Origin of the sequence: Hydrogenophaga sp. (assembly GCF_026125825.1) — a bacterium.
Taxonomy (GTDB): Bacteria; Pseudomonadota; Gammaproteobacteria; order Burkholderiales; family Burkholderiaceae_C; genus Hydrogenophaga.
Genome location: NZ_JAHCKK010000036.1, coordinates 1 through 40730, shown reverse-complemented (window position 1 = coordinate 40730; position 40730 = coordinate 1). Strand labels below are relative to the sequence as shown.

The 40730-nt window shown below is 66.0% G+C and carries 33 protein-coding genes, 4 pseudogenes and 1 riboswitch; of the genes and pseudogenes, 7 read left to right on the top strand and 30 right to left on the bottom strand.

Features of this window, described 5'->3' with window-relative positions; all coding sequences use genetic code 11:
• The 24 genes and pseudogenes from KIT86_RS13350 to KIT86_RS13240 all read right to left on the bottom strand — a co-directional run.
• Nucleotides 1-263 (bottom strand): annotated as a pseudogene (locus KIT86_RS13350) (protein TolA); the annotation flags it as partial.
• 15 nt (nucleotides 264-278) lie between these two features.
• Nucleotides 279-722 carry a biopolymer transporter ExbD gene (locus KIT86_RS13345; RefSeq protein WP_297399109.1) on the bottom strand — a complete coding sequence of 148 codons (444 nt, stop codon included), beginning with the start codon at nucleotides 720-722 and terminating at the stop codon, nucleotides 279-281.
• A 1-nt stretch (nucleotide 723) separates the two neighbouring features.
• On the bottom strand, nucleotides 724-1422 hold the full coding sequence (gene tolQ, locus KIT86_RS13340) for a protein TolQ (protein WP_297399107.1): 699 nt from the start codon (nucleotides 1420-1422) through the stop codon (nucleotides 724-726).
• A gap of 49 nt (nucleotides 1423-1471) precedes the next feature.
• The gene (gene ybgC / locus KIT86_RS13335) at nucleotides 1472-1900 is read right to left on the bottom strand and encodes a tol-pal system-associated acyl-CoA thioesterase (protein WP_297399105.1); all 429 of its coding nucleotides are present in this window, start codon (nucleotides 1898-1900) and stop codon (nucleotides 1472-1474) included.
• 95 nt (nucleotides 1901-1995) lie between these two features.
• Entirely contained in the window at nucleotides 1996-3216 is a 1221-nt protein-coding gene (locus KIT86_RS13330; protein ID WP_297399103.1) for a pyridoxal phosphate-dependent aminotransferase, read from the bottom strand.
• Nucleotides 3213-3731 carry a transcription antitermination factor NusB gene (gene nusB / locus KIT86_RS13325; protein WP_297399101.1) on the bottom strand — a complete coding sequence of 173 codons (519 nt, stop codon included), beginning with the start codon at nucleotides 3729-3731 and terminating at the stop codon, nucleotides 3213-3215. Before nusB ends, KIT86_RS13330 begins: the two co-directional genes overlap by 4 nt.
• Before the next feature lie 5 nt (nucleotides 3732-3736).
• Nucleotides 3737-4201, bottom strand: a complete 465-nt coding sequence (gene ribH / locus KIT86_RS13320) for a 6,7-dimethyl-8-ribityllumazine synthase (RefSeq protein WP_297399099.1) — start codon at nucleotides 4199-4201, stop codon at nucleotides 3737-3739.
• Nucleotides 4202-4250: 49 nt separating this feature from the next.
• Nucleotides 4251-5381, bottom strand: coding sequence for a bifunctional 3,4-dihydroxy-2-butanone-4-phosphate synthase/GTP cyclohydrolase II (gene ribBA, locus KIT86_RS13315; RefSeq protein ID WP_297399097.1), 1131 nt, complete (start codon nucleotides 5379-5381; stop codon nucleotides 4251-4253).
• Nucleotides 5378-6022: a riboflavin synthase gene (locus KIT86_RS13310; RefSeq protein WP_297399095.1), complete on the bottom strand. Its 645-nt coding sequence runs from the start codon at nucleotides 6020-6022 to the stop codon at nucleotides 5378-5380. The genes ribBA and KIT86_RS13310 overlap by 4 nt, the downstream gene beginning before the upstream one ends.
• An 81-nt stretch (nucleotides 6023-6103) precedes the next feature.
• A complete protein-coding gene (locus KIT86_RS13305) occupies nucleotides 6104-6556 on the bottom strand; it encodes a type IV pilin protein (protein ID WP_297399093.1) in 453 nt (150 codons plus the stop codon).
• Complete coding sequence (locus tag KIT86_RS13300) at nucleotides 6553-8850, bottom strand: PilC/PilY family type IV pilus protein (protein WP_297399091.1); 2298 nt, start codon at nucleotides 8848-8850, stop codon at nucleotides 6553-6555. Before KIT86_RS13300 ends, KIT86_RS13305 begins: the two co-directional genes overlap by 4 nt.
• A 454-nt stretch (nucleotides 8851-9304) precedes the next feature.
• Nucleotides 9305-9379 (bottom strand): annotated as a pseudogene (locus KIT86_RS25225) (prepilin-type N-terminal cleavage/methylation domain-containing protein); the annotation flags it as partial.
• Entirely contained in the window at nucleotides 9376-9963 is a 588-nt protein-coding gene (gene pilV / locus KIT86_RS13295) for a type IV pilus modification protein PilV (RefSeq protein ID WP_297399088.1), read from the bottom strand. The pseudogene KIT86_RS25225 and the gene pilV (KIT86_RS13295), both read right to left, overlap by 4 nt.
• Nucleotides 9960-10535, bottom strand: a complete 576-nt coding sequence (locus tag KIT86_RS13290) for a GspH/FimT family pseudopilin (protein ID WP_297399086.1) — start codon at nucleotides 10533-10535, stop codon at nucleotides 9960-9962. Before KIT86_RS13290 ends, pilV (KIT86_RS13295) begins: the two co-directional genes overlap by 4 nt.
• Before the next feature lie 107 nt (nucleotides 10536-10642).
• A complete protein-coding gene (gene ribD, locus KIT86_RS13285) occupies nucleotides 10643-11800 on the bottom strand; it encodes a bifunctional diaminohydroxyphosphoribosylaminopyrimidine deaminase/5-amino-6-(5-phosphoribosylamino)uracil reductase RibD (protein WP_297399084.1) in 1158 nt (385 codons plus the stop codon).
• A gap of 60 nt (nucleotides 11801-11860) precedes the next feature.
• A complete protein-coding gene (locus KIT86_RS13280; RefSeq protein ID WP_297399082.1) occupies nucleotides 11861-12289 on the bottom strand; it encodes a type IV pilin protein in 429 nt (142 codons plus the stop codon).
• A gap of 3 nt (nucleotides 12290-12292) precedes the next feature.
• On the bottom strand, nucleotides 12293-16687 hold the full coding sequence (locus KIT86_RS13275) for a PilC/PilY family type IV pilus protein (RefSeq protein WP_297399080.1): 4395 nt from the start codon (nucleotides 16685-16687) through the stop codon (nucleotides 12293-12295).
• Nucleotides 16641-17180 (bottom strand): PilX N-terminal domain-containing pilus assembly protein, encoded by a 540-nt coding sequence (locus KIT86_RS13270; protein WP_297399078.1) that lies wholly within the window; start codon nucleotides 17178-17180, stop codon nucleotides 16641-16643. Before KIT86_RS13270 ends, KIT86_RS13275 begins: the two co-directional genes overlap by 47 nt.
• Before the next feature lies 1 nt (nucleotide 17181).
• The gene (locus tag KIT86_RS13265) at nucleotides 17182-18267 is read right to left on the bottom strand and encodes a prepilin-type N-terminal cleavage/methylation domain-containing protein (RefSeq protein WP_297399077.1); all 1086 of its coding nucleotides are present in this window, start codon (nucleotides 18265-18267) and stop codon (nucleotides 17182-17184) included.
• Nucleotides 18268-18272: 5 nt separating this feature from the next.
• Nucleotides 18273-18755 carry a type IV pilus modification protein PilV gene (gene pilV, locus KIT86_RS13260; protein ID WP_297399075.1) on the bottom strand — a complete coding sequence of 161 codons (483 nt, stop codon included), beginning with the start codon at nucleotides 18753-18755 and terminating at the stop codon, nucleotides 18273-18275.
• A 7-nt stretch (nucleotides 18756-18762) separates the two neighbouring features.
• Nucleotides 18763-19377, bottom strand: a complete 615-nt coding sequence (locus tag KIT86_RS13255) for a GspH/FimT family pseudopilin (RefSeq protein WP_297399073.1) — start codon at nucleotides 19375-19377, stop codon at nucleotides 18763-18765.
• Nucleotides 19378-19486: 109 nt separating this feature from the next.
• Entirely contained in the window at nucleotides 19487-19936 is a 450-nt protein-coding gene (gene nrdR, locus KIT86_RS13250; RefSeq protein WP_204731721.1) for a transcriptional regulator NrdR, read from the bottom strand.
• Nucleotides 19937-19970: 34 nt separating this feature from the next.
• Nucleotides 19971-21215: a serine hydroxymethyltransferase gene (gene glyA / locus KIT86_RS13245; protein WP_297399069.1), complete on the bottom strand. Its 1245-nt coding sequence runs from the start codon at nucleotides 21213-21215 to the stop codon at nucleotides 19971-19973.
• A 36-nt stretch (nucleotides 21216-21251) separates the two neighbouring features.
• A riboswitch (ZMP/ZTP riboswitch) is annotated at nucleotides 21252-21423 on the bottom strand.
• Between the two features lie 34 nt (nucleotides 21424-21457).
• Nucleotides 21458-22336: a lytic transglycosylase domain-containing protein gene (locus tag KIT86_RS13240; protein ID WP_297399067.1), complete on the bottom strand. Its 879-nt coding sequence runs from the start codon at nucleotides 22334-22336 to the stop codon at nucleotides 21458-21460.
• A 710-nt stretch (nucleotides 22337-23046) separates the two neighbouring features.
• Here KIT86_RS13240 and KIT86_RS13235 point away from each other — a divergent pair.
• Both KIT86_RS13235 and KIT86_RS13230 read left to right on the top strand, forming a co-directional pair.
• Complete coding sequence (locus tag KIT86_RS13235; protein WP_297399065.1) at nucleotides 23047-26733, top strand: DUF748 domain-containing protein; 3687 nt, start codon at nucleotides 23047-23049, stop codon at nucleotides 26731-26733.
• Between the two features lie 112 nt (nucleotides 26734-26845).
• Complete coding sequence (locus KIT86_RS13230) at nucleotides 26846-29572, top strand: DUF349 domain-containing protein (protein WP_297399063.1); 2727 nt, start codon at nucleotides 26846-26848, stop codon at nucleotides 29570-29572.
• 3 nt (nucleotides 29573-29575) lie between these two features.
• Here the strand turns inward: KIT86_RS13230 and KIT86_RS13225 are convergent, their stop codons facing one another.
• From KIT86_RS13225 to KIT86_RS13200, 6 genes and pseudogenes are all read right to left on the bottom strand, one after another.
• Nucleotides 29576-30424 (bottom strand): zinc-dependent peptidase, encoded by an 849-nt coding sequence (locus KIT86_RS13225; RefSeq protein WP_297399061.1) that lies wholly within the window; start codon nucleotides 30422-30424, stop codon nucleotides 29576-29578.
• Between the two features lie 18 nt (nucleotides 30425-30442).
• The gene (locus tag KIT86_RS13220; protein WP_297399059.1) at nucleotides 30443-31261 is read right to left on the bottom strand and encodes a UDP-2,3-diacylglucosamine diphosphatase; all 819 of its coding nucleotides are present in this window, start codon (nucleotides 31259-31261) and stop codon (nucleotides 30443-30445) included.
• Nucleotides 31262-31291: 30 nt separating this feature from the next.
• Entirely contained in the window at nucleotides 31292-31798 is a 507-nt protein-coding gene (locus tag KIT86_RS13215) for a peptidylprolyl isomerase (RefSeq protein WP_297399057.1), read from the bottom strand.
• 2 nt (nucleotides 31799-31800) lie between these two features.
• The gene (locus KIT86_RS13210) at nucleotides 31801-32403 is read right to left on the bottom strand and encodes a peptidylprolyl isomerase (protein ID WP_297399055.1); all 603 of its coding nucleotides are present in this window, start codon (nucleotides 32401-32403) and stop codon (nucleotides 31801-31803) included.
• Nucleotides 32403-33203 (bottom strand): annotated as a pseudogene (locus tag KIT86_RS13205) (murein L,D-transpeptidase family protein); the annotation flags it as partial. The pseudogene KIT86_RS13205 and the gene KIT86_RS13210, both read right to left, overlap by 1 nt.
• Nucleotides 33204-33883: 680 nt before the next feature.
• Nucleotides 33884-34895 (bottom strand): annotated as a pseudogene (locus KIT86_RS13200) (tetratricopeptide repeat protein).
• A gap of 342 nt (nucleotides 34896-35237) precedes the next feature.
• On the opposite strand from KIT86_RS13200, the gene cysS reads away from it, so the two are divergent.
• From cysS to KIT86_RS13175, 5 genes are all read left to right on the top strand, one after another.
• Nucleotides 35238-36623, top strand: coding sequence for a cysteine--tRNA ligase (gene cysS / locus KIT86_RS13195; RefSeq protein ID WP_297399053.1), 1386 nt, complete (start codon nucleotides 35238-35240; stop codon nucleotides 36621-36623).
• Complete coding sequence (locus tag KIT86_RS13190) at nucleotides 36623-37276, top strand: DNA-3-methyladenine glycosylase 2 family protein (protein WP_297399051.1); 654 nt, start codon at nucleotides 36623-36625, stop codon at nucleotides 37274-37276. The genes cysS and KIT86_RS13190 overlap by 1 nt, the downstream gene beginning before the upstream one ends.
• Before the next feature lie 52 nt (nucleotides 37277-37328).
• Nucleotides 37329-38315, top strand: a complete 987-nt coding sequence (locus tag KIT86_RS13185; protein ID WP_297399048.1) for an acetyl-CoA carboxylase carboxyltransferase subunit alpha — start codon at nucleotides 37329-37331, stop codon at nucleotides 38313-38315.
• A 91-nt stretch (nucleotides 38316-38406) separates the two neighbouring features.
• The gene (gene tilS / locus KIT86_RS13180) at nucleotides 38407-39297 is read left to right on the top strand and encodes a tRNA lysidine(34) synthetase TilS (protein WP_367185441.1); all 891 of its coding nucleotides are present in this window, start codon (nucleotides 38407-38409) and stop codon (nucleotides 39295-39297) included.
• Between the two features lie 92 nt (nucleotides 39298-39389).
• Nucleotides 39390-40670 (top strand): aspartate kinase, encoded by a 1281-nt coding sequence (locus KIT86_RS13175; protein WP_297399046.1) that lies wholly within the window; start codon nucleotides 39390-39392, stop codon nucleotides 40668-40670.
• Nucleotides 40671-40730 lie beyond the last annotated feature (60 nt).

Genomic DNA, 40730 nt, shown 5'->3' with positions numbered 1-40730 from the left:
TTCGGCGCGGGGGCTGGTGTGGGGGCCGGGGTGGGCGCGGGCGGCGGCGGTGGCGGCTCGACCGCCCTTGGCGCCGCCTGCTGCGGCGTGCGGGACCAGAGTTCGGCCTCGACAGTGACGGGCTCGCCGTCGTTCTGCCACTGCACGCCCAGGGTGAGGGCAATCACCAGCAGACCATGGGCGAACAGGGCCAGGCCCATCGGGCCCAGCCAGCGCCCGTTGCGCGGCGGGGCGAGGTCGAGGTGGTCGGCGGTGGATTGCATGGCGGGTGGCGTGGCTCAGCGCGAGGTTTGCACGGACAGGCCGACGCGCGCAATGCCGGCGCGCTGCAAGGTATCCATCACGCGAACAACGGCTTCGTACTTGACGTTCTTGTCGGCGCTGATCACCACAGGCACGCCCCCTTCGGGTGGGCTGCCCCGGCTGGCCTGCAGTTGCTGCACGCGAGTGACCAACTGGCCGATGGCGACTGGCTGCGGTTCGGCGCTGGAGGAGCCTTCGCGCACCTTGATCTGCTCGTCCTTGTCGATCACGACGGCCACGAAGCGGTCAGGCTGTCGACCGGCCTGGCCGACGCTGGGCAGGGCGATCTGGCTCGGCGTGATCAGCGGCGCGGTGACCATGAAGATGATCAACAGCACCAGCATCACGTCGATGAAGGGCACCATGTTGATCTCGTTGATGGTGCGGCGGCCCCGGCCGCGGGAGGAGACGGCTGGCATGTCAGTGTCCCGACGGCGTCTGGGTGCTCACGCCGAGGTTGCGCTGCAGGATGTTGGAGAACTCTTCCATGAAGGTTTCCATGGCGTTGGCCACGCGGTCGATGTCGTGCGAGAAGCGGTTGTAGAACACGACCGCGGGGATGGCGGCGAACAGGCCGATGGCGGTGGCGACCAGCGCTTCGGCGATGCCGGGGGCCACCGTGGCCAGGGTCACCTGCGCCAGCGCGGCCAGGCCCGTGAAGGCGTGCATGATGCCCCAGACGGTGCCGAACAAGCCCACGTAGGGCGAGACCGAGCCGACCGAGCCGAGGAAGGAGAGGTTGGTCTCCAGCGCGTCCAGTTCGCGCTGGAAGCTCGCCCGCATGGCGCGGCGCGCGCCGTCGAGCAGGGCGCCGCTGTCGGTGATGCGGCGCTCGCGCAGCTTCTGGTACTCGCGCATGCCGCTGGCGAAGATGCGCTCCATCGGCCCGCCGTGTTTGGCGTTCTGGGCGGCAGAGGCATACAGATCGTTGAGGTTGGTGCCCGACCAGAACTCGCGTTCGAAGACTTCGTTGTAGCTGCGCACGCGCCTGAGGGCAAACACCTTGCGGAAGATGGCGGCCCAGCTCACCACGGAGACCACCACCAGCAGCGCCACGACGGCCTGGACCACCCAGCTCGCGTTGAGCATCAATTGAACGATGGAAAGATCTTGGGTCATGGGTGTTCGGATGCGGTAGGTGGGAAAAAAGTTTCGGGGCTGGGCCTTGTCAGGCCTGGCCTTGCAGCGCGTTCAAGACCTGGGCCGGGATGCGCTGGGGGCGCAGGCTTTGCGCGTCGACCCAGCCAATCCGGATCGTGCCCTCGCACAGCAGCGCGGCGGGCTCGCCGGCCAGCGTGGGCTGCAAGAGCGCGCGCTGCTCGATTGTCAGGGAGGCCCGGCCCGCTTCCCGCACGTGGGCTGTAACCAGAAGCAAATCATCCAGGCGCGCCGGGCGGTGGTACTGCACCTGGGTTTCGCTCACGACAAACATGCCGCCGACCTCGTCGCGCAAGGCTTGCTGCCCCAGGCCCAGGTGGCGCAGCCACTCGGTGCGGGCGCGCTCGAAGAACTTGAGGTAGTTGGCGTAGAAGACGATGCCGCCCGCATCGGTGTCTTCCCAGTAGACGCGCACCGGCCAGGTGAATGGGGCCTTCATGCTCCCTGCTGCGCGGGGTTCGCTGCCCCCCGTGGGGACTGCCCCCGCGTGGGGACGGTCCGGCGGCGTTGGCGGCGTCGCGGTGTGGGGCGCGTTCACAGGGCCTGCTCCAGGCGGGCCACGGCTTCCTGGAGCTGGGCCATCGAGTTGGCGGTGGAGAAGCGCAGGTAGCGTCCAGGCTCGGCCAGACCGAAATCGCGCCCGGGTGTGGTGGCGAGCTGGCAGCGCTTCATGAGCTCGAACGCCAGCGCCCAGCTTCCGCCTTCGTCTGGCCGCGCGCCCTGGGGGGCAATGCCCCAGCGATCACACAGGCCGCGAACGTCGGCCCAGGCGTAGAAGGCGCCGTCGGGCATCACGGGCACGTTCAGACCCAGGCGGGAGAGCTCGGGAATGAAGAAGTCGCGCCGGGCCTTGAAGGCGGCGCGGCGGCGTTCGTATTCGGCCAGGCTGTCGGGCTCGAAGCAGGCCAGTGCTGCATGTTGGGCGATGGTGCTGGCGCAGATGAAGAGGTTCTGTGCCAGGCGTTCCACCGTGGGCACCAGGGCCGGGGGCAGCACCAGCCAGCCCAGGCGCCAGCCGGTCATGTTGAAGTACTTCGAGAAGCTGTTGATGCTGATGACCTCGTCGCCCAGGCCATCGGGCAGGCCCAGCGCGCTGTGGCCGTACTCGTCTTCAAAGCTCAGGCCGAGGTAGATCTCATCGACCAGGGTGACGCCGCCACGCCCGCGCACGAAGCCCGCGATGCGTTCGAGCTCTTCGCGGGCGATGCTGGTGCCCGTGGGGTTGGAGGGCGAGGCGAGCAGGACGCCCCGCGTGGCCGCGCCCCAGGCCGCCCGGACCTGTTCGGCACTGAGCTGGAAGCGCTGCTCGGGGCCCGAGGGGATCAGCATCGCGCGGCCTTCGGCGGCCTGCACGAACTGCCGGTTGCACGGGTAGCTCGGGTCGGGCATGAGCACTTCGTCTCCGGCCTCGATGAGGGCCAGGCAGGCCAGCTGCAGTGCGGCCGAGGCACCGGCGGTGATGACGATGCGCGCCGGGTCGATGCGCAGGCCAAAGCGCGAGGCGTACCAGCCGCTGATGGCTTCGCGCAGCTGAGGCAGGCCTGTGGCTTGCGTGTACTGGCTGCGGCCGGCGTGGATGGCGCGTTCGGCGGCCGCGGCGACCAGCGGCGGCGCAGTGAAGTCGGGCTCGCCAATGTTCAGGTAGATCATCGACCGGTCGCCGGCGCCGGCCCGGGCCGCCATCGCGGAGGCGGCCTTGGCCAGCTCCATCACGTAGAACGGTTCGACGCGCTGGGCGCGCTGGGCAATCCTCATGGAGCGGGCTTGCGCGAGGCCGGGGCTGGTGAGGCGGCCACCTCTGCGGGGCGCAACTGCGATGCCAGCTGGTGCATCACGCCATTGACGTATTTGTGGCCGTCGGTGCCGCCAAAGGACTTCGCCAGTTCGATGCACTCGTTGAGCACCACGCGCCAGGGCACGTCCAGGCAATGCTGGAATTCGTAGGCGCCGATCCAGAGCACACCGTGTTCAATGGGCGAGAGTTCCGCCAGCGGGCGGTCCAGGCGCGGCGTGATCAGCGCATCCAGCGCCGCAGCTTCTGCGATGCAGCCATGCAGGAGGGCGTCGAAGTGCACGCTGTCGGCCTTATGGAAGCCGGCCAGGTCGCGTGTGAAGGTGTCGATGTCGATCGCGGCGTTGCGGCCTACCAGGTGTTGATAGATCCCCTGCAGCGCGAATTCTCGGGCGCGGGTGCGGGCGGACTTGTCGGCCGCCTTGCGCGTGGTGCCGCTGCTCTTGGCATTGGCCGGGGTGGGGGTTTCAGCGGACATGGTGTTCAACCGATCTCTTGCAGCAGGTGGGCCATCTCCACGGCCACGCGGGCCGCGTCGCGGCCCTTGTCGGTCTGGCGGGCCACGGCCTGCTCGAGGTTCTCGGTGGTCAGGATGGCGTTGGCGATGGGGATCTGGTAGTCCAGCGACAGGCGCGTGACGCCCGCGCCCGATTCGTTGGCCACCAGCTCGAAGTGGTAGGTTTCGCCGCGGATGATGCAGCCCAGCGCGATCAGCGCGTCGAAGTCGTCGCGTTCGGCCATGGCCTGCAGGGCCACGGGCACTTCCAGTGCGCCAGGCACCTTCACGTGGGCGATGTTCTTGTCCTGCACGCCCAGGGCGAGCAGCTCGGCCAGGCAGGCGTTGAACAGGGCGTCGGTGATGGATTCGTTGAAGCGGGCCTGGACGATGCCGATGCTGAGTTTTCTGCCGTCGAGCACGCTGGGGGTGCCTTTGTCTGCGCCGAACATGTAGGGGGTCCGTTTCTTGGGATGGAGGAGGTCAGGGAAAGGAAAAGGGTCAGCCGTTGCGGCTGAGGTACCCGGTGATCTCAAGGCCGTAGCCGGTCATGCTGGGCATGCGGCGCGGGTTGCCCATGAGCTGCATGCGGTGCACGCCGCAGTCGCGCAGGATTTGCGCGCCCACGCCGTAGGTGCGCAGGTCCATGCGGCCGCGCTCGGGCGCCTGGGCGGACCGCGCTGTGCCCTCGAACTGGGCCAGGAGCTGGCTGGCGGCTTCACCGCAATTGAGCAGAACGGCCACGCCCGCGCCGGCCTGGGCGATGTGGCGCAGGCTGGCTTCCAGGCTCCAGGAGTGCATGGAGCGGCCCACTTCCAGCGCATCCAGCACCGACAGTGGTTCGTGCACCCGCACGGCCACACTGTCTTCGGGCTTCCACTCGCCCTTCACCAGGGCCAGGTGCAATGCGCCGCTGGGCTGGTCGCTGAAGGCGGTGACCTGAAACTCCCCAAACGCGGTGTTCATGCTGCGCGTGCCCAGTTTCTTCACCAGGCATTCGGTGCGGCTGCGGTGTTCGATCAGGTCGGCGATGGTGCCGATCTTCAGACCGTGCTCCGCGGCGAAGACCTGCAGATCGGGCAGGCGCGCCATGGTGCCATCGTCCTTCATGATCTCGCAGATCACCGATGCGGGGCTGCAGCCGGCCATGGCGGCGAGGTCGCAGCCGGCTTCGGTGTGGCCGGCGCGCATGAGAACGCCGCCTTCCACGGCTTGCAGCGGGAAGATGTGGCCTGGCTGGACAAGGTCGCCGGGTTGGGCGTCGGGGGCCACGGCTGCCTGCACGGTGCGCGCGCGATCGGCGGCTGAAATGCCGGTGGTAACGCCTTCGGCGGCTTCGATGGAGATGGTGAAGGCCGTGCCCATCTTGGTGCCATTGCGCGGCACCATGGGCGGCAGGCGAAGGCGCTCGCAGCGCTCGCGCGTGAGGGTGAGGCAGATGAGACCGCGGCCGAAACGGGCCATGAAGTTGATCGCTTCGGGCGTGACGTGGTCAGCTGCCAACACGAGGTCGCCCTCGTTTTCGCGGTCTTCCTCGTCGACCAGGATGACAATTCGGCCGGCGCGCATGTCGGCGACGATGTCCTCGACGGGCGAGATGGCGACCGGGGCCAGGGTTTCAGGGGCGTTCATGCGGTTTCCTTGGTGGGTTGCGCGCCGGCGCTGAGCATGCGCTCGACATAGCGCGCGACGGTGTCGATTTCGAGGTTGACCGAGCTGGCTTCTGTCAACTCGCCCAGTGCCGTGTTCTCCACCGTGTGGGGGATGAGGTTGATGCTGAATTCGCAACCGGCGGCGCTGTCGGCCACCTGGTTGACGGTGAGGCTGACGCCGTTGACGGTGATCGAGCCCTTGTACGCCAGGTATTTGCCCAGCTCGGGCGGTGCCATCACGCGCAGTTCCCAGCTCTCGCCGACCCGGGCGAACCGGGTGACGGTGCCCACGCCGTCCACGTGGCCCGACACAATGTGCCCGCCCAGGCGGTCGTGGGCGCGCAGTGCCTTCTCCAGGTTGACGCGGCGGCCGGTTTGCGCCAGGCCAGTGGTGCGAGCCAGCGATTCGGCGGAAATGTCGATCGTGAAATGGTGCCGGGGCAGGTCCAGCGAGGTGACGGTCATGCACGCGCCGTCGAGGGCGATGCTGTCGCCCAGACCGACGTCGTCGAGGTACCCAGGCGGCGCCTCGAGTGTGAGTCGCTTGCCATGATCCAAAGAGCTGCCCAGGTCGTGGAGGGCGGCGATGCGCCCCACGCCGGTGATGATGCCGGTAAACATCCCGCTATTTTCGCAGGGTTTCGCCCACCCGGCCAAAACGCGCCACCGACGGCAGCCGAAGGGGGTGGCCAGGGCCGCCGACTAGCGATCCCAGCAGGCCTGCGCCGACAGAGGGTTTGCCACGAGCGTCGACGCCGATTGGGTTCTCAGACCCGCTTCGCTGAGTTCGAAGACACCGCATTCGTCCGCGCTCTGCGCGGCGCGTGGGGTGGCTTGCAACACGAACGCGCTGGCGGTGAGGGTTTTGAAGCCGATCGTGTACCGATCGCCTTCCACCGCCAGCAGACCGGCAGGAATGGCTGCCCTTTCAGGGTAGGCGCCCTGTGCGGTGGCCGCGCGTTCCAGCCATTGGGCGGCTTGCAGCAGGGTGGCCCGGGCGTGGGCCCGGTGGGTTCGCTGCACATGCGAGGTGTATTGCGGGAGTGCGATGCCAGCGAGCACCCCGATGATGGCCACCACGATCAACACTTCGATCAGCGTGAAGGCGCGCTGCGCCGACCGCCGTTGCGCCACAGCGCCCGGACGCGTGCTCATTCGAGTTCCCTCCAGTCCGCGCGCCGGCCGGCCACCTTGCCGCCCACCGCCGTCAGCGACTTCACCGATGAGTTGGAGAGCGAGAGCAGCTTGAGATCTCCGCCGCGTGTGTGGATGCTGGTGAACTCGCCGTTGCCAAACCGCACGCGGGAGGTGTCGACCATGGACATGGTCGCGTCGGTGCCGGCGAAAGGCGGGGTGCTTCCCGGCTGCCCGGTGATCATGTTGAGCACGTTGATCGAACCGCCCTCCTGGGCCTGCTCGAAGGTGCAGCTTTCTTCGGCGTTGCCTTGTGATGGGACAGAGGTGCTCACCATCACTTTCTGACCCTCGAAGGGCTGCGGGTTGCTCAACACGCGCTCACCGACGTCGGGCAGGTCCATGTACCAGCCGCGCGGAGCGCTCGGGCTGGCGCGGGCGTATGCGACGGGCCGGCGGGAACTCTTGAAGAACTCGGTGGGCAGCTCGGCGCCCGAGGCGCGGCTGGTGACGGCGCCGGTCACGGCTTGCTGGACCAGCGCGCTGCGGCCCGCGATGGTGGAGCGCGTGTCCGGGGCTTCCGCCAGACCTCCTGTGGCAGCGACCGTGTAGCGGCTGGCGTCCCAAAGGGAGTAGATGGTCTGCACTTTCGCGTTGGCCCGATCGGCGTCTTCAAGTTGGCGGCCGGTGCCGAACAGGATCTGGATGCCGCCAAGGGGGTGAGGCATCCAGATGGGCGCTGTGGTGATGGGCTGGGGGTTGGCCGGCAAGGCCGCGTCGCGGGCCGTGAACAGAGGCGTGCAGGCAGCGTTCCGGCAGGGTTTTCCACCGCCGCTCCAGTCGCTGACGCCCCATTGGCTGGCGTCGGTGCCGGTCAGGTTGAATTTCCAGAGATTGCCTTGCAGGTCGCCTGCGTAGGCCACGTCCATCTTGCCGTCACCGTTGACGTCAAGCAGGCGGGGCGCAGACAGTCCGTTGCCCTGGTGCGTGGCGGCCTGGGCCACGATGCGGAGCAGCTCGCGTGGTCCGTCGAGGTACTGGACAAGGAGCACAGGGCGTTCGTTGACGCTGTTGACCCCGTTGCCCATGACGACCGCCCAGCGGCCATTGTTGAGCTTGACGATTTGCTCGCTGCGGCTTGCGTCGATCGAGCTCACCACCGGCGGTGCGTACAGGTGGCCAATGTCCTTGCTCTCTTCATCGGGCGCCGTGGCATTGCCTGGAAAGCTGCGGTCCAGGATCACGCCCGACGGCTGGAAGGTGGAGTTGGCCGCGGTGGTCGTCAGCGGGGTGGTGACGTCCAGCACGAAGTAGCCCCTGCCACCGCCGCCCAGGGCGCCGACGAGGTAGGTGCGCCAGTCGGGAAGCGGGCTTGCATTGCTGATATCGACGTCGCCGGTGAAGGCGTGTCCGTCCACGAAGTAGCGGTGGCTGTAGTCGGGACGCGTGTAGCCGCGCAGGTGGCCATAGACCCCGGCCGGCACATAAGCCATGAGCTCGCGGCCGTCCACGGCGCTGAAGGCATGCAGCATGCCGTCGTTCGCGCCGACGTAGAGCATGGGCAGTCGGGTGGTCTGCCCGGTGCGGAATTTGGCGTGCCCGGCGTGCTCGAATCCCAGGCGCACAGGCTGTCGGGCCTGCCAGATGTTCGCGTTGGCAATGTCGCCCAGCCGGGAGTCGCGGCGGCGCAGCGTGCCGCCCGGCTTGTCGTCTTCGTGGGCCCGGTCTCCCCGGAGGTAGTTCAGGCGGCGTTGGCCTTCGACCTCGCTGTCGCTGCCTCGCAGGGCGGCTTGTTGCGCCTGGTTCAAACTGTTCCAGGTGAAGGCGATGCCCTCCTTGCCGTTGTGGGTGAGGATCTTCCGTGCATCCGGCGTGCTGGCGTCGAGCAACTGGTGCGCCGACCACGAGGGCGAGCTGCTGACGCCGTAGGTGGTGGCGTCGATGGGGTATGCGCTCAGATGGCCACTCCAGTTGCTGGAGTCGAAGCCGGCGACGTAGATGAGCCCATTGGAGCGCAGGCGGCTGGAACTGCTCGCGATGCTGACCCAGGGCTGCGAAGTCTGGTGGAGGATGTCGTCCAGAATCCCCTGGAAGGCATTGAGCAGCGCCATGTCGTCGACGGCTGGCACGAAACGCCCTCGGCTGTTCAAGGCCGCGTGCCACAGCTCCACCTTGCGCTCGTTCTCGCGGGTGAGCCAGCTCAGTCCTAGACCACTGTCGCAAGGCCGGGTGTTGCCGGAGTAAATGTCGCAGAATGGCGAAGGCCAGGCCAGCGCCTTGCCGAAGCCCGTACCAGACCTGGAAGTCCTCGACACCGGCGATCAGGGCATAGGCGCCGTCGGTGCTCCCGGACCCTTTGCACTTGAGTTCTCCCGCATCCACGCTGAAGGTGCTGGTGACGTTGTTGCCTGGCACCGTCGGCTGGCCAAGGCAGTCCGTGTTGTCGGTGTTCAAGGGACTTTTGACGTCCACTCCCGTGGTCAGGGTGTGGTCGCGGTCAAGCTGCAGGGTGTCCGGCCCTTCCGATGCGCCATCTGTCCCCTTGGCGGCGGCGGGCTGCCAGGTGTTCGGATTGACTTCGATCCCCGTGTAGCCTGGATTGAAGCTCACCGTGCCCCCCGGTGTGTCCATCAGCCGCCGCGCCCCTGCCTGGCGGACCATCTCACCGATCACGCGCAAGGCCGTGGCGGCGTCCTGTTGCAGGCGTGTGCTGTCGCCCATCATCCGGGACGCCGCGCGCGTGTACACGAGACTGCCCATGGACGCGATCACCACCATGAGGCCAATCACCAGCCCGATCATGAGTTCGATCAGGCTCACGCCCGACTGACGCGACGGCCTCATGGTCGAACGAAGCTCAGGTGACAGGTGAGGGTGGCGGGGCACAGCTCACCCGATACGCCAGTGGCCGTTGGATCGGTTGCGCCTTGCGCGGCGGTGGGCTGGCGCGAGGGGACGGCTTCTTTGTCGCCAACCTGGGCCTCGTATTGGGCCTGGTTTTCCTTCCACGCCACCAGAATGCCCAGCTGGGTGACATCCTTCGCGGAGGCGAAGACCATCCCGTCACCGGAGGGCAGGGAGCGACTTAGTTCGTTCTTCCATTGCACGAGATCGAAGGCCGCCAGTTGCGCCCCCGTGCAGGAGACCGAGTTGCAATCGGTTTGGGCGGCTGGCGGAGGCCCCCAGGTGGTCACGTAAGGGGTGGCCACGGCTGGCACGACCCGGAGGTCCGAGTTGGCCTGCATGCGTTCTTGCAAGTCTTCGACCGCCCGAATAGCCGCCGCCCGCAGGTTGCTGCTGCGGGCGGTGGCCAGCGAACGGGTCTGGATGGCGGCCATTCCCATCACACCCAGGGCCAGCACCAACAGCGCCACCAAGGCTTCGATCAGGCTGGTGCCTTGTTGGCGGTGTTGAGGTCTCCGGGTCATTTGGCCTGATCGAGACAGGTTTTTGCGCCGCTGACCGTGCGCAGGCGGGTGCCGGTGGAAAAGCAGATCAGCTGACCGGACTGCTCGGTCATGTTGGCGGCAAAGACGGAAAAGCGCTGGCCGATGGCGGTGACCTGGCCGTACCGGTTGATGGTGATGTACTGCGGGCTGCCGCCGCCCTGCGCCTTGACAAGGTAGATGCCAGTGGGAAGTGCGACGGACTGCAACTCGGTCTCGCCCGCGTCCGGCAGCTGATTGCCATTGAGATCGGCAAAGACGCGCCATCCACAATGCCAATCGGCGGTGGTGGGCAATGCAACGGCGCACGAGGTTTGGCGCCGGATCACCATGTCCTGGCCCAGGCGAATGGCGTCCAGTCGGGCAAGCTGGACCGACGCCATGAACTCCTCTGCCGCCGCGTTCACGCGGTACTGGCGCGAGATGCCTGCAAACGAGGGGATGGCGATGGAGGCGAGGATCGCCAGCACGGCGATCACCACCAGCAGTTCGATCAGAGAGACGCCCAGGATCCCATCCGGACCCGAGACGAAGAGTCGCCGCGCTTTTTGCATGGCGGCACTCTATCAGCCAAAATTAAAACTAAAGCGTGATCAAGACAGGCGGTGTCATCCAGTGGATGGTTGCTTTGTATTGCTTTTTGTATCTTCTTGGCTGATGGCTAAGCGGGGGGCGGCGACAGGAATCCATCGTGGCCTTGCATCCTTGCCACGATGCGAAGGTCCGCACCCACGGTGTCCACTGACATGTAGTGGAGCAGCGGGCCTTCTTTCAATTGCTGCAGCGGGCCAAAGTCGGCCAGGCTGGCGCCGCGCCCGAGCAGCTGCGGGGCCAGGTAGAGCAGCACTTCATCAACCAACCCCTCCCGCACGAGCGAACCATTGAGCTTGTGGCCAGCCTCGACGTGAAGCTCATTGACTTCGCGCCCTGCCAGATCGGCCAACATCCCGGGCAGATCCACCTTGCTGTTGGCGCCCGGCATGTGGATCAGGGTGGCGCCCAGGTGCTGCAAGGCGCTTTCCTTGTCGGCGTCTTGGATGGCGTGATAGATCCAGATTTGACGAGCCTGGCCGTTGGCCGGCTTCTGGAAGAGGCGGGCAGTCGGGGGCGTTTGCAATCGGCTGTCGATCACCACCAGGTGGGGCTGGCGAGGGGTGTCCACAAGGCGAACGTCCAGCAGGGGATCATCCTCCAGCACCGTGCCGATGCCGGTGAGCACAGCGCAGGCTCTTGCGCGCCAGGCGTGGCCATCGGTGCGAGCGGCATCGCCGGTGATCCATTGGCTGGCACCGTTGTCCAGGGCGGTCACGCCATCGAGTGACGCGGCGGCTTTCATGCGCACCCAGGGCGTGCGGCGAATCATGCGGCTGAAGAAACCGATGTTGAGTTCGCGCGATGCGCGAGCGACATCGTGGCCGACTGGCAGCAATTCCACCGCGATGTCCGCTGCGCGCAGTCGGTCCAGGCCACGACCCGAGACCTGCGGGTTGGGATCCCCCGTGGCGACCACGACCTTGCCGATGCGTGCGGCGATCAATGCGTCGCAGCAGGGGGGCGTGCGCCCATGATGCGAGCAGGGCTCAAGCGTGACGTAGGCGATGGCGCCGACCACGGATTCGCCACGTGCCTGTGCGTCGCGCAAGGCCATGATTTCGGCGTGCGGGCTTCCTGCTGGCTGCGTGTGGCCGACGCCGATCTCGCGGCCGTCAGGCGTGATGATGACGCAGCCCACGCGGGGGTTGGGGTTGCTCGAGCGCATGGCAAGGCTGGCGAGATGCAGTGCCTGATCGAGCATGTGCTGGGGTGAGGGCGCGGTCATGCGCTGAGCTTATCAGCGGTTGCCGCCTGCCCCCGACATCAAGGACAGGGGATGCGGGCTTCAGCGCCAGCAATCATTCACGGTGGCGGTGCCCGAAATGGTTCTGGTGCCCTGATGCGTCAGGCCCAGGGTGGCGCAACGTGCATCGGAAGCCTGCGCTCCCTGCGGCGTGGCTTCGATGGTGTACGTGGTGGCCGTGGGCTGACCTGCGGCGAACGCAAAGGTGTAGCGCGCCGCCACCTCGTTGGTGCAGCCGAGGACGGGCAATGCCGCAGCCGAGTTGTAGGCCATGGTGGTGGTGTAACGGCGTTCCATGTGCTGGGCCATTTCCTGAAGGCAGCCCGTGGCGACAGCGCGGTTGGTGCGCTGCACATAGGTCTGGTAGCTGGGGAGGGCCACGGCGGCGAGGATGGCGATGATGGCCACCGTGATCATCAGTTCGATCAAGGTGAATCCGCGAACAGGCTGCCTTCGCTGGTTCAAGTACATGTGTCAGTCCCTCACGATTTCCCGCCACGAGATCCGGCCCTTGAGCGCTTCGCCCCCCTTGAGATTCTCGTCGACGATGGGAGGCCCTCCCGGGCTGCTGGGATCTCCCGACCCACCAATAAAGATCTTCACTCGACCGGGCATTCCCATGGCCAGCGGCTCGGTGGGAATGCCGACGCCGACATCCACCGATCCGATGAAGCCCACCGTGCCATTCGGCGCTGTGAGTGTGTCGTTGGAGAAGTCGTTGTCGCGGTTGGCATCAAGAATTCCGAAATTGAACGACGCGCCGCTGAACGGGTCCAGTACGTTGAGATAGCCCCGCCCGCCAGGGATGCATGGATCGTTGGTGATGGGGTACATCGAACTGCCCGTCAGGCCTGGCACGGCATAGTTGATGATTTTTGACGCCGTGGTGATGCGTTCGCCTTCCACGGGGCTGGTGAAGTCGAGGTACCAGCCGCTCATGCCTACCATGTCATTGGCTGCCGCGGCCGAGAAGGTCCTGCTGGATCGACCTCCCACGGTCCCAATGGCTGTCACCGACCGCTGGCGCAGCGCGCCGGCGGCGCGGCTGCTGTTGATTGGCGTGAGCCCATCAGCGATGAGCCCATACCAGGTTTGCCTTTGCATGTCGGTCGCGTCGCCGGTCCTGAAATAGGCGCCACTGCCGAAGAAGACGAACAGCTTGTTCCGGTTCGGATCGCCGCTCTTGTTGTTCACTGCGGTGTACATCGGCGCCGTGATGGGCTGGGCGGTGCCATTGTGATCCCGCGCCTGGAAGAGCGGTGCACCGCTGTAGGCCACTTGCCATGAGTCCGGATCGTTGGAGGTCACATCGAACTTCCACACATTCCCCTTGAGGTCGCCCGCAAAGATGTAGTCGGCGATGCCGTCGTTGTTGGCATCGTGCGCCGCAGGGCCCGCCATCCCATTGTCGCCCCCCACCAGCGTGTCGATGGTCTTCACTCGATCGAGCGAGCCATCGGTGTTGATGATGAAGATGTAAAGCACGGCCTTGCCGCCAGTGCTTTCATATCCGTTGCCCGCAATCAGGCCCAGCTTGCCGTTGTTGAGTTTGACGACGATGGGCCGGCCCAGCATCTTGCCGAGATTGGCATCCGCTGCGGCCGCCGTGTTGCCTCGTGGCGTGTACTCCCAGAGGAATGAACCGGTGCCAAAAGACGCGGGCGCGGTGACGTCCAGCGAGAACAGGCCCTTGCCGCCCCGACCCAGCAGACTGTAGAGATAGCTCTTGTTGTTCGAAGCAGCGGTTCGATCCGAAACCACCACGTCACCGTCCACGTAGTAGTCGTGAACGTAGCTGGTCGAGGCGAGGTTGCGCATGCGTGAGATGGACTGGCGCGGCGCGAACGCAAACAATTCACGGCCATCGCCACCGCGGAAGGCATGCAACATGCCGTCGTTGGCGCCGACATAGATCACATCGGTGTTCCGATCGTAGTACGGCGAGGAGTGCACGATGTCGCCCAGCGCGCTGCCTCGGTCTCTCAACGCGCCACCGTTCTGCACTTCCGCCGTGCGCCGGCCTAACAGGTACTCGAACACCGTGTTGTTGCTGAAGGCTGTTTGATCCGATGCCGATAGGCTGCTGTAGTTCGTGAGCTTGAGCGTGGTCGCGTTGGATGTGCGCATGAACACGTTGCGTTCGTTCCATGCGGGCATGGCCAGCGTGGCGTGCCACGAGGGCGTGGCTCCTACGCCGTTGGCCGTGGCGGGATAGGCCACGAGGTCGCCGGACCATCGCTGGGTGTTGAAAACCGCTTGGTACAGCCTGGAGGACGACGAGATGCTGGTGCTGTTGGCCGACACGTTGCTCGCGCTGCTCGAACGCGAGGCAATGTTGTCCAACGTCTTCTTGAGCGATTCCTTGAGCTTGAGCGGGTTCTGCACCAAGAAGTAAGTGTCCGGAGTGCCATCGCCGTCGGCATCCCATTCCGGCGTGAGGTCGGGGCGGTCGTTGCTGTTGCTGTCCACCATGCCGCCCCATTTGGCGGCGTACCACAGTGGGTCCTTGAGGAGCGTGGCGCCGGTCGTGGTGCCGGGACTGAAGGTTCGCGTGGCCGTGTCGCCGGGGCTGCCCGCACCCAGGTAGGGGAGGCGGTTGCAGGCATTGGGGACCGAGGTCTTGTCACAGTAACCGGGCAACTGGTTGGGCGGCGTGTTCAGAAAGTAAGGTGTCTGGTCGCTTTCGTCCTGAACTTCCAGGTACACCCCGTCTGCCGAGGTGCCCGAGATGATGTAGCCCATGCGATGCTGAATGCCACCGGCCTGATAGATCGGCCGAAGGATGACGGTGACCGTGTTGTCCGCGTTGGCCCGGATGGTGTACTCCACGATCGCGTCCATGTCGTGGTCGGCGCCTTGTTCGACGTCTTCGTAGTTGATGCGGAATTTGGCGTAGTAGCGACCGTCATTGATGGACGGGTTGGCGTCGGCGGTGCCAGAGTTGACGATCTCTTCGACATAGAGATCGACGATCTGGTTTGTGGGCTGGTAGGCGCCCTTGGCGTTGGAAATGCTGCTTCCGCTGACCGACTTGGCGAATGGCACCAGAGTGATCCGCTTGCCGGCGTTCATGGGAACTTCGATCCGGGGCAGCGGAGAAGCCAGCGCCACGACGAAGGTGTCCACACTTTGTTTGCCTGCGAGGCCGGTCTGTGTCCGCAGGTCGCTGCGCTTGCCGAATGCCGCCACGGCCGCCGCGTGGTAGCTGCCTTGCTTGGTCGGCTCTTCCGGCGCCAAGCCGCGAATGGTGCCGAGGTTGGTGACGTTCTTGGGCGAAGGGGCCGAGTCGAAGGTCGCTCCTGATTGGCCAATGAAGCGGTTGCCCGGCACGTCGGATTCGTTGGCCGTGATGGCGGTGGCCTCCGTCAGGGCGCTGAAGCCCGTGAGATCGCCCGAAAAGCCCGTCGAGAAGGCGCTTGCGACGCCTGGCAGCTGGTCGGAGTCATAGGACACGTTGATATCGGAGATGACCAGCATGTTCCCGCGCGCGCACATGGGCGCCTTGGCTGCGCTGGTCGACTCGTAGGGGTCGTCCCAGGTGGCCGCGGACCATCCCACCTCGCCGTCGACCGTGGTCGTGCCCATGTACGCAGGGGTGGCACTCTTCTTTCCAGCGAAGTAGCGCAGCGACTCATACATCATCTCGCCGATGGGGTTGCCCCAGTCGGGGAACTCGCCCACATTGGGCGCACGGGTGGTGACCCAGCCGCCCCGGTACTGTTGGCTGGTGTTGCCGTTGTTGTAGTCGCGAATGCGCAGGTTGTCGAAGGTCTTCACGATCGTGGCGCTGTTCGTGAACCGGCCATTGGTCGCGTTGACTTCATTCTTGAAAGAGGAAATCACCTTGCGAAGCCGGCCCCCGGAGACGCTGTTGTCGTAGCTGCCACTGAGCAGGCCGAACAGCATGGAATCGTTTTCGCCGTAGTCGTGGAGCAGGCCGACGGGCTTGTACTGGCCACCGGGGTAGAGCTTGCAACCACCCGTGTAACCGGTCTTGCAGGCTTCGACGCGCACGGCTCTGTCGGTGCGTGTGCCGCCGTGTGTGCCGTCCAGGACGGGGCGTTCTTTCGAGGCCCATTCCCAGACCCGTTTGCTTGAGTTGGTGACCACGGACAACAGCGGTGGAAGGTCGCTGCAGTTGTTGAGCGTCGCGCAATTGGTGCCCGCGTTGGCGGTCAGGTTGCCAAAGAAGTGCCGGCGACTGCTGCTGGTGGGCTGGGCGAGCGGGGTGTAGTCTGCGATGTTGTAGCCATCCACCGCGGTACTGGTGTACTCCTTGGCCCACGAGTGCGCATCCTGAGGAATGTAGGCACGCCGCAGGATGGTGCTGGTGTTGTCGTCCACTTCGCGGGTGCCGCCGTACAGCACCACTTTCATGGCGTCGATGCGGCTGGTGGTGATGTAGTTCAACCAGTTGCCGGACCATTGGCCTGGGCACTTGAAGAGCGCCGCCGCCGTTCCCGCAGGACTGAACAGACCGGCATTGCTGCTGTCGTTGTTGTGCGTGTAGCACAGCGCGGAATTGAACAGCCCAAAGTAAGTGATGCTGGGCTTGTAGCGGACGTCGAGCACGCCGTCGCCGTCGATGTCGCTGGCGTCGTTGTACGCCTCGTAGAAGAATCGGTGGTCCTTGCCCGCGACCAGCATGATCAGTGGACTGACGCTTTGCTGCACGGACAAGGGCACATTCGGGATGACCAGGGCGTGTGAGGCAAACGCCAGCGCGGCGGTGAGTCCGACCGTGCTCCATCGAAGGGCTGACGCGATTGTCTTGAGTGCGCTCATGGGTGTTTCCTTACGTCCCTGAATGGGGTGTTTTCCGTCAGTCCGAGGCATAGAGCGACTGGACCATGACTTCAGCGCGGCCATTTCCGCCAGCGCGAGCCGTGACGCGGTAGCGTTTGCACACGGGGATGGCCGAGGGATCCAGGCTGCAGGGGAATCCCGTGCCCAGGTACTCGACGAAGTACTGCGGCGTGATCGCCAACGTGCCGGTTCCTACGGCGGTGGCATTGGACCAACCGTTGAACGCCGTGTCCATCCACCGGGGAACGGCCGCGCCCGCCGCTGGTGGGGGGCAGGCGCGGACGGTGAAGGTGCCCGAAGTGAAGTCCGCGCAGGCACCCGCGATAGGTTCGGGTTTGACCTGGTCGATGCTGTTTTCAATCTGTCTCAGCGCCGCTTCTGCCGCCTGGAAGGTCAATGTGCGGTCATATGTGTATGCCACCATTTTTTCTTCCTGGGAGATCATCCGTACGCCGGCGAGCCCCAGCAGGGACATGATGACCACCATGATCAGCGCGACAATCAGCGCCACGCCGGTTTGGCGATGGCGAAGGGAGCCGGGTATCGTTCGCGACATGTCAGAGATCCCTGTTGCGCAATGAGGCCACCACGATCAGTTGGCGCTGAAGGCGCTGCCCATCCGAACCGACCGCTTCTGTGCTGCCCAGCGACAGTGTCAATCGGGCGGCCACCACCTCTGCGGTGGTGCTGGCCCATCCCGCGTTGAAGTTTGCGTGGGACGCCGGCACCCATGCCGTTGCGAGCGCGTTGCCCATGTCCCGGTTGCGCGTGAGATAGTCGATCTGCAGGTTGTCTACGCCCGGCGATATTTCTTCCCGCACCGTCACCACCTCGCTGTCGGCGTTCAGCACAATGCGTGCCCGGTACAGCGAGCGACCACCCTGAGGGTTGATGCCCACATACCAGAACGCGGGATCCCAGCGAGCCACGGTGGCGTCGGGGTCAAACGTCTTGGCCACCGCACCCGTGCATTGGGCTTGTACGCTGCCCAGTCCAGTCGAACAGTTCAGAGTGGCGGCACCATACTGAATGGTGGGCGGGGTGTTGGAGGCGGTCTGGATCTGAAACAGTGCGCTGCTCCTGCCATCGCACACCATGACTATTTCCGCATTCGTGAATGCGGTTGGCGACGAGAATGCAAAGCTCTTTGCGCCCTCATCATGAAGGGTGATCTGGCGGAACGACAATTCGTCGCCAGCGGGGCGCAGCACCATGATGGCATCGGTGCCATTGACCCGGTCACCGACCGCAGCACCGAAACCCGCGATGTCGACGCTGTCTTGTGCGTCGTCGAATCCGCGCAGCATGCCTGCGTCAGTGCTGGCCCACCACGCCACTGTGGGTGAGCCCGCTGTGCGCAGGACGTTGGCGGTCAGCCGCGTGCCGCATGGCACCATCCCGGCCTCGCGGATCTCCCGGGCCATGATGTCGAAGGAGAAGCGGGCGCCCTCCTGCATCTGGGCGAGGTTCTCGTTGACCCGCAGCGTCTGGCGTGTCGTGATCACCACGCTGAGAACGCCACCGATGAGCACCAGGCCCAGCGTCATGGCCACCAGCAGCTCGATCAGGGTGAGACCGCGCTGGCGGCCCGTCGTGCGGTGACGACAGCGAGGGCGGTTGAAGTGCGTCATGGAGTAGCGCATGGGGTTCAAACTCGTGAGGCAATAACGAAGGTCTGGTTGGCCAGGCCGCCGCTCATGCTGTCATCCCACCGGATCTGGACCGTGCACGCGAAGTCGGCATCGCATGCAATGTGCGCGCACGTCGTGTTGTCATCCGCACGTCCCATGTTCTGTTTGACGGAGGTCAGCCAACCTCTGCGGGAGGTGTCAGCCAGATTGGCGCCGGCGAAAGCCGTCGGGTCGCAAATGAAATTGGCGCCGGTGTTGTACTGGCCGCCCCGGGCGTTTTCCCTGTCCACCCTCATCACGTCAAGAATGTAGTGACTGAGCATGACGGCCTGGGCGCGCTGCCCACTGCTGATGTTGCCCTTGACCGCACGGGACTGCAGCGCCGCCATGCCCAGCAGGCCCAGGCTGAGGATGAGCACAGCAACCAGCACTTCAATCAGCGAAGCGCCGCGTTGGGGTGGCCGGCGTGGGCCATGCATCGGGCGGGTGTCGTTCGTCATATTCAGATCAGGGAGGTAAGCAACTGCTGGCCACGCCGGCAGGACGTGTCACACGGACTTGCCCGGTCGCCGTCACCACGATGTCACGGGCGCGGTTGTCGTCCGTCAGCGAACCGATTGGATCGCACACGCGCAAGGAGCCAGCCTGAACAGCGCCGCCCATGAGCCTGGGCCTGCCGTCCGCAGCGAAGGACACATAGTTCGCGACAGGGTTGTTGCCGACGATCAACGTGCCGCCCGTGACGCGAGTGATGCGGGTCAGAATGGTTTCACCCACATCCACCTGGGCATCAAAGCCGCTGCGGGTGGTGTCCTGGAACACGATCCAACCCTGATTCCAGCCGGCTCCCGCGGTGGTGTCGCATTGCGTGCCGTTGGTGCTCTTGCATACCGTGACGCGGGCACCCGTGCGGATGGCCTGGGCGCGGGCCTGCTGAAGGCTTCCCAGCAATTCATTGCTGGCAGAGGTGAGGCGGCTGGATGCGGTCATCCCCTGGAAATTCGGTGCGGCGATGGCCAGCAGAATAGCAAGCAGGGCAATGCCAACCATCAACTCGATGAGCGTGACGCCGCGCTGGCGAAGACTCAGCGAGCACGGTGCACATTGGTGGACATTTTCCATCTCGCCAGTCTGCCTGTTACAGCTGTTAACGATCTTCGGGAGCCGATGAATGAGGCTCGCCTCGCGACAAGCGGGGAAGGCCTTGCACCCCCCATGAGATCGGCTTCGATCAACGCCGGACTTCGTCCACCAGCGCCCTGAATTCGTCGATGTCCTCGAAGCTGCGGTACACGCTGGCGAACCGGATGTACGCCACTTTGTCGAGCTTCTTGAGTTCTCGCATCACCATCTCGCCCAGGCGGGCGGCGGGCACCTCGCGGGCGCCGAGGTTCAGCAGCTTTTCCTCGATGCGCTCGATCGCCGCGTCGACCTGCTCGGTGCTGACCGGTCGCTTGCGCAGCGCCAGCGAGAAAGAGGCCCGCAGTTTGGCTGGCACGTAGTCCACCCTGCGGCCGTCCTTCTTGACGACCGCCGGGAAGCTCACCTCCGGCCGCTCGTAGGTGGTGAACCGCTTCTCGCAATGGCCACACTGCCTGCGGCGGCGGATGAAGTCCGCGTCTTCCGAGACGCGGGTTTCGACCACCTGGGTTTCAAGATGGCCGCAGAACGGGCATTTCATGCGGAGGGCACTCCCGTTGTACGGCCTGAAACCATCACTTGTAGACCGGGAATCGTGCGGTCAAGGCGTTGACTTTGGCACGCACGGCGTCGATGTTGGCCGGGTCGCGCGGGTTGTCCAGCACGTCGGCAATCAGATTCGCGGTCAAGCGAGCCTCGTCGTCCTTGAAGCCGCGGGTGGTCATCGCGGGCGTGCCGATGCGCACGCCACTGGTGACCATGGGTTTTTCAGGGTCGTTCGGGATGGCGTTCTTGTTGATCGTCATGTGCGCGCTGCCCAGCACAGCCTCGGCTTCTTTGCCGGTGATGCCCTTGGCACGCAGATCGACCAGCATCACGTGGCTCTCGGTGCGCCCGCTGACGATGCGCAGGCCGCGCGAGGTCAGTGTTTCGGCGACGATGCTCGCATTTGTCAGAACCTGCTGCTGGTAGGCCGTAAATTCGGGTGAGAGTGCTTCCTTGAAAGCGACTGCTTTGGCCGCAATCACGTGCATCAGCGGACCGCCTTGCAGCCCGGGGAAGATGGCGCTGTTGATCGCCTTTTCGTGCTGGGCCTTCATGAGGATGATGCCGCCGCGAGGGCCGCGCAGGCTCTTGTGGGTGGTGGAGGTCACCACGTCGGCATGGGGCACCGGGTTGGGGTAGACGCCGGCAGCGATCAGGCCTGCGTAGTGGGCCATGTCCACCATGAAGATGGCGCCGACGTCCTTGGCCACCTTGGCGAAGCGCTCGAAGTCGATGCGAAGGCTATACGCCGACGCGCCCGCGATGATCAGCTTGGGCTTGGTTTCATGCGCCTTGCGCTCCATGGCCTCGTAGTCAATCTCTTCCTTGTCGTTGAGTCCGTAGGAGACCACGTTGAACCACTTGCCGCTCATGTTGAGGGCCATGCCGTGGGTGAGGTGGCCGCCTTCGGCCAGGCTCATGCCCATGATGGTGTCGCCGGGTTTGAGGAAGGCCAGGAAGACAGCTTCGTTGGCGGACGCGCCGCAGTGCGGTTGCACGTTGGCGGCTTCGGCGCCGAAGAGCTGCTTGACGCGGTCGATCGCGAGTTGCTCGGCCACGTCCACGTACTCGCAGCCACCGTAGTAGCGCTTGCCCGGATAGCCTTCGGCGTACTTGTTCGTGAGCTGCGTGCCTTGTGCGGCCATCACGGCCGGCGAGGCGTAGTTCTCGCTGGCGATCAGCTCGATGTGGTGTTCCTGGCGAGCGTTTTCGGCCTGGATGGCGGCAAACAGTTCAGGGTCGGTTTGCTGGATGAGGATGTTGCGGTCGTACATGGCAGTCCTTCAAGACGTGGAACCTTGCGCGGTGACAAGGGCTGCCCAGGCGAACGGCTGAACACCCGAACCCCTCAAGGCCGGGCGGTACGCTTCCCAGTGGTTGTCCCTGCAGACGATCAAGGATCAGGCAGGGGGGCCACGTCAGCGGCAGCCGCCGACAGGAAGCTGTCGGGGTGCGCGCCTATCGCCAGTTGCGTACCCGGCTAGTTTAGCCGAGGCCGAGAGGCCGGTCGGCCTGATCAGGAACGGGAAAGTGGCGAGCCCGGGGGGAGGGCGTTCGGCGCGGCCGGCCCCTCGGCCTCGATTTCGGCTGCCGGCGCAGCGGGCGCCACCACGGGGGTCGGGCGCGCTTGAGGCACGTAGCGCTGCATCGGCTTGCCAAGGGCCACGCTCTGGATGCGCAGGTGCTCTGCCATCACCTTGTCGATGTACCAGCTGCCGTCCGTGGTGACCGCACCGACGTACAAGCGCAAGCCCCCTTCGACCGAGCCGGCGCGCTTGACAGCGTCCTGAAGGACCCGCGCGCCCACCCGCAGGTTGGACACCGGATCGAATGCGGCGAGTTGCCCACCAAAGTCGTTGTACTTGTCGGTATGGACCCGGGTCAGCACTTGCATCAGACCCTGAGCACCCACCGGGCTCTGCGCGAAGGGATTGAAACGGGACTCGATGGCCATCACGGCCAGGATCAAGGTGGGATCGAGCTTGGCTTTTTCGCCTACCTCAAAAGCCTCTGCCACCAGCACGCTCAGGGGCTCTGGTGCGACCCGGTACTTGCGGCTGAGCCAGTAAGTCACGTTGGCCTGCTGCTTGGGCAGGTCGCCGGGCTGCGCGGCCGTCACGCGGTCGATCGCGGAGGGCTCGGCGGCGTACACGGCGTCGGCGCTCGCAGCCTCCTGGCGCTCCAGCAGCCAGCCCAGCAACTGCTCCTCGGCGCTGGCGCGCAGGTCCGCGCGGGCACTCAAGGTAATCAGGGCCACGGCGGCCAGCGTGCCCAGCAAGGCCAGGCTGTTGTGGGTGATGTCGAAGAAGCCGCGGTAGGCGTCGCCCACAGCGGTCTTGAAGGATGCCACGGCACCTGAGGTGCTCTTGGGTGGCTTTGCGTCTTGCGCGGTCATGTCATCGCTCCTTTCTGCGCCGGCCTGACTCGCGAGAGCTGGGCCAGCTGGATTGGTCGCCATCGACGGCCCGATCGAGAAGAACGGTGCGGTCGAGTTAGCCTGGGTGGCAGCGGTTCGGGTTTGCCCTCGGGTGGGCAAAGCTGGCGCATCCTATGGGCTTATTAATATCGAGTCAATGTTTTAGAATCAATTTGATACTACTTTTGGGTATAAAAAAAGTTTGATCAACCGAGGTCGAGGGGCTTTGCTAGCAGGAAGCCACGGCCCAACAAGGCTTTGGCGTCGATGTCGCGCTCTTGACCGTCTGTCGGGCAGCGGCCACCTTTCATGTTCCAAAACGTGCTTTTGCGGGCGACAAATGGTGGTTCCGGGCGTGATTGAAAATCTGCATGGCGAACGGCCCGCCTGGCCTTGATCCCTGGCCGCAAGGGGAGTAACCTGCGCTGGCCGGTCCGAAGACTGGCATTTGCTGACGACGCGGCGAACCGCCAGTCAGCTTCCAACGGGAGCAATCTGTTGCTTCCAGGCTGGAGAGACATCCAACTCCCTCCGCCAAAACCGACGGCATGAGCATTTAGCCCGCCGTCAACCCCGGCAGGCCCTGCTTGCCGGGGTTTCTTGTTTCTGGGGGGCTCTATATAGACGTGCGCTGCTTCGTCCCCACAGTTCGACGACACTCCAGGGATCCGTTGGCAAGCGAACGCACGATGAACCGCTTTTTTCCCCAGGGCACCCAAGGTCGATGGGCTCGGCGCCTGATGCTGAGCCTGGTGGGGCTCCTTTTGCTCTGGCTGGTCGCCTGGTTGGGCGTTCCCCCGTTGCTGAAGTGGCAGTTGGCCAAGCAAGCATCGACCGCGCTGGGGCGCGCGGTGACGGTGGAGCGGGTCGATTTCCGGCCCTGGTCGCTGGAACTGGCCGTTGAGGGCCTGCGCGTGGCCGACGCCGCAGGGCAGGGCGCTCAGTTCACGCTGGATCGCTTTTACGCCAACGCGGAACTGCAGTCGCTGTTTCGCATGGCGCCGGTGCTCGACGCCCTGGTGCTCGAGCAGCCCAAGCTGAAACTGCGCCACCTGGGCGAAGGGCGGTACGACGTGGACGACGTGCTGCAGCGCTTGCGCCCGAAAGACAACGCGCCCCCGTCCGAGCCAGCCCAGTTCGCGCTTTTCAACATCCATCTGTCCGGCGGTGAATTGACCTTCACCGATGACAGCGTTGGCGTCACGCACCAGTTGAGCGGGTTGTCGGTGGGGGTGCCGTTCCTGAGCAACCTGGCCTCACGGCGGGACGTGGTGACCCAACCCAAGCTGGCTTTCGTGCTCAACGGGAGCGCGTTCGATTCCAGCGCCAGCACCACGCCGTTTGCCCAGACGCGGGACACCGATGCCAGCGTCGACATCCCGTCCCTGGATCTCGCGCCCTACCTGCCCTATTGGCCAGCGGCCTGGCCGGTCAAGCCCGAAACCGGTGTGCTTCAGCTCGGACTCAAGCTGGCGTTCGAACAGCAGGAAACGCCGCGCCTGTCTCTCTCTGGCACGGCCGCCATAGCGAATCTGCGCGTGGTCGAGCGAACCGGCCCTTCATCGACGGCCGAATTGCTGGCTTGGGAGCGCCTGGGCGTGACGGTCAACCGAATGGAGCCACTTTCGGGGCAGGTGGATCTGGCCGCCATTGAATGGATGTCGCCCACGGTGTCGATTTCGCGCGATGCCGTGGGGCGGTTGAATCTGCAGCGCGTGGCGCAGGCCTGGCTCGAGCAGTCCCGAAGCACCACCTCTGCCGCGCCAGCGCCGGTCACGTCGGGGGCATCCCCCGCGCCCGCCGCGCCCTGGCAAGTGAATGTGGCGCGCCTGAACCTGGAAGGCGGCACCGTGCGATGGCGCGATGCCGGCACCAAGCCCGCTGCCCAACTCGCCCTGGAGGCCTTGAGCGTCCGGGCCCAGGCGCTGAGTTGGCCGATGCAGGCCCCCGTGCCCTTTGAAGTGTCCGCGCGGCTCGGGCAGACGCCACTGTCACTCAAGGGCACGGCCACGGATGCCGAGGCCCAGGCCCAGGGCTCGGTCGGCCAACTTGCCCTCTCGGCCTTCGCGCCCTACATCGCCGATGTGCTGGTGCCCGAGTTCGATGGAAGGCTGGCCGCCGACTTTGGTCTGGCGTGGCGGGCGGCCAAGGCCGACCGGCCCGGGGAGCTGCTGGTGTCCGCCTCCCGGGTCGAATTGAGCGAGGCGCGCCTGGGGACTGCCCGCCAGCCACTGGCCAGCCTGCGCAGCCTGCAAGTGCAGGATGCGCGCGTGGACCTGGCCGGTCGTGCGGTGGCCGTGGGCAAGGTCGTGCTTGACCGGCCTCAGGTGCGCGCTCAGCGCGACAAGACCGGGCGCTGGATGGTCGATGGCTGGATGAGGTCGTCGGATGCGCCTTCTGCAGCGCCTTCGTCGAAGCCGGCCGAGATGCCCCCGTGGCAACTGACGTTGGCCGATGTGAAGATCGATTCGGGTGCCGTCGCGCTCGAAGACCTCGCACTGGCGCGCCCGGTCAGGCTTGACCTCGATCAGATCAAGCTCCAGGTCAGGAACCTCCAGCCCATGGCGATCAGCCAGCCCGACATGCCGATCTCGCTGCAGTTGCGCATGGGGGCGGCGCGGGGCAGCCGCAGCGAGCCAGGCCGACTGGCGCTCGACGGCGCGTTGCGCCTGCCCGGCAGCGGGGGGCGCGATGCCGATGGCCTGCGCACCCGCTTGAAGGTGCAGGCGGACAAGCTGCCGTTGCATGCCCTGGAGCCTTACTTTGGCGACCGCTTGAACCTGGACCTGCTGCGCGCGGACACCAGCTACCGCGGCTCGGTCGAGGCGGCCTGGCCACCGGCGGGCTTGCGCCTGGTGGTTGCCGGCAACGTGGGGCTGGACGACTTCGCCGCCAACACCCTGTCGCCCGCCGAAGAGCTGCTGGCCTGGAAGTCGCTGCAGGTCCGGGGCTTGCAGCTTGCCATGGCGCCCGGCGAAGTCACCCGGGTGGCCGTGCAGGAAACCGTCCTCAGCGACTACTTTGCCCGCGTGATCATCGACGAGACCGGGCGCATCAACCTGCAAGGCCTGGTCAGACACGACGGGGACGCCCCTGGGCCGACGGGTGCCACGGCGCCAGCGACCACCACCGCTGCTGCACCGCCGCCGCCAGTGAGCGCGAGTGCCGTGCCCGATCCGGACATCCGCTTCGGGCCGATCAGTCTGGTCAACGGCCGGGTGCTGTTTTCAGACCGGTTCATCAAACCCAACTACTCTGCCAACCTGAGCGAGCTCACCGGCAGCCTCAGCGCCTTCGCCAGCGTGCCCCCGGGTGGCGCGCCGCAGATGGCCGACCTGACGCTGCGCGGGCGCGCCGAAGGCACCGCATCGCTGGAGATCGACGGCAAGCTCAATCCGCTGGCCCAGCCGCTGGCGCTCGACATCAAGGCGCTGGTGCGCAACCTGGAGTTGCCCCCGCTATCGCCCTACACCGTGAAGTACGCCGGCTACGGTATCGAGCGCGGCAAGCTGAGCATGGATGTGGCCTACAAGATCGAGCCCAACGGGCAGCTGACCGCGAGCAATCAGATCATCCTCAACCAGCTCAGTTTCGGCGACCGTGTGGCCGGCAGCGAGGCCCCCAACCTGCCTGTGAAGCTGGCCGTGGCCCTGCTCGCTGACCGCTATGGGGTGATCGATATCGACCTGCCGGTCAGCGGCTCGCTCAACGACCCGCAGTTCAAGTTGGGACCCCTCATCTTCCGGCTGATCTTCAACCTGATCGGCAAAGCCATCACCTCGCCGTTCTCCCTGATCGCCGGCGCCTTCGGCGGCGGTGGAGAAGAAATGAGCCAGGTGGTGTTCAGCGCGGGCAGCAAGTCGCTCGACGATGAAGCCCGGCAGCGCCTGGATGCGGTGGCCAAGGCCCTGGCGGATCGGCCGAACCTGCAGATCACGGTGGTCGGGCATGGCGATCTGGAGGCCGAGCGCAGCGGCTACCAGCGCGCCCGGCTGGCCGAGCGCGTGCTGGCCGAGAAGCGCCGTCAGCTGGCGCGGGACGGCTCGGTCCTCAGTGAGTCGCTCACGGTGACGCCCGCGGAATACCCGGCCCTACTCAAAGAGGTGTACCGGCGCACCGACATCCCGAAACCCCGCAACCTGGTTGGCCTGGCCAAGGACCTCCCGCAGGCCGACATGGAAGCGCTGCTCCTGGCGTCGATACCGGTCACGCCGGATGCCATCCGAGAGCTGGCGGTGGCCAGAGGCGTGGTGGTCAAGGACTACCTCGCTGGCCGCCAGCTGCCCGAAGACCGCATGTTCCTGGGTGCGCCGCTCCTGGGCAGCGAGGGGGAGAAGTGGCGTCCGCACGCCGAGCTCAAGCTGGCGCCGCGCTGAGCCTGGCGCCTGTCTGGCTGCCGGGGGAGGGGGCGGCGCCAACTGCGGCGACAATATGCATTGGTCGCGCCGTCGTGGTGCTGACACCCGAATCGATTGAGTCCTCCACTTCATGTCGCTGTTTTCCCTGCGCAAAGCCCCGTCTTCGTCCAACGCCTCCGAGTCTGCCGTGAACACGCCCACCTCCCCCAAGCCGGCCAGCCCCAACGCCTCCCACCCACTGGATGCCGTCACCGGTGGTGCGTTTTCCGCCCCGACCTCGGGCGAGCGTGCCGCGCGCATCCGCGACTGGCTGGCCACCGGACCTGCGCTGGACCAGATGAACGAGGTGTTCAAGGAGCTCTCGCACCGCGACCGAGGCGCGGCCAAGCCGTTGAAAGAAAAACTGGACGAGCTCAAACGCCAGAAATCGCAGGAACAGATGTCGGTGGAGTGGGCGCAGAAGGCGCAGGGCCTGATCGACCAGCCGCGCTTGAACCTGGCCGATGCCTTGGCCTGGCAACGCGACGCGGCCCGCGCCGGTGCACCGTTGTCGCGCGAGCCGCTGGCCACGTTGCGCCAGGCGTTGGCCGAGCGAGTCAAAGCCATCGAAGACCTGCAGCATCGTGTGCAGGTCGAGCGCGAGGCCGCGGTGCTGATCGCACAGCGCATCGAGGTGCTGTCCACCAAACCTTGGCGCGACGCTCAGCAGATCGCCGAGACGTTGCGCACCGACGTGGCCCAATGGCAGGAGCAGACAAGTGGCTTGGCGCAAGACCCGCAATGGCCCAGCGTGGATGTGAAGTTCCCGCCCATGCTCGACGCCTCGCGCCAGCAGTTGCAACTGGTGTGGGATGCTTTTGAAGCCGCACTGGCCCAGACCGTGGCCGCCGATGCCAATCCCCAGGCGCCCCTGCCCGCCGTGCCCGTGTGGGCCGACGAGTTGCGCGCCGCGCGTGGCCAGGAAGTGGGCGCCCCGGCCGAAAAGGCACCGCAGGACTCACAGGCACAGCAGGAGAAGCGCGCCCGCGTGGCGGCCGAACTCGAGCAGGCGCTGGTGGTGCTTGAACGCGAACTCGCCGAAGGCCACGGCAAGGCCACGCCCAAGGCGGCGGCTGACGTCCGCGGCCTGCTCAAGAGCCATGGCCGGCTGGTGCCGGCCGCGCTCGATGCGCGAGCCCAGGCCGCCCTCGGACAGGCCGGTGAGCTCGAAGGCTGGCAGCGCTGGCGCGCCGACCAACTGCGCGAGGAACTCGTGGCCAAGGCCGAAGCACTGCTCCAGGCCCCCGAGGGCCAACGCCTGGGCGGGCGCAAGATGCAGGAAACCTTGCGCAGTCTGCGCGACCAGTGGAAGACCACCGACCAGGGCGGCCAGCCCAATCACGCGCTGTGGAAGCGCTTTGACGAAGCCTGCACCGAGGCACACAAGGTGGTCGAGGCCTGGCTGGCGCAGGTGCGCCAGCAGAGCGAAGCGCACAAGGCGCAGCGCCTGGCCATCATCGAGGAGCTCAAAGCCTGGACGCTGGCGCATGCGGACAGCAGCGACTGGAAAGCCCAGGTGCGTGAGTTGCACGCGTTCTCGGAGCGCTGGCGCGAAGCCGGCCACTTGAGCGAAAAGGCCTTTGCCGATATCCAGCCGGTCTGGAAGGACGCCATGCACAAGGCACACGAGCGGCTGGAGACGGCGCAGGCCGAAAGCACCGCGCGCCGCAAGGCACTGATCGAAGAGGCCAACGCGCTGGGCGCGGCGCCCATGCTGCGCATCGATGCGGTCAAGGCCCTGCAGCAGCGCTGGCAAGCCGAGGCGCATGCGGTGCCGCTGGAGCGCAAACACGAACAGAAGCTCTGGGAAGCCTTCCGCCAACCCATCGACGAAGCTTTCGCGCGCAAGAGCACCGAGCGTGAGAAGGCCGCCACGGCCCTGAGCGCGCACGACCAGCGTGTGCTCGATGCCTCGCGTGCGCTGGAGGCGGCGAGTGCCAGTGGCGACGCGCAGCGCATCCGCCTGGCCATGAACGAGCTGGAAGCGGCCGTGGCAGGTCAGCCCCCGACGGCCGCAGCGGCACCTGTGGCCGCGCCGGCTGCCACCGAGCCGACGGCTTCCGCGCCCGAAACCGCGCCAGCCGATGGGGGGGAAGGGGCCTCCGTCACCGAGGGTGCCGAAGCTTCGGCGCCGGTGGCACCGGCCAAACCCGCCGCGCCGCCGAAAAAGCTCGTGGCGGTGCGGGGCGATGACCGGCCCGGCATGAAGAAGGCCGAGCCAGCCGGACGCGATGGCCGCCGAAGCGACCGCCCGGAGGGCCGGCGCGATGGGGCACCGGGTCGCCCCGATGCGCGCGGTGGACGCGATGCCCGTGGACCGGGTGCGTCGCCCTGGCGCGAAGAGCGCGAGCCGCGTGGCCCAAGGCTGGGCGATGCGGCTTTCCGAGCGCAGCGCCAGGCGATCGAGGCGGCCCAGTCCAGCCTGCGCAAGCTCGCAGCCCAGGCCCACGGTGAGGTGCTCACGCAACTCATGACGGCCTGGCAGCAGCGCGATGCCGAGCAACTGCCGACCGCTCAGGCACTGGGCCCGCGGGTCAGCGCGGCACAGCGCGGCTCGTGGGCGTCGGCGGTGTCCAGGCCTGCGGCGCCGCTGCCGGGTGAAACCTTGCTGCGCCTGGAGATGGCCGCCGAGGTGCCGACGCCGGCCGAGCACCTGAGCGAGCGCCGCATGTTGCAGTTGCAGTTGCTCACGCGCCGCCATGCGGCCGCACCGGCCGACACCTGGGCGGAGGACGTGGCCACGGTGCTGGGCTCCAGCTTCGATGCCAAGGCCGAGCGCCGCCTGCAGAACGTGCTGAAGGCCTTGCTCAAACGCTGAGCGTCAACGCCCCGGGCGAAAGAAGCCGTCGTACAGCGGCATCAGCTCGGGGAATTCCGTCTCGAATCGAGGCCGGTTGACGAAATAGGCTTCGCACGTCACGGCGAAGAATTCGGCCGCGTCTTTGGCAGCGTAGTCGTCCAGCCAGGGCGGCTCGCCACCGAAGCGCTCGGCCATGGCCACGGCTTCGCGAAAACGCTCGAAGCTGTCCAGCATGGTGCGTTGCCAGATGGCGCGCGCTTCGCTGCGCTGGCGTGTGCCCATGAAGCCTGAGGGCAATGGCGGGGCGCCATCGGGCGCTTCGCCCGCTTGCATGTCGTGCATGTCCATCTTGTGCACGAACTCGTGGATCACCACGTTGTGCCCATGTTGCGCCCGCTCTCCCGCCTGCGAGACGTCCTCCCAGCTGAGCATGAGCGGTCCCCGATCCATGGCTTCACCGGCCAGCACCTCGTCGTAGTGATGCACCACCCCCGCCCCGTCGGTGGTCTTGCGCCGCGCCACCACCGCACCGGGTTGCACCACGATGCCGACGAAGTCGCCGTACCAGTCCAGCAGCTTGAGCGGGTCGCGCACAGGCTCACCGGAGACGCCATGCATGTGGAGCAGTGGCAAGCAAGCCTGCGCCGCGATGGCCAGCGCCATCGCGTCCGTCACGGACAGGCCATTGGCGCCATGGAATTCCTTCTCCATCAGAAAGTGCGCGCAGAGAAGGCGAAGCCGCTGCAGCTCGGGCGCATCGAGTCCGGCCAGAAACGGGTGGTGCGCCACGGTCTGGCGCCATAGCCCGTCCGGGATGGACGTCGGACGGCGCAGCGCGCGGGGCAACCAACGTTGGAAGAGCTGGATCATGGAGGCAAGGACGGCGGCTCAGGGCTGCAGGGGGTGGCGTTGCATGCCCTGGGCATCGAGCCGCAACACTTCAGCGCGGGCAGGCCGAGCGCCCAGTTCCCAATCGCTGAGCACGACGCGTTGAAGACCATCGCCCAGATCGTGCCGGGCGGGCCGGTGGGTGTGGCCGTGGATGAGCGTGTGGGCCTGCGCATGGCGCAACCAGCCCCGGGCGGCTTGTGTGTCCACGTCGGCCCAGAGGCTGGGGTCGCTGCCCGTGTTGCGCTTGCGCGCCTCGCTCTGCGAGCGCAGCTCGCGCGCGATCGCCTCGCGCTGGAGCAGAGGCTGAGCCAGGAAGCGGTGTTGCCACGCGGGCTCGCGCACTTCCGCGCGAAAGCGCATGTAGTCGGTATCGGCCAGGCACAGGGCATCGCCGTGGCTGAGCAGCCAGCGCTGGTCCATGAAGACCAGCACGGTGGGATCGCTCAGGCCTTGCATGCCGCAGGCGTCGAGCCCGGCGGGCCCCAGAAGGAAGTCGCGGTTGCCCGGCATGAAGTAGACCGGCGCGTGCGCGCTGTAGGCCTTCAGGGCCTCTGCGCAGGCGCGCCAGAAGGCGTGATCCACCGATGGCGATGCGTGGGGGGAGAGCACGTCGTCACCCACCCAGACCTCGAACAGGTCTCCGAGGATGAACAGCGCGTCGGCGCGCTCCGGCACGGGTTGGCGCAAGTAGGCCAGCCACGCCTCGAAGGTGTCGGGTTCACCGGCCTGCAGATGCAGGTCTGAAATGACATCGACCGCTTGCCAGCTCGCGGGAGCGATGCATTCGGCGAAGCGGTCGACGAGAGGGGCTGTCATGCAAAGCAGGGGCGTTGCGGCCCCTGGCAATCAGATCGCGACGGCCTTTTCGATCACGACGTCTTCCTTGGGCACGTCGTCGTGGAAGCCCTTGCGGCCGGTGGGCGTGCCCTCGATCTTCTTCACGATGTCGCTGCCCGAGACCACCTTGCCGAACACCGCGTAGCCCCAGCCCTGTGCGCTGGGCGCGGTGTGATTGAGGAACCCGTTGTTCGACACGTTGATGAAGAACTGCGCGGTTGCCGAGTGCGGGTCGCTGGTGCGCGCCATGGCCACGGTGTAGGTGTCGTTCTTCAAGCCGTTGTTGGCCTCGTTGGAAATGGGGGCGTCGGTGGGCTTCTGGGTCATGCCGGGCTCGAAGCCGCCGCCTTGGACCATGAATCCGGGAATGACGCGGTGAAACACGGTGTTGTTGTAGTGGCCCTTGTTCACATAGGCCAGGAAGTTGCTGGTGGACAGCGGCGCTTTTTCAGCGTCGAGTTCCAGTGTGATGACGCCATATCCGGCGATGTGCAATTCGACTTGGGGGTTGGCCATGGTCATTTCTCCAGGGTGGCTTTGAGGATGGTGATGGGTGTCTTGGGGACGTTCTGGTGCATGCCCTGGTCGCCCACGGGCACGGCGCGGATCTTGTCCACGACATCCATGCCCGCCACGACCTTTCCGAAGACGGTGTAACCGTAGCCGTCGGGGTTGGGGGCATTCAGGCTCGGGTTGTTCACGGTGTTGATGAAGAACTGCGACGTGGCCGAGTTGGGGTTGGAGGTTCTGGCCATTGCAATGGCGCCGCGGTCGTTCTTCAGGCCGTTGGTGGCTTCCAGGGGAATCGGCGCCTTGGTCGGCTTTTGCTGCAGGTCGGGTGTGAAGCCACCGCCCTGGATCATGAAGTTGCTCATCACACGATGGAACACGGTGCCGTCGTAATGCTGATCGCGCACGTATTGCAGGAAGTTCTCCACCGTCTTCGGAGCCTTCTCGGGGTACAGCTCGACCACGATGTCGCCTTGCGACGTGGCGAGTTTGACGCGGGGCGAGGTGTTGGCCTGGGCATGGGCGGCCGCGGGCAGCAGGGCGGCGCCGGTGGCCAGGGCCGCGATCCACAGGGCAGCGCGGCGGCGCATGGGCATGGAAGACAGTGTCATCAGATGGTTCCTTCAAAAAAGATGGTCCAGCGGTCTTGCTCGCGAACCCAGTACTGGCGTTTGGTCACCCCCCGGCTTTGACCCGCGGCCACCTCGCCGAAGGTGACCACCATGGTGTCCTCCTGATCGCGCCATCGCAGCACCGACAGGTCTTTCATCTGCAGCTCGCGGGAGCCGTTGGTGCGCAACTCGCTTTCAACGCGCGGCCACCATTGGGCCAGATCACGGCCTTGGTTCATGAACCGGCTGGAATAAAACGCTTTGAGTTCGGCGAGTCGGCCCGCGCTGCGGGTCTGCCGCCAGGCTTCCAGCACGGCCTCGAACTGCGCGCGATCGCCCGCCAGCGCGTCGGGCTGCACCCATTGCAGGGTGGGCGCGATCACCACCGGCGTGGTTCGGATCTGAACGGTGCCCAGCACGCGCTGCAAGTCCGGATTGGACAGCACGACGCAGCCGTCCGAGGCTTGAGGTGCGCGCACGAACTGCTCACTGGGCGTTCCATGCAGCCAGATGCCGCTGCCGGTCTTCCCGCGTTGCAAGTCGAGCGCGTTGGGGTAGTTGATCGGCAGGGCACCCACGCCATACAGGTCGGGCAGGTCGGCCGGGTTGAGCGTGCTGGTGATGTAGTAGACGCCCAGGGGGGTGCGCTTGTCGCCCTCGACGGCCTTTTCGATGCCGGAGAGACCAACGGAAATGTAGAAATCGCCCAGCAGCTTCAGGCGCGGTGCGCGATCGGGTTCGGGGGTGCCTCGGGCCGAGTTGAGGTTCTCGAACAGGTAGAGGCGAGAGCGCGATGCGTCGATTGCGATCGCATGGCGGCTCTGGGGGGCCAGGGTCAGGAACTGGGCTGGCACGGCGCCTTCAGGCGGGCGCTCCGTCAGTGCCAGCAGCCGGCGGCGCGATTCCTCGCGCAGAGCCGCAAGCTGCGCCGACGCGGCCAGGGCCTGGGTGTCAGGCACATCGCCAAGCCGGCGCACCGGGCGTGCCTGCTGGCTGAGCAGGTCGCCGTGCACGAGATGGGCCAACTGAAAATTGGGGTGGTCTCGCACCAGGCTCTCGGCCTGTTTCAGCGCCTCCCGGTGCTGCGCGTTCCCGATGAGCTGGTAGATCTCGATCAGACGGGCTTCGGCACGGCCCATCAGCGGCTTGACCTGCTGCAGCTGTTCGCCTGTGAGGCTCACGGGCGTGAGGCCGGAAGGGGGCGGGTTGGCCGTGCCCTGCATCGCATCCTGCACCTTGCTGAGGGCGCTGTTGATCAGGGTGACCGCAGGGGCTTCCTTGAGGGGCTCGGTGAGGCTCGTGGTGTCGGGGGCCTGGCGCTTGTGCATCGACAAGGCCAGCAGGGCGAGCACGGCCACGGCCATGACGGCCGCCAGCGCCCGGTTTCTCGGTGTCACACGATGAGCGTTGTAGGGCCCCGGCTTGAGCAGCTCGGTCGTGAGGCTGGCATGGCCTCGTTGCGCGAACCGCCGACTGACCATCAGGAACCCGTGGATTCCCGAACGATCAGCCAACGATTGCCGGTCTTGACCAGATCCAGCGTCTTGCGGCTGGTGACGTTCAGGTTGTCCGAGGTGTAGTCCTGGCGGAAGCGCGCCGAGGCGCGATCGCCGTTGACGGTGACGTTGAGGTCGTTGATGCCCACGCCAATGCGCGAGCGGGGCTCGATGCGCGAGCGGCGCTCGGCCTCCCAGGCGGCCCGCGACTGGCCGCCGGGTGGCGTGAATCCCGGACCGTAGGCGCCCAGGTAGGCCGACACGTTCTTCGAGGACCAGGCTTTGGCCCACGCGGTCACGGCAGCCTCCACGTCCGCATTTCGGCGGCGCCGGCGCCGGCGCCGGCGCAGCGGGTGCTGCAGGGGCAGGCGCAGCCGCGATGGGTGGCTTCGCGGCGGACGGTGCGGCCACAGGCGCCGCAGGTGCTGGTGCGCTGGCCGCTGGCGCGGCGGCGACCGTGGCAGCCGGGCGGGAGCCACGCGCTTCGGCTGCGAACAGGTTGCGGATCAGGCTCAGCTTGGGCGCCACACCTGGGTTGTTGGCGTCAAGCTGCAAGGCCTTGCTGTAGGCCTGGCTGGCCAGCTTGGCGTAGACGTCGCCCAGGTTCTCATGCGCCGTGGCGTAGCTCGGGTTGGTGCGGATGGCCATCTCGAGCGCGGCGCGTGCTTTGTCAAACTGGCTCTGGCCTGCGTAGAGCACGGCCAGGTTGTTGTAGGGCTCGGGCAGCTCGGGGTAGTCTTCGGTGAGCTTGGCGAAGGTGGCGATGGCGTCGGCTGACTTGCCACTTTCCGTCTGGATCACCCCCTTGAGGAAACGCATCTGCGGGTCACGGGGCTTTCCCACCAGGTACTGATCCACCTTGACCATGGCCTCGCTGAGCTGGCCGGCGCGCACCAGGCGGTTCACCTCGGAGTACTCATCGCCTTGCGCCCAGGCCAGCGGGCTGCCGAGGCTGGCGGCGGTCAGGGCCACAAGGGCCAGTTGGCGCAGTCGCATGGAAAAGCCGTTTCTGGTGGTGGGGGAAGAGGATGGGCCGCTGGGGTGGCTGTGTGACGGAACGTGGCGAGACATGGCACCTCGAAAACAAACCTGTGCTCCCTCTCATGAAGGGGCCAGTGACACGTTGATCGGATGCCCGGCGGCGTGCTGTCGAGCGTCACCGGGCTGGATATACTGACATCCGATGGATTGTATCTGAGGGGTCCCGTTCCGACGGTTGCGCCAGACCGCATGGAACGCCGACGGGCCCGCTCTTCGGATGGTGCCACGCCCGGCCTGTGGATGCCTCGCTCTCCACCCTCCGACTGCCATCCGGAATTCCGTTCCCGCTCCCGTTCCATGACCCTGAAAATCTACAACACCTTGTCGCGCCGACTGGAGGACTTCCAGCCCATCGAGCCTGGGCACGTGCGCATGTACGTCTGCGGCATGACGATCTACGATCTCTGCCACATCGGCCATGCCCGCATGATGATGGCCTTCGACGTGGTGCAGCGCTGGCTCAAGGTCAGCGGCATGCGCGTCACCTACGTGCGCAACATCACCGACATCGACGACAAGATCATCAAGCGCGCGCTTGAGCGCGGCATCACGCTGCGCGCCCTGACCGACGAGATGACCGCCGCCATGCACCAGGACATTGGCGCGCTCGGCATCGAACCCCCAAGCCTCGAGCCCCGGGCCACCGAGTACGTGCCGCAGATGCTCTCGCTGATCGACACCCTCCAGCGCAAGGGCCTGGCGTACCAGGCCGACAATGGCGACGTGAACTACGCGGTGCGCAAGTTCCCCGGCTACGGCAAGCTCTCCGGCAAGTCGCTCGATGACCTTCGCGCGGGCGAGCGCGTTGCGGTGGCCGGCGACAAGAACGATCCGCTGGACTTTGTTCTCTGGAAATCGGCCAAGCCCGACGAGCCCGCTGAAGCCCGCTGGGACAGCGCTTACGGGGCGGGCCGGCCGGGCTGGCACATCGAGTGCTCCGCCATGAGCTGCAGCACCCTGGGCGAGACCTTCGACATCCATGGGGGCGGTGCCGACCTGCAGTTCCCGCACCACGAAAACGAGATTGCGCAGAGCGAAGGCGCCAGCGGCAAACCGCTGGCACGCTTCTGGGTGCACAACGGCTTCGTGCGGGTGGACAACGAGAAGATGTCCAAGAGCCTCGGCAACTTCTTCACCATCCGCGAAGTGCTGGCGAAGTACGACCCCGAGACCGTGCGCTTCTTCATCCTGCGCGCGCACTACCGCAGCGCCTTGAACTACAGCGATGCCCACCTGGACGACGCGCGTGGCGCGCTCAAGCGCCTCTACACCGCGCTGTCGCACGTACCGCCAGCCGCGTCGAGGGCGATCGACTGGCGCCAACCTTACGCCCAGCGCTTTCGCGCTGCCATGGACGAGGACTTCGGCACGCCTGAGGCCATGGCCGTGTTGTTCGACCTGGCGGGTGAAGTCAACCGCAGCAAGGACGCCGAGCTGGCCAGCCTGTTGCGCGCCCTGGGCGGCACGCTCGGCCTCCTGCAGGCCGATCCTGCCACCTACCTGCAGGGTGGCGGGGCCGAAGGCGGGCTGGACGAGGCGGCGATTCTCGATCTGATCGCGCAGCGCAGCGCGGCCAAGCAAGCCCGGGATTTCGCAGGGGCCGATCGCATCCGGCAGCAGTTGCTCGAACAAGGCATCGTGCTCAAAGACGGCCCCGCTGGAACCACTTGGGAGCGCAATTGATGGCCACCTCCGTTGTCGTGCCCGAGGTCAACCCCGAGGCGCCCGGCTATTGGGTGGATGCCTGCCGGCATCTCATGAAGCGCGATCGGGTGATGAAGAAGCTCATTCCCCAGCATGGCAGTGCCTGTCTGCAGTCGCGGGGCGATGCCTTCGTGACGCTGGCGCGCAGCATCGTCGGCCAGCAGATCTCGGTCAAGGCGGCCCAGTCGGTCTGGGACCGGTTCGAGCAGTTGCCCAGGAAGATGGTGCCGGCTCAGGTGCTCAAGCTGAAGGTGGACGACATGCGCGCAGCTGGCTTGTCGGCGCGCAAGGTCGAGTACCTGGTGGACCTGGCCCTGCATTTCGCCAACGACCAGGTCCACGTCAGCCAGTGGGCCGAGATGGACGACGAGGCCATCATTGCCGAGCTGGTGGCGATCCGCGGCATTGGCCGATGGACGGCCGAGATGTTCCTGATCTTCCATTTGATGCGGCCCAACGTACTACCCCTGGATGACCTTGGCTTGCAAAATGGCATCAGCCGGGCGTATTTTTCGGGTGAGCCCGTCAGCAGAAGCGAGATTCGGGAGGTTGCAAACTCCTGGGCGCCGTTCTGCAGCGTGGCAACTTGGTATATTTGGCGGTCGCTCGATCCGCTGCCGGTCAGTTACTGAGCGCGCCGGCTTCGCCGGGACGTCGTGGCAAACAAGACCAAAGGAGCACACCTTGGCCAAAAAGAATTTTCTCGATTTCGAGCAACCGATCGCCGAGCTCGAAACCAAGATCGAAGAACTGCGCTATGTGCAGACCGAATCCGCGGTAGACATCTCCGAAGAGATTGAACAGCTTGCTGGCAAGAGCCTGCAGCTCACCAAGGACATCTACAGCAACCTCACGCCGTGGCAGATCACCAAGATCGCCCGCCACGCCGACCGCCCCTACACGCTGGATTACGTGCGAGAAATCTTCACGCACTTCCAGGAGCTGCATGGCGACCGGCACTTCTCGGATGACCTGAGCATCGTGGGCGGCCTGGCCCGATTCAATGGCCAGCCCTGCATGGTGCTTGGTCACCAGAAGGGGCGCGACACGAAAGAGCGCGGCCTGCGCAACTTCGGCATGACCAAGCCCGAGGGCTACCGCAAGGCACTGCGCCTGATGAAGCTGGCCGAGAAGTTCAAGCTGCCGGTCTTCACCTTCGTGGACACCCCTGGTGCCTACCCTGGCATCGATGCCGAAGAGCGCGGTCAATCCGAAGCCATCGGCCGCAATATCTTCGAGATGGCGCAACTCGAGGTGCCCATCATCTCCACCATCATCGGAGAAGGCGGCTCGGGTGGCGCGCTGGCCATTTCGGTGGCCGACCAGGTGCTCATGCTGCAGTACTCCGTGTACTCGGTCATCAGCCCCGAAGGCTGCGCCTCCATTCTCTGGAAGACCAGCGACCGCGCCAGCGATGCCGCCGATGCCCTGGGCATCACCGCGCACCGCCTCAAGGCGCTGGGCTTGGTGGACAAGATCGTCAACGAGCCCGTGGGTGGCGCGCACCGCGATCACAAGCAGATGGCCGCCTTCCTCAAGCGCGCCCTGGGCGATGCCTGGCGCCAGGTGACGGACCTCAAGCCCAAGGAACTGCTCGATCGGCGCTACGCGCGCCTCAACAGTTACGGCCGCTTCACCGACACCAAGGCCGAGAGCAAGGACAAGCGCTGAGGTGAATGCCTCGCCAACCCCGGCCAACCCCTGCGAACGGGCGTTGGCCGCGTGGTGTGAGCGCCGGGGTTTTATGAACCCGGCCGGGCCCATGGCGGTCGCCTTCAGCGCCGGTGCCGATTCCACCGCCTTGCTGCTTGCTGCGCAACGGCGCTGGCCGGGCCAGGTGATCGCCTTGCACGTGAATCACGGTTTGCAGGCGGCGGCAGACGAATTCCAGGACCAAGCCCAGGCCATCTGCGCGCTGCACGCGATCGCGTTGCGCGTCGAGCGTGTGCAGGCCGCCCCGGCGCAGGGTGAAAGCCCGGAAGACGCCGCCCGCCAGGCCCGCTACACCGCCCTGGCACGCATGGCAGACGAGGTCGGTGCCGCCTGTGTGCTGCTGGGCCAGCATGCGGACGACCAGGCCGAGACGGTCCTGCTCGCGCTCAGCCGGGGGGCCGGCCTGCCTGGGCTGGCCGCCATGGCCGAGCGCTTCGAGCGCCATGGCCAGGTGTTTGGCCGGCCTCTGCTCGATGTGTCGTCCTCGGCCTTGCGAGCCTGGCTGGCGGGCGCGGGCCACCCTTTTGTGGACGACCCCAGCAACGCCGACCAGCGCTACACGCGCAACCGCATCCGTGCGCTGCTGATGCCCGCATGGGAGGCCTGCTTCCCCGGCTTTCGGCCCATGCTGGCACGCAGCGCCGCCCACGCCGCGCAGGCGCAGCGGCTGCTCGACGAACTGGCCCGCATCGATCTCTCCCACGTGGGCGTGCCGCCCGCGATCATGCGGCTGCAGTCGCTCTCTCGCGACCGCCAGGCCAACGTGCTGCGCCACTGGCTGCGAGCCGAGGCAAATGTGGCGGCAAGCGCGGCGCAGCTCGACGAACTGCTCGATCAGATCGCGGCCTGCACCACGCGTGGCCACGGGATCCGCCTCAAGGTGGCTGGCGGCCAGGTCATGCGCGAGGGCGGGGTTCTGCGATTCGTGGCACCGATATAATTCCCGGTTGCCCTGAGCGGCCCCTTGGGGCCTGGCATGCCGCGTGGAATACTGGTTGCGCGGCCGCAATCAACCCAATCCAATCCCTCCCGATGGCCTTGATAGTTCACAAGTACGGCGGCACCTCCATGGGGTCGACCGAGCGCATCCGCAATGTGGCCCGACGCGTGGCCAAATGGCACCGTGCCGGCCACCAGCTCGTCGTGGTGCCCAGCGCCATGAGCGGCGAAACCAACCGCCTGCTGGGGCTGGCCAAGGAGCTGGCTCCGGGCAAGACCGACAGCGCCTACAACCGCGAACTCGACATGCTGGCCGCCACGGGTGAGCAGGCTTCGTCGGCCCTGCTGGCGATCGCGCTGCAGGCAGAAGGCGTCGGCTCGGTGAGCTATGCCGGCTGGCAGGTGCCGATCAAGACCAACAGCGCCTTCACCAAGGCCCGCATCGAATCGATCGACGACGCGCGCATCCGCGCCGATCTGGCCGCCAGCAAGGTGGTCATCGTCACCGGCTTCCAGGGCGTGGACCCCGAAGGCCACATCACGACGCTGGGTCGTGGGGGCAGCGACACCTCGGCCGTGGCCGTGGCCGCGGCGCTCAAGGCGGCCGAGTGCCTGATCTATACCGACGTGGACGGCGTGTACACGACCGACCCGCGCGTGGTGCCCGAAGCGCGCCGTCTTCAGCGTGTGAGCTTCGAGGAGATGCTGGAAATGGCCAGCATGGGCAGCAAGGTGCTGCAGATCCGTTCGGTGGAATTCGCCGGCAAGTACAAGGTGCCCCTGCGCGTGCTCTCCAGCTTCACGCCTTGGGACATCGACCTGAATGAAGAAGCCGCCTCCGGCACCCTGATCACTTTTGAGGAAGACGAAGACATGGAACAAGCCGTCGTTTCCGGCATTGCCTTCAACCGCGACGAAGCCAAGATTTCGGTGCTCGGCGTGCCCGACACCCCTGGCATCGCCTACCAGATCCTGGGCGCGGTGGCCGACGCCAACATCGAAGTCGATGTGATCATCCAGAACCTGAGCAAGGACGGCAAGACCGACTTCAGCTTCACCGTGCATCGCAATGAGTTCCAGAAGACTCTGGACCTGCTCAAGACCAAGGTCGTGCCGGCGCTGGGTGCGGCCGAGGTGGTGGGCGATGCGCGCATCTGCAAGGTGAGCATTGTCGGTATCGGCATGCGCAGCCACGTCGGTGTGGCCAGCCGCATGTTCAAGTGCCTGAGCGTGGAGGGCATCAACATCCAGATGATTTCCACTTCCGAGATCAAGACCTCGGTGGTGATCGACGAGAAGTACATGGAGCTGGCCGTGCGTTCGCTGCACCGCGAGTTCGATCTCGACCAGACGGCCGACACCATCGCCGGTTGAACCCTCCATCAGAGGGAAATGCCTTCTGAGTTGAGGCATAATACGCAGCTTCCGGAGCGA

Bases quoted from the DNA above. Each gene is read 5' to 3' on its own strand.
- tilS (WP_367185441.1), top strand. From the start codon at position 38,407: ATGGCGGTCGCCTTCAGCGCCGGTGCCGATTCCACCGCCTTGCTGCTT.
- ribD (WP_297399084.1), bottom strand. From the start codon at position 11,800: ATGACCGCGCCCTCACCCCAGCACATGCTCGATCAGGCACTGCATCTC.
- KIT86_RS13310 (WP_297399095.1), bottom strand. From the start codon at position 6,022: ATGTTTACCGGCATCATCACCGGCGTGGGGCGCATCGCCGCCCTCCAC.
- KIT86_RS13220 (WP_297399059.1), bottom strand. From the start codon at position 31,261: ATGACAGCCCCTCTCGTCGACCGCTTCGCCGAATGCATCGCTCCCGCG.
- KIT86_RS13225 (WP_297399061.1), bottom strand. From the start codon at position 30,424: ATGATCCAGCTCTTCCAACGTTGGTTGCCCCGCGCGCTGCGCCGTCCG.
- pilV (WP_297399088.1), bottom strand. From the start codon at position 9,963: ATGACCCGGAGACCTCAACACCGCCAACAAGGCACCAGCCTGATCGAA.
- ribBA (WP_297399097.1), bottom strand. From the start codon at position 5,381: ATGAACGCCCCTGAAACCCTGGCCCCGGTCGCCATCTCGCCCGTCGAG.
- KIT86_RS13215 (WP_297399057.1), bottom strand. From the start codon at position 31,798: ATGGCCAACCCCCAAGTCGAATTGCACATCGCCGGATATGGCGTCATC.
- tolQ (WP_297399107.1), bottom strand. From the start codon at position 1,422: ATGACCCAAGATCTTTCCATCGTTCAATTGATGCTCAACGCGAGCTGG.
- KIT86_RS13305 (WP_297399093.1), bottom strand. From the start codon at position 6,556: ATGAGCACGCGTCCGGGCGCTGTGGCGCAACGGCGGTCGGCGCAGCGC.
- KIT86_RS13175 (WP_297399046.1), top strand. From the start codon at position 39,390: ATGGCCTTGATAGTTCACAAGTACGGCGGCACCTCCATGGGGTCGACC.
- KIT86_RS13240 (WP_297399067.1), bottom strand. From the start codon at position 22,336: ATGACCGCGCAAGACGCAAAGCCACCCAAGAGCACCTCAGGTGCCGTG.
- KIT86_RS13235 (WP_297399065.1), top strand. From the start codon at position 23,047: ATGAACCGCTTTTTTCCCCAGGGCACCCAAGGTCGATGGGCTCGGCGC.
- nusB (WP_297399101.1), bottom strand. From the start codon at position 3,731: ATGTCCGCTGAAACCCCCACCCCGGCCAATGCCAAGAGCAGCGGCACC.
- ribH (WP_297399099.1), bottom strand. From the start codon at position 4,201: ATGTTCGGCGCAGACAAAGGCACCCCCAGCGTGCTCGACGGCAGAAAA.
- KIT86_RS13230 (WP_297399063.1), top strand. From the start codon at position 26,846: ATGTCGCTGTTTTCCCTGCGCAAAGCCCCGTCTTCGTCCAACGCCTCC.
- glyA (WP_297399069.1), bottom strand. From the start codon at position 21,215: ATGTACGACCGCAACATCCTCATCCAGCAAACCGACCCTGAACTGTTT.
- KIT86_RS13270 (WP_297399078.1), bottom strand. From the start codon at position 17,180: ATGTCGCGAACGATACCCGGCTCCCTTCGCCATCGCCAAACCGGCGTG.
- KIT86_RS13210 (WP_297399055.1), bottom strand. From the start codon at position 32,403: ATGACACTGTCTTCCATGCCCATGCGCCGCCGCGCTGCCCTGTGGATC.
- KIT86_RS13275 (WP_297399080.1), bottom strand. From the start codon at position 16,687: ATGGCCGCGCTGAAGTCATGGTCCAGTCGCTCTATGCCTCGGACTGAC.
- pilV (WP_297399075.1), bottom strand. From the start codon at position 18,755: ATGACGAACGACACCCGCCCGATGCATGGCCCACGCCGGCCACCCCAA.
- KIT86_RS13330 (WP_297399103.1), bottom strand. From the start codon at position 3,216: ATGAGGATTGCCCAGCGCGCCCAGCGCGTCGAACCGTTCTACGTGATG.
- KIT86_RS13345 (WP_297399109.1), bottom strand. From the start codon at position 722: ATGCCAGCCGTCTCCTCCCGCGGCCGGGGCCGCCGCACCATCAACGAG.
- cysS (WP_297399053.1), top strand. From the start codon at position 35,238: ATGACCCTGAAAATCTACAACACCTTGTCGCGCCGACTGGAGGACTTC.
- KIT86_RS13190 (WP_297399051.1), top strand. From the start codon at position 36,623: ATGGCCACCTCCGTTGTCGTGCCCGAGGTCAACCCCGAGGCGCCCGGC.
- ybgC (WP_297399105.1), bottom strand. From the start codon at position 1,900: ATGAAGGCCCCATTCACCTGGCCGGTGCGCGTCTACTGGGAAGACACC.
- nrdR (WP_204731721.1), bottom strand. From the start codon at position 19,936: ATGAAATGCCCGTTCTGCGGCCATCTTGAAACCCAGGTGGTCGAAACC.
- KIT86_RS13255 (WP_297399073.1), bottom strand. From the start codon at position 19,377: ATGGAAAATGTCCACCAATGTGCACCGTGCTCGCTGAGTCTTCGCCAG.
- KIT86_RS13290 (WP_297399086.1), bottom strand. From the start codon at position 10,535: ATGCAAAAAGCGCGGCGACTCTTCGTCTCGGGTCCGGATGGGATCCTG.
- KIT86_RS13265 (WP_297399077.1), bottom strand. From the start codon at position 18,267: ATGCGCTACTCCATGACGCACTTCAACCGCCCTCGCTGTCGTCACCGC.
- KIT86_RS13280 (WP_297399082.1), bottom strand. From the start codon at position 12,289: ATGTACTTGAACCAGCGAAGGCAGCCTGTTCGCGGATTCACCTTGATC.